This is a genomic window from Burkholderia anthina, assembly GCF_902498995.1.
GTDB lineage: Bacteria > Pseudomonadota > Gammaproteobacteria > Burkholderiales > Burkholderiaceae > Burkholderia > Burkholderia anthina.
The window spans coordinates 114,968-169,839 of sequence record NZ_CABVLY010000014.1 but is presented as its reverse complement, the minus strand read 5'-3'; the positions used below and the strand labels follow the sequence as shown (position 1 = coordinate 169,839).

General features: G+C 66.8%; 56 protein-coding genes and 6 pseudogenes (1 of these 62 cut by a window edge). 27 read left to right on the top strand and 35 right to left on the bottom strand.

The genetic code is table 11. The features are described 5' to 3' along the window. Window positions 1-344 carry the 5' portion of a fused MFS/spermidine synthase gene (locus BME24068_RS19190; RefSeq protein WP_096507024.1) on the bottom strand. It extends 493 nt beyond the left edge of the window, so 344 of the gene's 837 nt are visible here — the first part of the coding sequence; its start codon is at window positions 342-344; its stop codon lies beyond the left edge, outside the window. Between the two features lie 232 nt (window positions 345-576). Between BME24068_RS19190 and BME24068_RS19185 the strand changes: the two genes are divergently transcribed. The 5 genes from BME24068_RS19185 to BME24068_RS35070 all read left to right on the top strand — a co-directional run bounded on the left by BME24068_RS19185 (window position 577) and on the right by BME24068_RS35070 (window position 2,950). After that, window positions 577-1,023 carry a hypothetical protein gene (locus BME24068_RS19185; RefSeq protein WP_096507025.1) on the top strand — a complete coding sequence of 149 codons (447 nt, stop codon included), beginning with the start codon at window positions 577-579 and terminating at the stop codon, window positions 1,021-1,023. 36 nt (window positions 1,024-1,059) lie between these two features. Continuing rightward, window positions 1,060-1,323, top strand: coding sequence for an HPr family phosphocarrier protein (locus BME24068_RS19180; RefSeq protein WP_096507026.1), 264 nt, complete (start codon window positions 1,060-1,062; stop codon window positions 1,321-1,323). Between the two features lie 5 nt (window positions 1,324-1,328). After that, window positions 1,329-2,141: a fused MFS/spermidine synthase gene (locus BME24068_RS19175; RefSeq protein ID WP_174927038.1), complete on the top strand. Its 813-nt coding sequence runs from the start codon at window positions 1,329-1,331 to the stop codon at window positions 2,139-2,141. Window positions 2,142-2,189: 48 nt separating this feature from the next. Further along, the gene (locus tag BME24068_RS19170) at window positions 2,190-2,411 is read left to right on the top strand and encodes a hypothetical protein (protein ID WP_096507028.1); all 222 of its coding nucleotides are present in this window, start codon (window positions 2,190-2,192) and stop codon (window positions 2,409-2,411) included. A gap of 65 nt (window positions 2,412-2,476) precedes the next feature. Beyond that, the gene (locus BME24068_RS35070) at window positions 2,477-2,950 is read left to right on the top strand and encodes a hypothetical protein (protein WP_239007960.1); all 474 of its coding nucleotides are present in this window, start codon (window positions 2,477-2,479) and stop codon (window positions 2,948-2,950) included. A 162-nt stretch (window positions 2,951-3,112) separates the two neighbouring features. Here BME24068_RS35070 and BME24068_RS19160 read toward each other — a convergent pair whose 3' ends face one another. Continuing rightward, window positions 3,113-4,420 carry an NtaA/DmoA family FMN-dependent monooxygenase gene (locus BME24068_RS19160; RefSeq protein WP_174927037.1) on the bottom strand — a complete coding sequence of 436 codons (1,308 nt, stop codon included), beginning with the start codon at window positions 4,418-4,420 and terminating at the stop codon, window positions 3,113-3,115. Between the two features lie 338 nt (window positions 4,421-4,758). Here BME24068_RS19160 and BME24068_RS19155 point away from each other — a divergent pair, with 338 nt between their 5' ends. The 7 genes from BME24068_RS19155 to BME24068_RS19125 all read left to right on the top strand — a co-directional run bounded on the left by BME24068_RS19155 (window position 4,759) and on the right by BME24068_RS19125 (window position 13,148). Continuing rightward, complete coding sequence (locus BME24068_RS19155; RefSeq protein WP_174927036.1) at window positions 4,759-5,877, top strand: MsnO8 family LLM class oxidoreductase; 1,119 nt, start codon at window positions 4,759-4,761, stop codon at window positions 5,875-5,877. Next, window positions 5,874-6,449, top strand: a complete 576-nt coding sequence (locus BME24068_RS19150; protein ID WP_096507031.1) for a GNAT family N-acetyltransferase — start codon at window positions 5,874-5,876, stop codon at window positions 6,447-6,449. Before BME24068_RS19155 ends, BME24068_RS19150 begins: the two co-directional genes overlap by 4 nt. Window positions 6,450-6,515: 66 nt before the next feature. After that, a complete protein-coding gene (locus BME24068_RS19145; protein WP_096507032.1) occupies window positions 6,516-8,156 on the top strand; it encodes an ABC transporter substrate-binding protein in 1,641 nt (546 codons plus the stop codon). Between the two features lie 64 nt (window positions 8,157-8,220). Then, window positions 8,221-9,231: an ABC transporter permease gene (locus BME24068_RS19140; protein ID WP_174927035.1), complete on the top strand. Its 1,011-nt coding sequence runs from the start codon at window positions 8,221-8,223 to the stop codon at window positions 9,229-9,231. 13 nt (window positions 9,232-9,244) lie between these two features. After that, entirely contained in the window at window positions 9,245-10,114 is an 870-nt protein-coding gene (locus BME24068_RS19135) for an ABC transporter permease (RefSeq protein WP_174927034.1), read from the top strand. After that, a complete protein-coding gene (locus BME24068_RS19130; protein ID WP_174927033.1) occupies window positions 10,111-11,787 on the top strand; it encodes a dipeptide ABC transporter ATP-binding protein in 1,677 nt (558 codons plus the stop codon). Before BME24068_RS19135 ends, BME24068_RS19130 begins: the two co-directional genes overlap by 4 nt. Before the next feature lie 26 nt (window positions 11,788-11,813). Next, a complete protein-coding gene (locus BME24068_RS19125) occupies window positions 11,814-13,148 on the top strand; it encodes an LLM class flavin-dependent oxidoreductase (RefSeq protein ID WP_174927032.1) in 1,335 nt (444 codons plus the stop codon). Between the two features lie 122 nt (window positions 13,149-13,270). On the opposite strand, the gene BME24068_RS19120 is transcribed toward BME24068_RS19125, so the two are convergent. Further along, the gene (locus BME24068_RS19120) at window positions 13,271-13,462 is read right to left on the bottom strand and encodes a DUF2909 domain-containing protein (RefSeq protein ID WP_174927053.1); all 192 of its coding nucleotides are present in this window, start codon (window positions 13,460-13,462) and stop codon (window positions 13,271-13,273) included. Between the two features lie 17 nt (window positions 13,463-13,479). After that, window positions 13,480-13,830 carry a hypothetical protein gene (locus BME24068_RS19115; RefSeq protein ID WP_096507038.1) on the bottom strand — a complete coding sequence of 117 codons (351 nt, stop codon included), beginning with the start codon at window positions 13,828-13,830 and terminating at the stop codon, window positions 13,480-13,482. Window positions 13,831-14,151: 321 nt separating this feature from the next. Here BME24068_RS19115 and BME24068_RS19110 point away from each other — a divergent pair, with 321 nt between their 5' ends. Further along, window positions 14,152-14,337: a ribbon-helix-helix protein, CopG family gene (locus BME24068_RS19110; RefSeq protein WP_096507039.1), complete on the top strand. Its 186-nt coding sequence runs from the start codon at window positions 14,152-14,154 to the stop codon at window positions 14,335-14,337. Between the two features lie 24 nt (window positions 14,338-14,361). On the opposite strand, the gene BME24068_RS19105 is transcribed toward BME24068_RS19110, so the two are convergent. Beyond that, window positions 14,362-15,198 carry a class I SAM-dependent methyltransferase gene (locus BME24068_RS19105; protein WP_174927031.1) on the bottom strand — a complete coding sequence of 279 codons (837 nt, stop codon included), beginning with the start codon at window positions 15,196-15,198 and terminating at the stop codon, window positions 14,362-14,364. Window positions 15,199-15,244: 46 nt separating this feature from the next. Next, the gene (locus BME24068_RS19100; RefSeq protein ID WP_096507041.1) at window positions 15,245-15,589 is read right to left on the bottom strand and encodes a zinc ribbon domain-containing protein YjdM; all 345 of its coding nucleotides are present in this window, start codon (window positions 15,587-15,589) and stop codon (window positions 15,245-15,247) included. A gap of 343 nt (window positions 15,590-15,932) precedes the next feature. Between BME24068_RS19100 and BME24068_RS19095 the strand changes: the two genes are divergently transcribed. The 3 genes from BME24068_RS19095 (at window position 15,933) to BME24068_RS19085 (ending at window position 17,166) form a co-directional block, all read left to right on the top strand. Beyond that, the gene (locus BME24068_RS19095) at window positions 15,933-16,196 is read left to right on the top strand and encodes an HPr family phosphocarrier protein (protein WP_096507042.1); all 264 of its coding nucleotides are present in this window, start codon (window positions 15,933-15,935) and stop codon (window positions 16,194-16,196) included. Window positions 16,197-16,261: 65 nt separating this feature from the next. Then, the gene (locus tag BME24068_RS19090) at window positions 16,262-16,483 is read left to right on the top strand and encodes a hypothetical protein (protein WP_174927030.1); all 222 of its coding nucleotides are present in this window, start codon (window positions 16,262-16,264) and stop codon (window positions 16,481-16,483) included. 128 nt (window positions 16,484-16,611) lie between these two features. After that, window positions 16,612-17,166 carry a GNAT family N-acetyltransferase gene (locus BME24068_RS19085; protein ID WP_174927029.1) on the top strand — a complete coding sequence of 185 codons (555 nt, stop codon included), beginning with the start codon at window positions 16,612-16,614 and terminating at the stop codon, window positions 17,164-17,166. Here the strand turns inward: BME24068_RS19085 and BME24068_RS19080 are convergent. From BME24068_RS19080 to BME24068_RS19045, 8 genes and pseudogenes are all read right to left on the bottom strand, one after another. Beyond that, window positions 17,137-17,478 (bottom strand): annotated as a pseudogene (locus BME24068_RS19080) (TolC family protein); the annotation flags it as partial. The gene BME24068_RS19085 and the pseudogene BME24068_RS19080 overlap by 30 nt on opposite strands. 88 nt (window positions 17,479-17,566) lie before the next feature. Then, window positions 17,567-18,037, bottom strand: coding sequence for a hypothetical protein (locus BME24068_RS19075; RefSeq protein ID WP_096507045.1), 471 nt, complete (start codon window positions 18,035-18,037; stop codon window positions 17,567-17,569). Next, window positions 18,034-19,446, bottom strand: coding sequence for a hypothetical protein (locus BME24068_RS19070; RefSeq protein WP_174927028.1), 1,413 nt, complete (start codon window positions 19,444-19,446; stop codon window positions 18,034-18,036). The genes BME24068_RS19075 and BME24068_RS19070 overlap by 4 nt, the downstream gene beginning before the upstream one ends. Then, window positions 19,443-19,700: a PAAR domain-containing protein gene (locus BME24068_RS19065; protein ID WP_174927027.1), complete on the bottom strand. Its 258-nt coding sequence runs from the start codon at window positions 19,698-19,700 to the stop codon at window positions 19,443-19,445. Before BME24068_RS19065 ends, BME24068_RS19070 begins: the two co-directional genes overlap by 4 nt. 32 nt (window positions 19,701-19,732) lie before the next feature. Beyond that, a complete protein-coding gene (locus tag BME24068_RS19060) occupies window positions 19,733-20,461 on the bottom strand; it encodes a T6SS immunity protein Tli3 family protein (protein WP_174927026.1) in 729 nt (242 codons plus the stop codon). A 59-nt stretch (window positions 20,462-20,520) separates the two neighbouring features. Continuing rightward, complete coding sequence (locus tag BME24068_RS19055) at window positions 20,521-21,240, bottom strand: T6SS immunity protein Tli3 family protein (protein ID WP_174927025.1); 720 nt, start codon at window positions 21,238-21,240, stop codon at window positions 20,521-20,523. Next, window positions 21,230-23,206 (bottom strand): T6SS effector phospholipase Tle3 domain-containing protein, encoded by a 1,977-nt coding sequence (locus BME24068_RS19050; RefSeq protein WP_174927024.1) that lies wholly within the window; start codon window positions 23,204-23,206, stop codon window positions 21,230-21,232. The genes BME24068_RS19055 and BME24068_RS19050 overlap by 11 nt, the downstream gene beginning before the upstream one ends. Continuing rightward, complete coding sequence (locus BME24068_RS19045) at window positions 23,199-25,727, bottom strand: type VI secretion system Vgr family protein (RefSeq protein WP_174927023.1); 2,529 nt, start codon at window positions 25,725-25,727, stop codon at window positions 23,199-23,201. Before BME24068_RS19045 ends, BME24068_RS19050 begins: the two co-directional genes overlap by 8 nt. Before the next feature lie 119 nt (window positions 25,728-25,846). Here BME24068_RS19045 and BME24068_RS19040 point away from each other — a divergent pair. Beyond that, a pseudogene (locus BME24068_RS19040) lies at window positions 25,847-26,317 on the top strand (c-type cytochrome); the annotation flags it as partial. Window positions 26,318-26,435: 118 nt separating this feature from the next. On the opposite strand, the gene BME24068_RS19035 reads toward BME24068_RS19040, so the two are convergent. Further along, the gene (locus BME24068_RS19035; RefSeq protein WP_174927022.1) at window positions 26,436-27,572 is read right to left on the bottom strand and encodes a porin; all 1,137 of its coding nucleotides are present in this window, start codon (window positions 27,570-27,572) and stop codon (window positions 26,436-26,438) included. Window positions 27,573-28,100: 528 nt separating this feature from the next. On the opposite strand from BME24068_RS19035, the gene BME24068_RS19030 reads away from it, so the two are divergent. After that, window positions 28,101-29,042 carry a LysR family transcriptional regulator gene (locus tag BME24068_RS19030; protein ID WP_174927021.1) on the top strand — a complete coding sequence of 314 codons (942 nt, stop codon included), beginning with the start codon at window positions 28,101-28,103 and terminating at the stop codon, window positions 29,040-29,042. A 27-nt stretch (window positions 29,043-29,069) separates the two neighbouring features. On the opposite strand, the gene BME24068_RS19025 is transcribed toward BME24068_RS19030, so the two are convergent. The 9 genes from BME24068_RS19025 to BME24068_RS18985 all read right to left on the bottom strand — a co-directional run bounded on the left by BME24068_RS19025 (window position 29,070) and on the right by BME24068_RS18985 (window position 37,266). Next, complete coding sequence (locus BME24068_RS19025; RefSeq protein ID WP_174927020.1) at window positions 29,070-30,416, bottom strand: MFS transporter; 1,347 nt, start codon at window positions 30,414-30,416, stop codon at window positions 29,070-29,072. A gap of 78 nt (window positions 30,417-30,494) precedes the next feature. Further along, window positions 30,495-30,893 (bottom strand): RidA family protein, encoded by a 399-nt coding sequence (locus BME24068_RS19020; protein WP_096507055.1) that lies wholly within the window; start codon window positions 30,891-30,893, stop codon window positions 30,495-30,497. A gap of 115 nt (window positions 30,894-31,008) precedes the next feature. Beyond that, window positions 31,009-31,785, bottom strand: coding sequence for a benzoate diol dehydrogenase BenD (gene benD, locus BME24068_RS19015; RefSeq protein WP_096507056.1), 777 nt, complete (start codon window positions 31,783-31,785; stop codon window positions 31,009-31,011). Continuing rightward, window positions 31,782-32,804, bottom strand: coding sequence for a benzoate 1,2-dioxygenase electron transfer component BenC (gene benC, locus BME24068_RS19010; protein WP_174927019.1), 1,023 nt, complete (start codon window positions 32,802-32,804; stop codon window positions 31,782-31,784). Before benC ends, benD begins: the two co-directional genes overlap by 4 nt. Before the next feature lie 38 nt (window positions 32,805-32,842). Continuing rightward, window positions 32,843-33,331: a benzoate 1,2-dioxygenase small subunit gene (gene benB / locus BME24068_RS19005; RefSeq protein WP_098553690.1), complete on the bottom strand. Its 489-nt coding sequence runs from the start codon at window positions 33,329-33,331 to the stop codon at window positions 32,843-32,845. After that, complete coding sequence (locus tag BME24068_RS19000) at window positions 33,328-34,686, bottom strand: Rieske 2Fe-2S domain-containing protein (RefSeq protein ID WP_096507059.1); 1,359 nt, start codon at window positions 34,684-34,686, stop codon at window positions 33,328-33,330. The genes benB and BME24068_RS19000 overlap by 4 nt, the downstream gene beginning before the upstream one ends. A gap of 117 nt (window positions 34,687-34,803) precedes the next feature. After that, window positions 34,804-35,739, bottom strand: coding sequence for a catechol 1,2-dioxygenase (gene catA, locus BME24068_RS18995; RefSeq protein ID WP_096507060.1), 936 nt, complete (start codon window positions 35,737-35,739; stop codon window positions 34,804-34,806). A gap of 75 nt (window positions 35,740-35,814) precedes the next feature. Next, window positions 35,815-36,105, bottom strand: a complete 291-nt coding sequence (catC, locus tag BME24068_RS18990; protein ID WP_096507061.1) for a muconolactone Delta-isomerase — start codon at window positions 36,103-36,105, stop codon at window positions 35,815-35,817. 24 nt (window positions 36,106-36,129) lie between these two features. Then, complete coding sequence (locus tag BME24068_RS18985) at window positions 36,130-37,266, bottom strand: muconate/chloromuconate family cycloisomerase (protein ID WP_174927018.1); 1,137 nt, start codon at window positions 37,264-37,266, stop codon at window positions 36,130-36,132. Between the two features lie 820 nt (window positions 37,267-38,086). Here BME24068_RS18985 and BME24068_RS18980 point away from each other — a divergent pair. The 3 genes from BME24068_RS18980 to BME24068_RS18970 all read left to right on the top strand — a co-directional run bounded on the left by BME24068_RS18980 (window position 38,087) and on the right by BME24068_RS18970 (window position 42,057). Then, window positions 38,087-39,556 (top strand): benzaldehyde dehydrogenase, encoded by a 1,470-nt coding sequence (locus BME24068_RS18980; protein ID WP_174927017.1) that lies wholly within the window; start codon window positions 38,087-38,089, stop codon window positions 39,554-39,556. A gap of 14 nt (window positions 39,557-39,570) precedes the next feature. Continuing rightward, window positions 39,571-40,698 carry an NAD(P)-dependent alcohol dehydrogenase gene (locus tag BME24068_RS18975; RefSeq protein ID WP_174927016.1) on the top strand — a complete coding sequence of 376 codons (1,128 nt, stop codon included), beginning with the start codon at window positions 39,571-39,573 and terminating at the stop codon, window positions 40,696-40,698. Between the two features lie 186 nt (window positions 40,699-40,884). Further along, window positions 40,885-42,057 (top strand): helix-turn-helix domain-containing protein, encoded by a 1,173-nt coding sequence (locus tag BME24068_RS18970; protein WP_244110683.1) that lies wholly within the window; start codon window positions 40,885-40,887, stop codon window positions 42,055-42,057. Window positions 42,058-42,088: 31 nt separating this feature from the next. Here the strand turns inward: BME24068_RS18970 and BME24068_RS18965 are convergent, their stop codons facing one another. Then, window positions 42,089-43,273 carry a sugar transporter gene (locus BME24068_RS18965; protein WP_174927014.1) on the bottom strand — a complete coding sequence of 395 codons (1,185 nt, stop codon included), beginning with the start codon at window positions 43,271-43,273 and terminating at the stop codon, window positions 42,089-42,091. 202 nt (window positions 43,274-43,475) lie between these two features. Here BME24068_RS18965 and BME24068_RS18960 point away from each other — a divergent pair, with 202 nt between their 5' ends. Next, window positions 43,476-44,150, top strand: a complete 675-nt coding sequence (locus BME24068_RS18960) for an HAD family hydrolase (protein ID WP_096507067.1) — start codon at window positions 43,476-43,478, stop codon at window positions 44,148-44,150. Window positions 44,151-44,152: 2 nt separating this feature from the next. Here BME24068_RS18960 and sdhB read toward each other — a convergent pair. Continuing rightward, a pseudogene (gene sdhB, locus BME24068_RS35535) lies at window positions 44,153-44,354 on the bottom strand (succinate dehydrogenase iron-sulfur subunit); the annotation flags it as partial. Next, window positions 44,355-44,597, bottom strand: a complete 243-nt coding sequence (locus BME24068_RS18955; protein WP_174927013.1) for a DUF6566 family protein — start codon at window positions 44,595-44,597, stop codon at window positions 44,355-44,357. It lies immediately after the preceding pseudogene. Between the two features lie 59 nt (window positions 44,598-44,656). Between BME24068_RS18955 and BME24068_RS35060 the strand changes: the two are divergent. Then, window positions 44,657-44,773, top strand: a pseudogene (locus BME24068_RS35060) (endonuclease/exonuclease/phosphatase family protein); the annotation flags it as partial. Between the two features lie 18 nt (window positions 44,774-44,791). On the opposite strand, the gene rpoN reads toward BME24068_RS35060, so the two are convergent. Next, window positions 44,792-46,225, bottom strand: a complete 1,434-nt coding sequence (gene rpoN, locus BME24068_RS18950; protein WP_174927012.1) for an RNA polymerase factor sigma-54 — start codon at window positions 46,223-46,225, stop codon at window positions 44,792-44,794. Window positions 46,226-46,499: 274 nt separating this feature from the next. Next, window positions 46,500-46,802, bottom strand: a complete 303-nt coding sequence (locus BME24068_RS18945) for a hypothetical protein (protein WP_096507083.1) — start codon at window positions 46,800-46,802, stop codon at window positions 46,500-46,502. Between the two features lie 216 nt (window positions 46,803-47,018). Here BME24068_RS18945 and BME24068_RS35055 point away from each other — a divergent pair, with 216 nt between their 5' ends. Then, window positions 47,019-47,222, top strand: coding sequence for a hypothetical protein (locus BME24068_RS35055; RefSeq protein WP_239007994.1), 204 nt, complete (start codon window positions 47,019-47,021; stop codon window positions 47,220-47,222). Window positions 47,223-47,239: 17 nt separating this feature from the next. Here the strand turns inward: BME24068_RS35055 and BME24068_RS18940 are convergent, their stop codons facing one another. Beyond that, the gene (locus BME24068_RS18940; RefSeq protein ID WP_096507070.1) at window positions 47,240-48,610 is read right to left on the bottom strand and encodes a sigma-54-dependent transcriptional regulator; all 1,371 of its coding nucleotides are present in this window, start codon (window positions 48,608-48,610) and stop codon (window positions 47,240-47,242) included. Window positions 48,611-49,032: 422 nt separating this feature from the next. On the opposite strand from BME24068_RS18940, the pseudogene BME24068_RS35530 reads away from it, so the two are divergent. Then, a pseudogene (locus BME24068_RS35530) lies at window positions 49,033-49,140 on the top strand (STAS domain-containing protein); the annotation flags it as partial. Between the two features lie 96 nt (window positions 49,141-49,236). Here the strand turns inward: BME24068_RS35530 and BME24068_RS18930 are convergent. Beyond that, window positions 49,237-49,698 (bottom strand): hypothetical protein, encoded by a 462-nt coding sequence (locus tag BME24068_RS18930; protein WP_174927011.1) that lies wholly within the window; start codon window positions 49,696-49,698, stop codon window positions 49,237-49,239. A 44-nt stretch (window positions 49,699-49,742) separates the two neighbouring features. Then, entirely contained in the window at window positions 49,743-50,402 is a 660-nt protein-coding gene (locus BME24068_RS18925) for a MarC family protein (protein WP_275405001.1), read from the bottom strand. Window positions 50,403-50,560: 158 nt separating this feature from the next. On the opposite strand from BME24068_RS18925, the gene BME24068_RS18920 reads away from it, so the two are divergent. Then, complete coding sequence (locus BME24068_RS18920) at window positions 50,561-50,779, top strand: DUF6566 family protein (protein ID WP_096507073.1); 219 nt, start codon at window positions 50,561-50,563, stop codon at window positions 50,777-50,779. An 11-nt stretch (window positions 50,780-50,790) separates the two neighbouring features. Here the strand turns inward: BME24068_RS18920 and BME24068_RS18915 are convergent, their stop codons facing one another. Together BME24068_RS18915 and BME24068_RS18910 are read right to left on the bottom strand one after the other, a co-directional pair. Continuing rightward, window positions 50,791-50,985 carry an enoyl-ACP reductase gene (locus BME24068_RS18915; RefSeq protein WP_096507074.1) on the bottom strand — a complete coding sequence of 65 codons (195 nt, stop codon included), beginning with the start codon at window positions 50,983-50,985 and terminating at the stop codon, window positions 50,791-50,793. Window positions 50,986-51,224: 239 nt separating this feature from the next. Further along, window positions 51,225-52,760 carry an FAD-dependent oxidoreductase gene (locus BME24068_RS18910; protein ID WP_174927009.1) on the bottom strand — a complete coding sequence of 512 codons (1,536 nt, stop codon included), beginning with the start codon at window positions 52,758-52,760 and terminating at the stop codon, window positions 51,225-51,227. Between the two features lie 195 nt (window positions 52,761-52,955). On the opposite strand from BME24068_RS18910, the pseudogene BME24068_RS18905 reads away from it, so the two are divergent. Then, a pseudogene (locus BME24068_RS18905) lies at window positions 52,956-53,177 on the top strand (NAD-dependent formate dehydrogenase); the annotation flags it as partial. Window positions 53,178-53,190: 13 nt separating this feature from the next. Here the strand turns inward: BME24068_RS18905 and BME24068_RS18900 are convergent. Further along, on the bottom strand, window positions 53,191-54,615 hold the full coding sequence (locus tag BME24068_RS18900; protein WP_174927008.1) for an aminotransferase-like domain-containing protein: 1,425 nt from the start codon (window positions 54,613-54,615) through the stop codon (window positions 53,191-53,193). Window positions 54,616-54,872: the final 257 nt, after the last annotated feature.

Sequence of the window (54,872 nt, the reverse complement as noted above, 5' to 3'; positions counted from 1 at the left end):
CTGAACACGTCGCGCAGTGCGATGACTTCCGGATCGATTTCGACCGCGTCGATGGCGACGTCGGGCAGATGCCGATAACAGAACTTCGCCAGCGAGCCTCCGCCGAGCCCGATCATGCAGATGTGTCTCACGGCCGGGTACAGCAGCAGACATCCCATCATGGTTCGCGTGTAGCCGAGTGCAAGCTTGTCCGGCGTGCGCAGCGACATGAAGCTTTGGGTGGCCAGGTGATCGAAGTGCAGCGAGCGTGCATGCTGCGTCTCCAATACATACGGGCGCCCGTCGTTCAACGGGGTCGACAGAAATTTGACGAACGCATCGTAGGAGGTTCGATCCTGCTCCATGCTCGATAGCCCAGGTAAGCAAATAGTGGGTGGGATCCCCCGTGGCGAACCGCAACGACAATCGCGTTCGCCATCGGTGAGCGCGCGGCACGTCATCGGCTCGCGGACGGGCCGACGACTGAACAAGCGCACACACCATTATAATGCAATACACATTTCCTTAACGTCGCCTTATAATGTCTGCCAACCGCCGTTCGCCGGAATTGCGGGCGAATTTGCGGAGGTAGTCGACATGTTCGATATGGATGGGATGCTGCTGTTGCCCGATCGGCGCCCCGTATCCCTGCTGGAGGTCGCGGGAAGTCAGGGGCTTGTCGTGGTGGGCGTGGGGCGCGGCGGCGAGCGCGGTTTCCAGATGGTTCACCGCTTCCACGATGCGGGTGAACGGCTGGCGGCAGCCGGTATCCATCTGGCCTTCGTTTATCCGAGGGAGTCGGCCCGGCATGTGATGGATCCGATCTCGGTGGCCAGTGCGCGATTCCGCCACCACCCGCGCCTGCTGCTCGACGTGGATGGCTGCTGTTTCGCGCAGGGCGTGTCTCCTCGATTGCTGAAGGCGGTGTATCTGGGCGAGGAAATGAAGCGTCTCGCCGGCCTCGATATCGATGTGCGCAACGCCGCATGGGAAATGGAGTTCCAGGCGTTTCTGATGGCCTGCCAGCTCGCCCCGTCCCACTGAATACCACGATCCAATCTCACGGCATACGCGAGGAACATGGCAACCGTCGTCTATTTCGAAATAGGTTCCGCATGGAGCCGGAACGGTGCGGCGTCCGTGCGCGATGAGCTGGTGGACACGGCGCGCCGTTTCGACAGCGACATCCTGCTGATCGCGAACGGGCGCCACGGGAATGCAAAGGATGGCATGGCCATCTCGTCGCTTCAGGTACGGCGCGGCACGTCCGCGCAAGTCCTCGCCAGCGGCCCGGACGAAGAGGCAGCGCTGCACGCGCTTTTGCCCTTGCTGCAGGAGGGCTGACCCGCGTGCCACCTGTCGATCTCCCGTACCTGGGCCTGCGCTCGGCGTCCCCGGCCCAGGCCGCCGACAAGCCGATCGTCGTGGAAACCGAGCACCTCGTCTCGCTGTGCTTCGACGGCCGCGGCATGCAGAGCACCATGCTGCGGGCGGCCCCGGATGCCCTCGCACTCGGTTACACGCGCACGATGATGGGCTTCCTGTTGCTTCAGCCGGAACCCGCCCGCGTGGGCTTGATCGGGCTCGGCGGCGGTTCGCTGGTGAAGTATTGCCATCGGAACCTGCCGAACACCCATCTCACGGCAATCGAAATCAATCCGGACGTGATTGCCCTTCGCGACCGGTTCCACATTCCGCCCGACGACGAACGACTGACGATCATCTGCGCGGATGCGGCGCAGCACTTGTCGACGACCGCGCACACATTCGATGCCCTGTTGCTGGATGGTTTCAATGCGGATGGCACGCCGTCGGAACTCTGCAGCGCCGCGTTCCATGACACCTGTCGCGCGCGCCTGAACGACGACGGCGTGCTTGTCGTCAATCTGCTGGGCGACGATCCGCGCCTGGGCGATCGTCTCGCGAGACTTCATGAAACGTTCGGTTCTTCAGTCGCACTCGCACCGGCCGAGGACAGCGCAGGCAACGTGATCGCCTTCGCGTGGAAGCACGACGCACCGCTACCGTCGCTCGAAACATTGATTGAACGTGCGGATCGACACCGTGGACGGCACGGCATCGACCTCGTTGAGGCGGCCGTACGCATCGAGGTCGGCGCCGGTTACGACTGGACGCGCCTGAGTGCGTGTCTTGCCGTTTGAGTCCGGACATACCGCGCACCTGATCATGATCACATTTCTGGAGAAGCCATGAGCGAAAACGAAACTTCGACTGTTCCGACCATCTCGGCATCCGCGATCTGGGCGCTGGAGCGCCTGGCCGATATTCGCTACGGTCGCGATACGCCCGCACTTGGCTGGTCCATCACCCGGGAGCTCATCGGCGCCGGATTTGTGCGCTATCCGACGAACGGTCGCGGCAGCGTTTCGATTACGGCGGCCGGACAGACGTTCCTGAAGAACCGGAAATAGTTTTTGCCGACGTCACTCGAGAATCGCACGGTCGACATGACAAAAGGCTGAACGTGCTTTCCTGCTTGCGGTCCCTTGTCGCGCGACGCAAATCCCGACGGCTTCCCGCGATTCATTTTCAATCCCGGCCGATCGCGATCGAGCCGGGCATCGACCATGCGCGCCATTCGGGCTGGGAAGTCGTGATCCTGGCGGCGTCGGGCGACACCGTCGGCACGGCGATATACAGTCTGGCGCCACGAACCGATCGGGTCTACATCCATCGGCTGGACATTTGCCCGTCGATGAGACGCCGCGGCCATGGTCTCGCCTTCCTGTCGTATCTGCATCGAACGTATCAGTTGCCGATTACCGCCATCGACGCACCGCCGGATGCCCGATCGTTCTGGTGCGCCGCGAGCGCCTTTCGATCCGGCGCATTGCGGGTAACGCCCGGGCAATCCTCCGATGCGTTTCGCGACGAACTGGTTCAATGGCAGCATCGGCAGGCGGAAATACTCGGCTTGCGCCCCCCGTCATCGGAATCATCGGATACCTAAACGAGCTGACGTGTGTGCTCGCAAGCACCGCGCCGGCCCTGTCGACAGTCGTCCCGCTCCACGCGGCAAACGCCGGCGGGGCACGGCCACCCGGTCGCGGGACGACGATCGCGCCGCCTGCGCAATCCATGCAGCGGCCGCGGCGCACGCGGCCACGTTCGCTCACGCCGTCGCGGCTTCGCGCTGCAACGCCGGCAGCTCCAGATTCGCGCGGAAATCGCCGCCGACATAGTCGGTGTCGAGCAGCTCGCGCCGACGCAATTCGGGAAGCAAACCGTTGAGCAGCAAATCCTCCTGATCGGGCTGGCCGAGCCCGTGCAGCGACAGCACGTCGACGAGCCCCGCGCGATAGCGCGTTTCGATCGCATCGGCGAGTTGCGCCGGCGTGCCGGCGACGAACCAGTGGCCGGTCTCCTGCGCGCGGATGATCAGCTCGCGCAGCGTGAGCCGCTGGCGCGCATAGCCGATGAAGATCGCCACGCGTCCGCGCCGGCGCTGCACGCTGTCGATCTCCGGCAGCAGCGATTCCGGCAGCGGCTGGTCGAGCGGCAGATCGCGCAGGTCGATGCCGCCGCCGAGCATGTCGGCGAGTTTCAGCCGGCCTTGTTCGTAGTCGATGCGTTCGTGCTTGTCGCGCAGCCGCCGCGCGACGTCGGCATCGGATTCGCCGATCACCGAATGAAACGAGTTCATCACGAGCGGCAGCCGGTCGCCGCGGCCGAATGCAACGGCCTGCCGGTGCAGCTCGGCGACGAACGTGCGCGCATCGTCGAGCGTCGGCTGCGACGTGTAGACGACTTCGGCGTACCGCGCGCCGAGCGATACGCCGCTGGCCGACTGCCCGGCCTGAAACAGCACGGGCCTGCGCTGCGACGACGGCGGCACGTTCAGCGGCCCCTGCACCTGGAAGTGCTCGCCGCGGTAGTCGATCGCACCGAGCTTGCGCGGATCGACCGAGACGCCGCCTGACGGAGCGCGGCGCGTCGCGGCCGGGTCATTCGCGTCGAACAGCGCGTTGACGACCTCGACGAATTCGGCCGCGCGCGCATACCGCCGTTCCGGATCGGGCAGCGCCGCGTCGCCGAAATTCTCCTCGCCGACCGACGACGTCACCGCGTTCCACGCGGCGCGGCCGCCGCTCACATGATCGAGCGTGCCGATCAGCCGTGCGAGGTTGTACGGATGGTGATAGGTCGTCGACACCGTCGCGACGAGCCCGATGGCCGAAGTCGCCTGGCTCAGCGCCGCGAGCGCGACGATCGGCTCCTGGCTGCCCGTGCTGCCGGCGAGGCCGGCCGAATCGGCCTGCAGCAGATCGGCGGTGAAAAGACCGGTGATCTTCTCGGCTTCGGCCTTGCGCGCGAGCGCTGCCGCGCGTCGCACGCCCTGCGCCACATCCGCATCGCCGGGCGCGTACAGCACGCTCGCGGCCCCGACGAGCGTCTTCAGTCGTCTGCGCGCGCCGCTCATGATGCGGCTCCGGTCGTCGCGCGACGGCGTGCGGTGCGCGCCGCGCGTCGTTCACCCTGGTCGTTCATCTGCATTCCTTGAGATTCCGGTCGGTCGGAGGACGCATGCCGGCGTCGCGACGGCGAGCGCGCTCGCGCCGGATCGTCCGGCATGCTCCGGCAACGCGCCGCGAGGCGCGCAGCCAATGACCATAACGCAAGCCCCCCGGTCGGCCGGAACCAATATTTTCGGCTTTCGATATTCTTCTTGATTGTTTGACCGCGCGAACGGCAGCGAAAAATAATTCGTCATGCCAACCCGTTGATCAGGCCGCTTCGACCCGCGCCGATCGCATCATCATGACGTTCGACGCCACTCGCTCCGATTCCGCTTTGTCCGCCCTGCCGTTCCGCTTGAGCGTGCTCGACAAGAGCCCCGTTGCGCCGGGAGAAACCGCCGCCGACGCACTGGCGCGCAGCGTCTCGCTCGCACGCTTCGCCGATGCCGCCGGCTATCACCGCTACTGGCTCGCCGAGCATCACAACACGGCCGCGCTCGCATGCCCGTCGCCGGAGATCCTGATCGCGCACGTGCTGGCCCATACCCGGCGTATCCGCGTCGGATCGGGCGGCGTGATGCTGCAGCACTACAGTCCGTACAAGATCGCGGAAAATTTCAACCTGCTCGCGTCGCTCGCGCCGGGCCGCGTCGATCTCGGCATCGGCAAGGCGCCGGGCGGCCTGCCGCTGTCGACGCGCGCGCTGCAGGCCGGCTACGATCCGGCGCGCCGCCCGTCGTTCGCCGATCTCGCCGACGAACTGAATCGTCATCTTCAACACACGGACATCCCGCACGACGCATCGGACGACGCGGCTTCGCTGCACGCGACGCCGCGCCCGCCAGCGCCCGCACACCCGTTCCTGCTCGGCGCAAGCGCGGAAAGCGCGACGCTCGCCGCGACGCTCGGCTGGGCGTTCGTCTATGCGTCGCATCTGAACGCATCCGCGACGGACCTGGAACGCGCGTTCGATACGTACCGCCGCGCGTCCGGCGGGCGCACGCCGCTGCTCGCGGTCTCCGCGATCGTCGCGTCGACGCGCGACGCAGCCGCGCAACTGGCAAGCGGCCATCAGGGCTTTCGCGTGCAGGTCGGCGACACGCCGGCCGTCAACGTCGGCAGCCTCGAACAGGCACACGCATACATCCGTCAGGCAGGCAACGGCCCGCACCGGATCGAGCCGCGCGAAACGCGCATCGTGCACGGCACGCGCGACGACGTACTGCGCGAGCTCGACACGCTGCATCGTCGCCACGGGATCGACGAATTCGTCGTCGACACGCCGCTCGCCGACGCCGCACCGCGGATTGCGTCGCTGCGGCTGCTGTCCGGCGCGGCGGCGCTGAACGCACCGGACTCGCGAGACTCGAGCGCGCGCACGGCCGCCTGCCAGCCGGACTTCGAAGGCGCCGCGCCATGACCGACACGATCCGCATCGCCGGCGCCGACGACGTGCCGGCCCTCTATGCATTGCTGCAGGACGCCTACGCACCGCTCGTGCCGCAAGGCGTGCACTTCACGATCACGCGCTCGCCGATCGAACGGGTCGCGCAAGCCGTCGCGCGCGAAACGACGTTCGTGCTGGAGCAGACGGCACCCGACGGCCGCGCGGCCCTCGCGGCCACGTTGACCGTGCGGTTTCCGTGGGTATCCGGCGAACGCCATCGCACGCCGCATCCGTTCCTGCACTGGTTCGCGGTCGCGCCGGCGTTCAAGCGGCAAGGGCTCGGGCACGCGCTGCTCGAACACGTCGAGACGCAGTTCCTGACCGCGCAGGTCAAGGCGCCCGCGACGTATCTCGCGACCGCGACCCATCATCCGTGGCTGCAGTCGTACTACGAGCGCGGCGGCTACGTGCCGTTCGATCGCTCGACGAACGCGCTCGGCACGCCGCTCGTCTGGCTCAGAAAAATCCTGATCCCGGAGCTCTACGAGGGTCCGGCGACGGCCGACACCGCGCCGGACGGCCTGCGTCTCTCCGCGAACGCGTGACGCGCGGGCTCACCCTGCTTCGCATCCTGCATCCCCTGCCCTCCCTCTCGTGAAAGGCTTCAACGCATGACTCTCGCATTTCCGGATTCCGCTTTCCGCGCGTCGCGCCGCGCCGCCTCGACCGCCCTGCTGCTCGCCGTCGCGATGCCGCATGCGGCGTTCGCCCAGGGCGCGCCCGTCTCCGGCGGCACGCTGACCTGGGGCGTCGAAACGGAGCCCCGCACGCTGAATCCGCAACTGAACGGCCAGGACAAGGTCGAGCTGCTGCTGCGCAACGCCTACGAAAGCCTGCTCGCCCAGAAGCCCGACGGCAGCTACGTGCCGTGGCTCGCGACCGGCTACAAGGTCTCGGCCGACGGCAAGACCTACACGTTCACGCTGCGCGACGGCGTGAAGTTCACCGACGGCGCGCCGTTCGACGCGCAGGCCGTCGCCCGCAACTTCCTGAACGCGCGCGAGCTGTCCTATTCGGCCGGCAGCCAGCTGGCACAACTGATCTCGCACGTCGCGGACGTGAAGACGCCGGACGCGCATACGGTCGCGATCACGCTCGACGCGCCGTATGCGCCGTTCCTGACGTTCGCCGGCCGTCTGCCGCTGCTGTCGCCGAACGCGTTCGGCCGGCCGAGCCTGAAGTCGGGCGGCACGGACATTGCGGGCACCGGCCCGTTCATCCTCAAGCGCTACGTGAAAGGCCAGGAAATCGAGTTCGCGAAGAACCCCGACTATCGCTGGGCACCGCCGACGGCGGGCCACCAGGGCCCCGCGTACCTCGACCGGGTGGTCTACCGGTTCCTGCCCGAATCGTCGGTGCGCACCGGCGCGCTGTTGTCCGGCCAGGTCGACGTGATCGAAGGCGTGTCCGGCAACGACGCTGCGCTGATCCGCAAGAACGCCGACTTCACGTACCGCCGCGCGCTCAACACCGGCACGCCCTACTCGCTGTTCCTGAACGTCGACTACGGCCCGACCCGCGACGTGAAAGTCCGCCGCGCGCTGCTCGAAGGACTCGACGCGACCGGTATCGTGCAGTCGATCTACCGCGGCGAGCGCACGCGCGCGTGGGGCATCACGTCGCCGATCGATCCGCTCTACGACGCCGCCGTCGAAAAGACCTACGGCAACAATCCGGCGCTCGCGAACCGGTTGCTGGACGAAGCCGGCTGGCAGGCACGCGACGGCAGCGGCTACCGGACCCGCAACGGCGAACGCCTGACGATCGCGGTGATCCAGGCGCAGGCGACGGTACGCGACCAGCGCGACGTGCTGCTGCAGGCACTGCAGGCGCAAGCCCGGCAACGCCTCGGCGTCGACCTGAAGATCCAGTACGTCGACGACGGCACGTACGTCGAAGCGCGCAAGAGCGGCAAGTTCGGCTCGATCGCGAACTCGAACACGCCGCCCGACGGCATCGACATCGAAGGCCACTACCTGCCGGTCGGTCACGGCGGCGCGCTGAACTACAGCCGTGCGTCGGCGCCCGAGCTCACGCGCTGGCTGCAGGCGGCCGCGCGCACGCAGAACGTCGCGCAGCGCAAGCAGCTGTACGGCGAACTGCAGCACTTCGCGATCAACGAGCAGGCGTACGCGGTGCCGCTGTACGAGCCCGAGGATCAGATCGCGGCCGCGAAGGCGGTCCAGGGGCTGCGCTTCCGCTCGTTCGCGCAGATGCCCGAGAACCCGTACGACGTGTGGGTGAAGAAGTAAGCCGGCGCGCAGCGCGCCCGCCTTTGCATCACGGTTCGCGCCGATCCGACAGGAGATTTTCCAAATGAACCATTCGACCTCCGCGCCCGTCGCCGTCCCCGACACGCTGCCGGCCGCGCCATCGCCTGCCGCATGGCGCCGCTGGGCGGGTTCGCCGGTCGTCACGCGGCTTGCCACCGGCGTGCTCGTGCTGTGGGCCGCGGTCACGCTGTCGTTCGCGGCCGTGCATCTCGCGCCGGGCGACATCGTCGGCATCCTGGTCGGCGAGCAGGTGAGCACGCCCGAGATCGAAGCCGCGATCCGCCAGGAATGGGGGCTCGACGAACCGCTCGCGCTGCAGTACGTGCATTACCTGTGGCGCGTGCTGCACGGCGACTTCGGCCGCTCGTACATCCTGAACACCGACGTCGCGCCGCTCGTGCTCGGCCAGCTGTGGCCGACGCTGAAACTGACGGGCGCGGCGCTCGTCGTGACGATCGTGTTCGCGGTGGGCCTCGCGGTGCTGACGGCCGGCCGCCGCTGGGCGGGGCGCGCCGCATCCGGCGTCGAACTGCTGCTGGCATCGACGCCGTCGTTCTGGCTCGGGATCATGCTGCTGTTCGTGTTCAGCTTCACGCTGAAGCTGTTCCCGGTGGCCGGCGATCGCGGCTTCGCGTCGCTCGTGCTGCCCGCGCTGTCGCTGGGGCTCGCGCAGGGCGCGGTGATCGGCCGCGTGCTGCGGCAAGGCATCGAGCGCGCGCTCGACGAGCCGTATGCGCTGACGGTGCGTTCGTGGGGGATCGGCGGGCTCGCGCTGCGCGTGCGCCATGCGCTGCGCCACGCGGCGCTGCCGGCCGTCACGCTCGCCGGCTGGCTCGTGGGCGGCCTGCTGAGCGGCGCCGTGATCACCGAGCAGGTGTTCGGCCGGCCGGGCCTCGGCAAGGTGACGGTCGACGCGGTGCTGTCGAAGGACATGCCGGTGATCCTCGCGATCGCGATCCTGTCGGCCGCGATCTACGTCGCGCTCAGCACCGCCGTCGATCTGCTGTACCTGCTGATCGATCCCCGCCTGCGCGAACGCCGCGCACGGCATTGAACCGGAGGCACCGATGTCCACTCCCGTCGCCCTCGCATTGCGCCCGCGCGCGGCACGCAGCACGGCCGGCTGGCTGTACCGCCATCCGGGGCTGGCGCTCGCCGCCGTCTATCTGCTGCTGAACGTCGTCGCCGTCGTTGCGCCCGGCTGGCTCGCGCACTCCGATCCGCTCGCCGCCGATCCGCTGTCCGCGCAGCTCGGCAGCAGCGCCGGGCACTGGCTCGGCACCGACCAGCTCGGCCGCGACATCTACTCGCGCGTCGTGTATGGCGCACGCTACTCGCTGTCGATCAGCGTGGCCGCGATCGGCGTCGCGACGCTGTTCGGCACCGCGCTCGGGCTGCTCGCCGGGCTCGCCCGCGGCTGGCTCGACGAGCTGATCACGCGCTTGCTCGACGTCGTGTCCGCGTTCCCCGACCTGCTGCTCGCGCTGATGCTGATCTCGTTCACCGGCCCCGGCGCGGTGAACCTGGTGTTCGCGCTCGGCGTCGCGTCGGTGCCGCGCTTCGCGCGCGTCGTGCGTGCGCAGACCTTCGTCGTCGCGTCGTCCGGCTACGTCGAGCACGCGCGCACGCTCGGCCTCGCGCCGGCGGTGCTGGTCTGGCGGCACGTGCTGCCGCACGCGATCGCGCAGGTGCCGGTACTCGCGACGGTCGGCCTCGGCACCGCGATCATCGGCGCGTCGGGGCTGAGCTTTCTCGGCATGGGGCCGCAGCCGCCGGCAGCCGAATGGGGGCTGATGCTCGCCGAAGGCCGCAACTATCTGTACAACGCATGGTGGATTGCCGTGTGGCCCGGCCTCGCGATCACCGCGGCCGTGATCGCGGTGAATGCGCTCGGCGGCTACTGGCAGGCGCGCTTCGAGCGCCGGGAGGCGGCATGAGCACGGTCGAAGTCGGGCCGCAGCCGACGCCCGCGCGTGGCGCGCCGGTGGTCCGTATCGAGCAGCTGACCGTCGGGTTCCGCGGCGCGCGCGGCACGCAGCCCGTCGTCGGGCCGCTCGATCTCACGCTGCATGCCGGCGAATGCGTCGCGCTGGTCGGCGAGTCGGGTTCCGGCAAGTCGGTTACCGCGCGCAGCCTCGTCGGGCTGAACGGCCCGCATGCCGCGATCGACGCGGCGCGCTTCGACATCGCCGGCACCGACGTGCGCCGCCACCGGGAACGCGACTGGCGCGCCATTCGCGGCCGCCGGATCGGCTATGTGCTGCAGGACGCGCTGGTGTCGCTCGATCCGCTGTGGCGCGTGCGCGACCTCGTCGCCGAAGCGCTGCACGACACGCGGCGGCGCGATGTCGCCGCGCGCAGCGCCGACCTGCTCCGCTCGGTCGGCATCGACGATCCCGAGCGGCGGCTGCCGCAGTATCCGCACCAGTTGTCGGGCGGCTTGCGGCAGCGCGTGCTGATCGGCACCGCGATCGCGGGCGGCGCGTCGCTGCTGATCGCCGACGAGCCGACCACCGCGCTCGACATGACCGTGCAACGCCAGATCCTGTCGCTGCTGCGCGCGCGCCGCGATGCCGGCGACGCGGTGCTGCTGATCAGCCACGATCTCGCCGTCGTCGCCGAACTGGCCGACCGCGTGCTCGTGATGCGCGGCGGCCGGATCGTCGAGCAAGGGCCGGCACGCGACGTGCTGAGCGCGCCGACGCATCCGTACACGCGCCAGTTGCTCGCGGCGATTCCCACTGCCGCGTCGCGCGGGTACCGGCTCGCGGCCACCGCGCGCGTGCCGCTGCCGCCGAAACGCATCGATACGGGCGCGCCGGTGCTCGCCGTCGACGCGCTGACGAAACGCTACGGCGGCCGCGACACGCCGGCCGCGGTCGACGGCGTGTCGTTCACGCTCGCACGCGGCGAGACGCTCGGCATCGTCGGCGAATCCGGCTCCGGCAAATCCACGGTCGCGCGGATCGTGCTCGGACTCGTCGAACCGGACGGCGGCACCGTCGCGCTCGACGGCCAGCCGTGGAACGGCGTGCCGGAAGCCGCGCGGCGTGCCCGCCGCGCGCGGCTGCAGTTGATCGCACAGGATCCGTACAGCTCGTTCGACCCGCGCTACGCGGTCGGACAGATCGTCGGCGAAAGCCTCGATGCGGCCGGTATCCACGGCGACGCGCGGCGTCGGCGCGTGCTGCAGCTCCTCGACGAAGTGCAGCTCGGCGCCGGTTGCATCGACCGGTATCCGCGCGAACTGTCCGGCGGCCAGCGGCAGCGCGTCGCGATCGCGCGCGCGTTCGCGTCGAATCCCGCGCTGCTCGTCGCGGACGAGCCCGTCAGCGCGCTCGACGTGTCGATCCAGGCGCAGGTGCTGGACCTGCTCGCCGACCTGCAGGCCGAGCACGGCACCGCGATGCTGTTCATCTCGCACGATCTCGGCGTGGTGCATCACGTCGCCGACCGGATTCTCGTGATGCGCGGCGGCCGCGTCGTCGAAAGCGGCCCGGTCGACCGGGTGTTCGGCGCGCCGTCGCACCCGTACACCGCGTCGCTGCTCGACGCGCTGCCGACCCTGCCCGACGCGCCGGCAGCATCGCCGCTGCCCGCCCACGCCTGACCTTTGCCCTTCACCGAACCGCTGCCATGAGCCCATCGACTTCCGCTTCTCCCCGTCAGATCCATCTCGGCGCCATCATCCAGGGCGCATCCGGCAACATGTCCGCGTGGCGGCACCCGGACGCGGTCGCCGACGCGAGCATCAGCGTCGACTTCGTCCGCACGCTCGCGAAACAGGCCGAAGCCGCGAAATTCGACCTGCTGTTCGTCGCCGACGGGCTGCACATCAACGCGAAGTCGATCCCGCACTTCCTGAACCGTTTCGAGCCGCTCACGCTGCTGTCGGCGCTCGCGCTCGTCACCGAACGGATCGGGCTGGTCGGCACGCTGTCGACGTCGTACAGCGATCCGTTCACCGTCGCGCGGCAGTTTTCGAGCCTCGACCACCTGAGCGACGGCCGCGCCGGCTGGAACGTCGTCACGTCGCCGCTCGAAGGTTCCGCGAAGAATTTCTCGCGCGCCGCGCACCCCGAGCACGCGCTGCGCTACCGGATCGCGTCGGAATTCCTGACGGTGACGAAAGGGTTATGGGATTCGTGGGAGGACGACGCGTTCGTGCGCGACAAGGCAAGCGGCGTGTTCTTCGATCCGGACAAGCTGCACACGCTGAATCATGTCGGCGAATTTTTCTCGGTGGCCGGGCCGCTGAACATCGGCCGCTCGCGGCAAGGGCGCCCGATCCTGTTCCAGGCCGGCGCGTCCGACGACGGCAAGGGCGTCGCGGCCGAGCATGCCGATGCGATCTACACGCGCCAGGAGACGATCCCGCTCGCGCAGGCGTTCCATGCGGACGTTCAGCGACGGCTCGCCGCGCACGGCCGCGCGCCCGACAGCCTGAAGGTGTTCCAGGGAATCAGCGTGATCGTCGCGGCGTCGGCCGCCGATGCGGAAGCGCAATACCAGGACACCGCCCGGCTCGTGACGATCGACAACGCGCTCGACTATCTCGGCCGCTACTTCGATCACCACGACTTTGCGCAATACGCGCTCGACGTGCCGTTCCCCGATCTCGGCGAACTCGGCAGCAACCAGTTCCGCAGCACCACCGACGCGATCAAGCGCGACGCGGCCGCGCGCGGCCTGACGTTGCGCGAGGTGGCGCTCGAAGCGGCCACGCCGCGGCCCGCGTTCGCGGGCACGCCCGAACAGGTCGCCGACGGGTTGCAGGCGTGGGTCGACGCGCGCGCCGCCGACGGCTTCATCGTGCGCGGCGGCACGCCGACCGCGTTCGCGGAATTTGCGTCGAAAGTCGTGCCGATCCTGCAGGAGCGCGGCGCGTACCGGCGCGATTACGACGGCACGACGCTGCGCGAACACCTCGGGCTGCCGTATCCGTCGAACCGCTACGCGCAGGCGGCGTAAGCATCGGCGGTGCCGGCTTGTCGGCTTGTCGGCTTGTCGGCTTGCCGGCTTCGGTCGGCTTCGAACCGACTCCGCCCGGCCCGCTCATGCTGCCGGGCGGGCATGCGCGGGCGCACCGCGCATCACCGCCCGATCGGCAGCCCCGTCGGCTCGATCCACCCGAGCCGGTACGCGATCAGCAGCGACAGAAACAGCGTGATCGACAACCCGACGCGCGCCGCGAGCGACCACGCCATCCGCTTGCTCGTCCCGCGATCGTGATTCATGAAATACAGCGCGAAAATCAGGCTCGCGACAATCAGCGCGAACGCCATCGAAACCAGTGCAATCTTCACTGTTGATGCTCCTCCAGGCCCGCATCGGCCTTCAGCAGTTCGGCCAGCCGCTGCCGCTCGGCGGCGACGTCGGCAACGCCCGATGCCGGCCAGTCCAGCGCCACGCCATTGCCCAGCGAATCGCGCACCAGCGTCTGGTAGTGCCGGTCGCTGATCCGGCCCTCATCCATCGCTTCCGCGATCTCATGTCTGAACGGTAGCGGAAAGCTCGCGTATCCGCGCGACAGCGCCGCATATTGCCGCGCGTCGACTTCTTTCGACGAAGGGATGACGGCCCACACCACGACGGCCACGATGGCCGTAAACGGGATAGCCGTGTAGCGAAGAACGAACTTGATCGGGGTCATGACGCGGATATCGAAGTGACGGCGAACACGTGCCGTGTGAAACCGGAAGCAGCCGGACGACCGGTCGCGCAGACGACGCAGCCGCCCGGGGCAACCCGGGGCCGCAGCATCGGCCGACATTGTACTCAAGGCCAAATTCGGGTAACAGATTATGATAATTTAATTATCATATACGATTGACGATTCGAGCAACCCGGCGTGCCGGTATGGCTCGATCGCCGACGTTGAGCCGACGCATGCGCTCGATGCCCTATTCCGGACGTGACGCCGGGAACAGATGTATTATAATTTGATTAACATACCCACCAGCGCTGCCGCACGATGGAAACGAAAACCGCCCGCCTCACCGTCCTGATCGACCCCGCCAAGAAAGAGGCGTTCGAAATACTTTGCGCGGAGCAGGATCTCACGCCGTCGCAGGTCGTGCGACAGTTGATCCGCGAGTATCTCGACCAGCACGGCGTAACGTACCGGACGAAAAGCGCGCTCGGCAAGCGAATGAAGTAAGCGCGCTCGAACCCGCGGCGGCGCTCACGCGCAGATTTCCCAACGGGCATGCTCGCGCGCGCGCCACACGAGCCGCGCGGGATCGATGCACTCGCCTTCCTTCATGCGCCGGGCCGTCGGCGACAGCTTCAGCTCGCCGGCCGATGCGATCCCGAGCGCGCGTTCGAGCAAAACGCGCAGCGATGGCAGCGGGTTGCCGTTCTTCCATGCAAACGCGATGAAGTTGTTGTCGTCGCCGCACGGAACGAGCGCATACGATGCGTCGAACACCTCGCGCAGCTGCTCGAGATGCCGCGGCAGCGCCGGATCGTCGTCCATGAAGTTGATCGCGAGCACGCCCGTTTCGCTCAGCCGTGCGCGGCACGCGTCGAGGAACGCGGTGCCCGTGCACCGGCCCGGCATGCCGTCGGCGACGAATGCGTCGTGCAGGATCACGTCCGCCCGCACCGCTTCCCTCGACACGTAGTCCGCACCGTCCGCGCATATCACCGCGAAGCGCGCATCGTCGTCGGGGATCCGGAACACGTTGCGCAGCGCGATCACGTCCGGATTGATCTCGACCGCGTCGATCGCGGTATCGGGCAGATGCCGGTAGCAGTATTTCGCGAGCGAACCGCCGCCGAGCCCGATCATGCAGATACGCGCGGGCACGGGCTGCAGCAGCAGGAAGCCCATCATCACGCGTGTATAGCCGAGCTCGAGCCGCACCGGATCCTTCAGCGACATGAAGCTCTGCGTGCCGAAGTGGTCGAAGTGCAGCGACACCGTGTGCTTCGTCTCGAGCACGAACGGGCGGCCGTCGTTCAACGGCATCGCCAGGAACCGCAGGAGTGCGTCATAGGAAGCTCGATCCTCGCTCATGCGCGGCAGGCCTGGATAATCAGAGAGTCGGTCGAACCGCGCGCGGTCAGACCTTCTTCAGGTAGCAGGCCTTCAGCATGAAGCCGCCGAGGTCGGTCTTGCAATCGACTTCGTGATCGCCGCCGACGAGCCGGATGCTCTTGACCTTGGTACCCATCTTCAGCGTGATCGATGAACCCTTCACGCGCAAGTCCTTGATCAGCACGACCGAATCGCCGTCGGACAGCACGTTGCCGTTCGCGTCCTTGACGACGTCGCCCGCCGGTTCGTCGCCCGCTTCGGCGCCGGCGCCTGCCGACCATTCATGACCGCAGTCCGCGCACACGTAAAGCGTGCCGTCCGGGTAGGTGTTTTCCATCGCGCATTGCGGGCAGGCGGGTGCAGCGTTCATTCCAGCTTCCATTCGGAGGGGGTTCGGGGATCGGCAAACAATGCCGGACGCGCGCGGCCGCGTCGCCGCCGACGGATCGGCAGGCCGGGCTTCACGCGCACAGCATTATAATGCAATACACATAATCAAGCTGCCGTATTATAATGGCGTTCCTTCCATCATTCGCCGGACTTGATGGCGGTTTCGCTGAGGATGTCGACATGTTCGAGATGAATGATGCGCCGACATCGCCTGTACAACGCCCCGCGGTGCGGCGGCAAGCCGCGCTCCGCGCGTTCATGCCGTGCTGCCGGCCGCTCGTCGCGCACGGTCCCGACGACCTTCCGCAAGGCTGACCCGCATCGTGCCAACCGTCGTCTACGTTGAAATCGGCGCCGCATGGAACCGCGGCCGCGCAAACGCCACCCGCGCCGCGGTCGTCGCGGCGGCACACCGTTTCGAAAGCGACATCCTGCTGATCGCCAACGGGCTCAGCGGCAACGCGAGGAGCGGCGATGCCATCGCGTCACTGCTGATGCATGGCGGCACCTCCGCGCAGGTGCTCGCGACCGGCCCCGACGAGGAAGCCGCGCTGCAGGCGCTGCTGCCCTTGCTCCAGGCGGACTGACCCTGCGTCGTCCGCTTCCACGGCTTCGTGCCGTTCACCCTGAATCATCTTTCTGCGAGGAAGCGATGAACGACAACGTCACGTCAAACCCCCCCACCCTGTCTGCATCCGCGATCTGGGCGCTCGAGCGCCTCGCCGACGTGCGCTACGGCCGGGATGCGCCGGCGCTCGGCTGGTCGGTCGAACAGGAGCTCGTCGGCGCCGGGTTCGTCAGCCATGCCGCCAACGGCCGCTCCGGCGCATCGATCACCGCGCATGGCCGCAGCTTCCTGAAAAGCCGGAAGTAGGACGGCGTCGGGCACATTGCCCGATACGACCGGGGGCTTGCGGTCGCGCCGCGATTTCCGCGGTATCGTACGGTGCCCGCGGGCGGCGCAACGCGCCGCCTTCATCCTCCTTCCCCGTGGAACATCCGATGACCGCCAGCGCATTGCCGCCCGTCACGTCCCCGCCCGTTCTCGACACCCCGCGCCTGATCCTAGAAGGCCATCCGCTCGGCGACTTCGATGCGCTCGTCGCGATGTGGGCCGAGCCGGCCGTCGTCGCGCACATCTTCAACGGCGAGCCGTCGGCGCCGCGCGACTCGTGGATGCGGATGCTCGCGTATCGCGGCCTGTGGCCGCTGCTCGGCTACGGCTACTGGGCGATTCGCGAGAAGGCGTCGGGCCGCTACGTCGGCGATCTCGGTTTCGCCGACTTCCACCGCGCCGTCGAGCCGTCGATTCGCGGCGTGCCGGAGGCCGGCTGGGCGCTCGCCCCCTGGGCGCACGGCAACGGCTATGCGACCGAGGCGCTCACGCACGCGCTCGGCTGGCTCGACGCGCAGCACCGGTTCGAGCGCAGCGTGTGCCTGATCGCGCCGACCAACGCCGCATCGATCCGCGTCGCGGAAAAAGCCGGGTATGCCGAGCCGGTGCGCATCCGCTTCAACGACGCCGATTCATTGCTGTATTCGCGCGCGTGCCGCTGAGCGGGATGCCACGCGCCGGCCGCGACGTGGCGGCCAGCGCGCGGGGCCCGCTTCCGCCTGATGCGACGGCGGCGCCGCGCTGACTGGATCCTTGCCCGACACCGCGCCGGTCTGCCATCCGCCGCCGAGCGCCTGGTACAGCGCGACGAGATCGATCGTCGTCTGCAATTCGCCCTGCACCGCCTGCTGCTGCCCCTCCGACCATTGGCGTTGCGTGTCGAACACGTCGAGGAACGGCGACAAACCCTTCCGATAGCGATCCCGCGCGAGGTCCAGCGCGCCCTGCTCTGCCTTCACTGCATCGTCGATCGCCTCTTGCTTGATCCGTCACGACGGCAGCGCGCCGACACGCCGATGACTCAATCGCGCGTGCCGCCCCTGACCGAACTTCTTGTGCGGCTCACCGCGATTGGCGCCGCGGAAGGTCGCCGTACAGGCGATAGAGGGCGTCAACGACCCGGACCTTGGGGCGGGCGCGTTTTGAACTGATCCACAGCGGCGAACCCTGCTGCTTGTACCACCTCCAACCGTTCTCCGCCGTGATCTGCATGCCCCGGTCGGGACATATGCCGTCGGCGATGTCCTCGTGATACAAACGCATCGCCATCTGCTGCCGCCAGTGACGCAGCGCGTCCGGGCCAACCCAGCACAGCGTCGCAGCCCATAGTCCAGCCTCGAGCATGAACGGCCACGTGGTATCCAATGCCTGTACGGCCATCCGGCAAACGATCGTCTCCCAGACTGCACACAGTATCGCGCCCGCCCAGAACAGATACAGTACGGCGTAGTGGCGATACCTGCGCCACCGTCCCGACCTGCGAACCGCGCGCTCGATCTCGTGCCAAGCATCGCGTGTTTGGCGCTTGCTCATGTCCGCTCCTTTGAACGTTGCAATTCACTGAAAAAGTCGTCTTCCAGCAAACGCCGGCTCAGTATCGCCCCGCCCATCTGGATCGGTAACGTCAGGATAACTAATACCAGCACCGCCCAGCCGATCCATGGCCTCATGACGCCGAATGTCTCGGCTCCGAACATCGTCAAACAGGCCACCCCCACCAAGCCGATGGTCGTGGACAAGCTGAGCAGCCGGTAATACTCGGCCTTGACGGGCTCAACCGGCGCCAGCTGTGTGCCAATCAGGTTCAGTTGCACGCCGTGACGTATCGGCGTGGCGACCAGTTGTACGCCTTGGCCGTGCTGCACGATCTGCGCCGCCAGCGCGCGCAGAAGCAGCGGGCTGACTGGCCCCGGCTCACCGATCGCTTTATCGAGGTCGTGCGCCGGCAAATCGAGTCCGCAGTCCTTGACCGCGGATACGGTAGCGTGCCGGAGATGTCCGGGCAGTCTGCTCGTCCACATGTGCTTGATCCGGGCGGGCGGAACCTGCTGCGCGCGCAGAAGGGCGGCGGTTGCGTCCATCGCCTCATCAGCTTCGGCCGTGATGGGCCGGAACAGATACGCCTGCGGCCGGCGCTTGCCACGGTAGTCGCCCATCACGTCGGACGAGGTGGTCAACAGCGCGACCGCGGCCTCCGACCAGGCCGGTGCCTGGTCAGGCCGATGCAACTGGCAAGCAAGGGTAAGCACGAATTCCGCCGGCGGGTGATCGTTGCCAAACCAAGGCTCGGTGAGCGACAGCAGCGTATCGAGCGATACCCAGGAGAACGAGACGAGATCAGGAAGGCGTAGACGCTGCCAAAGCTGCTTCAACTCGTACAGGTCGTCCTGCGTTGCCGATTGCAGGTAGACGTGCATCGAACGGGTGCGCGCGATCCCGGCAATGGTCGCCGACAATTGCGTCAACAGGCCCGTGAGTATGCCTTCGAGCCTCGCCTCGCTGGAAGCCTGATCCTGGCTCGCCAGCGGCAGCCGCTTACCGGCATTTGCCGGCCGCGAGCCTTCCAGGCCTAACATGCGTTCGGCCAGTCCGACCTCCGGTGTGAGTGTCGCGCTAGCGATGATGACGACACGCCGCTGCGCCCAGCGTCGCCAGTTCGCCTGTGTCTCGCGGCACAGGTAGTTCCACCAGTCCGTGTCGTTGAGCTCTTTCTCGTAGCCGCTGTAGAGGCTCCCGCATAAAGCAACCGTCAGCGCAAGCGGCAGGACCAGCAAGCGCACGAAAAAGTCGCCGGACGCGACCGGCTGCGCCCCCCAGGTCAGTACCGTGATGACCACCCCGGCCGTTTGAATGACCATGTAGATGGCGAACGCGATCCATAGTGGCGGAGGCTTGCTGCATACGCGCGGCGCCGGCAGCCGCATGTGCCATTGCATGCTCATGCGATCGACACTCCCGGCGATTCGGCGATGACCTGACTGCCGCACTCCGTGCGACATCGATCAACGACCCACCGGCGCCCGCCTTCGCTATAGCCGACACCCGTCTCGATGATGCGGTTGTCGCCGTGCTCAGGGCACGACACAACGTCGTGCAGCAACGCTACCTTGCGGCCGTCGAGGGTGAACGTGGACGAGGCGGATTTGACGGTGCCGCCGTGCGTTGTCGGGTCACCGAGACAAACGGGATTTTTCATGATCTTGTTCCTTGCAGAGCGGGACATGCGCGTTAGCGCACCAGTGGCGCATCTGGATTGGTCGGTTTGATTGATGCGTCGCATGTGATGCGGTCTTGGCCGGAGGGCGTGCGAAGCTTCGAAAGAAGGCCAGGTCTCTTCGACGCCATAAATGTGGAACTGCGTATGCCCGGAGGATATGGCTTGCTCAAATCGATATTCGGAAGCAACGGATATTCTTTTACGTAAGGATCGCCGTCTTCGTCACCATAATCGACTTGAGCGACAAACAGCTTGTCTTTCGTTGCTGCAATCGTATATCGCTTCGAATCCTCGAATGGTTTATAGATGTACCTCGCATACACCATTCCATGAAACGTGTTGCCGCCATCCGTTGAGTACGCCATGACGGGGTTGCATCCTCGGTCGCCACAAACTGTATAGGGTGCGACTGCGGATGGAAACGCGAGATTCATTCCGGTCGGATCAGCATTAATGACCCTCCCCTGGAAATTCTCGACGGTTCCCCGTCCAAGCTTCCTACGGATACCGGCTTTCGTATCGTTATAGAACGTCTCGCCGTGATAGCAATCACGATACCGCTCCAGCGTCACGAACCGGTGATCGTCTAGCCGGTAAATGACTTGGGGCGGCGAATCGTAAGGCAGTTCCTTGGCGCTCAGAAAATCTGCGAGATTGAATGAATACGGACGCTGCGCACTACAGGCCTGCATCAGCAGCATCAGCAGCATCAGCACGAAAATAACGAGGTTACGCACCATTGGAATTTCCCCAGATCGGATTTTTCATGATCTTGTCTCTTACAGAACGGCCACGCGTATTAGCGCACCAGTGGCGCATCTGGATTGGTCGGCTTGATTGACGCGTCGCACGTGATGCGGTCTTGGCCGGAGGGCGTGCGAAGCTTCGAAAGAAGGCCAGGTCTCTTCGACGCCATAAATGTGGAACTGCGTACGCCCGGAGGATATGGCTTGCTCAAATCGATATTCGGAAGCAACGGATATTCTTTCACGTAAGGATCGCCGTCTTCGTCACCATAATCGACTTGAGCGACAAACAGTTTTTCTTTCGTTGCTGCAATCGTATATCGCTTCGAATCCTCGAATGGCCTGAAGCTATGAGGCATGTAGGTCAAGAGATGGAAAGTGATTCCGCCATCGGACGAGTACAGTAGGGGTACGGTACAGCCCCGGTCGCCACATGAGATTGGATGTGGATACGATAGGGGCAGCACTATATTAATTCCAGTCGGATCCGAATTTATCAATCGCCCTTGAAAATTCTCGATCCGTCCAACTCCGATTCTCATGCGAATTCTCGCCTTAGTATCGTTATAAAACGATTCACCATGATGGCAATCACGATACCGCTCCAGCGTCACGAAACGGTGATCGTCAAGCCGGTAAATGACTTGGGGTGGCGAGTCGTAAGGCAGTTCCTTGGCGCTCAGAAAGTCCGCGAGACTGAATGAATACGGACGCTGTGCACTACAGGCCTGCATCAGCAGCATCAGCGCGACAATAACGAGGTTACGCACCATTAGAATTTCCCCATTCGATGCGTTTAGCGTCGGCGCGGCTCTTTTCTTCCGCAACCGTCCTCCAGTCGATCACGTCTGGCTTTTCGACAGTCTTGAGAACCCCATCCGTAAAGTACGGATCGTAGCCTTGCGTCCAGTCAGCTTTCTTAATCAGGCGAGCCCAGAAATCCCAGTCCTCGGCAGCATCACAAAAACCAATCGGCAAGTCCCAGGCCACGACGCGTTTCATGAATTCGGCATGCGACGGCAGCGTGCTGTGATTGGTCGGCTCGGGACGGTAATTGTTGATCCGCTCCTGGAGTTCCTCTTGTGTTTCGAGTGAACGCGTGCGCCCGCTGTTGGCATACACGTCTTCGCGTGTTTTGTATTCTTCTCGTTCATACATCGAGGCAAAGTTGGGGAAAGAGGGATCTAGATATTTTCCCTTGTTTGGGTCAGTGGGATCGACATCAAACTGCCCCCATGCTGGAGCAATCTTGCGTGACTCTTCAAAACCCTCCATCTCCTCCGCCGTCAGCGGATTCGGTACCTGCTCGGCATTGATCGTGACGGTCTGGTTGGGCTTCGGCACAGTCCATAGATTTGTCAAACCGAACACCCCTGCAGCCGGTCCACGATTGCCGTTCCAGAAGTCCGTCGCTTTCGCACCGGGGACCAACTTCTCCTCCGGGGTCGGCGGCAGTGTGCCGAACCGCCGAACGCCTGGTTCATCCCCCACCGCCGTTTCACGCGCCAGCATCCGCTGCTTGACGGTATCGCCCAGTTCCGTCAGCAGTTCATCGCCGATGCCTTGCCAGCCAATGCTCTGCAGCGACGTGATGCCCATCACCCGATCATGCGGCGTGAAATAGACGTATAACCGGCCGTGATTGTCGCGCTCCGGCATGCCGTAATGCAGCTTCAAATCCGGCCGCCAGAAATTCATGTCCTGGGTTGCACCGACGTGCAATTGCTCCATCATTTCTTCGGTGTAGACGCGCTTGTCCCGCTTGATGCGATTCGCGATCCGGCGGAACGTGTTGACGCGCGCCTGCGCAGTCGGTCGCTCACTCCCGCACGTCAGCGCGTCCGTGGCCTTGTCATCCACCGCAAACGGCGAATTCATCACGAACAATGCATCGGGCGCGCGAGTCTTGCACAAGGCAGTGGCCGCCATTGCAATCATGGTGCCCTGACTGTGCGACATCACCGTCACCGTATCGCGTGGGCACTGGGTCCGAATTTCGTCAATCAGGTTCGCCAGGCGCTGCGCGGCGTGCGCGTAGTAGTCGCGCGGCGGCGCATCCTGCAACTGCCGCTCCACTTCCGTGTTGAGCCGTTGCAGGTCGAAGCCGTAGATCGTGCGCGTGAAGCCTTTTTCACTCCACAGCTGCTGCAGGTTGTTCGTGCCGTTCTGGAAAGGCCCACCGCCCCAATACCACGGCGTGTTTTGGCGATGATCCTCGACCTTGTGTGGCGTACATTCAGGCGCCCAATAATCGGAGCCCTGCTGATCGCGCAATGCGATTCGCCAATTTTTCTCCTTGCCTTTTTGCGCTCGGTAGCCCCAAAAGAAGCGGATCACCGGTGAACGTCCACGTTTATCGAGATCGATCCGACGTGGAATGGGACGATCATCGGAGTCTTTAGTGATATACGCGTTCGCTTTTAGCTTCGTTGCTTCGCTGTGTCGGTTAAGCCGATCGTTCAATCCAGCACAAAGCGCCTGCTCCGCCGCGTCATACCACTCCCCCTCGGAGTTCACGCCATGCACGAAGATAATGACACCGGGCAGATGCGGGGGAATCCGCGCCTCGGCGCGCACCTGATAGCCCGTTGGCGTCAGGTACGACTCCCAAAACGGACGGCCGAGGTGATCGCGCTGCATCGGCACGATGCGGGTTGCATCTTCATGCCGATAGCGCTTTGGCTGGGTTTCGGTCGGCGTGTTCGCCGTATCACCCGACCGATCAACTGAATCATCCATTTGCTCGAGCTCCGTTGTTGTTCTTCGACAGCATCAGCTTGATGCCCTGTGCAATGTCGTTCGGCGTCAATGACGTTTCGCCCTTCGCGCTCGTCACGCCCTCCACGATTCGGCCGTCCGCCAGCTGGATCTTGTACGGCTTGCTCTTCATGGGCCGGCCGGTCACGTCGTCGCTCAGGATGAACCGCTCGTCATTCGTGACGTTGCTTTGATCGAACTTCGGCAATGGCAGCGACAGCGCGCCCGGACCTTCCTTCTGAATCTCGACGATCTTCAGAATCAGGCGCCCCGCACCGCCGATCTCGACGTTATCGCCCTGCACCTTGACGTAAGCCGTGCCGCCGCCACTGAGCACAACGCCATTGGCCGCGTTCGCCGTCAGCGTGCCCGCCGCGCTGCTCAATTGCATGTTCTGCCGTGCCACCAGTTCCATCGCGTCCGACTGCGCCTGAATCCGGACCTTGCCGCGTGCGGCGAACAGACGAATGCCCATCCTGTTCGCGAACAGCGACAACACGTCGCCGGCGGCGATGGCGACATGTCGAATCGCATTCACGTTGAATCGCGACGACGTGGCGACGCTCACGTCCTTGCCGGCCGACACCATCACGCGGTCGGGTGTCGCCAGGCCAATGCCGGCCGGCGCGGACAACGCGATTACCGACTTTTTCAGGCCCGCCAGTTCGTCTTTGAGCCACGCGTTTTCTGCCCGCAGATCCGCGATCTCGGCTTTCGCCACCGCCGCAGCCTCTGCCAACCCCTGCGCATGCGCTTGCGTAAGCTGGAACTGGTCGGTCGCGGAACGCATGTCGGTCTGTTCGCCCCGCGCCTTCTCCTGCCGGTCGGCCGATATCAATATGCCGCCACCCGCGCGCACGTGTCCGCGATTGTCAGTGCGCAGTTCGAAGCCTTCGCCACGCGGCTTTTGGTCGCGGTCCACCGTGTGACCGAGATTCAGCTGCGTCTTGCCATGCTCCGTCGCCAGCTTGATGTGTTCGCGACCATCCCGATCGTCCATCTCCAGCGTGTTGTTCGAACGGGTCCGCAGGGTATTGCGCGTGCCCCACGGAACGCCCGAGATGATCGGGTCCGTGTGCTGCGCGGTATGGAGCACGTGGCTGATGAACGGCAAATCGACGCAGCCCCACAGGAAGCTGACGCCAACGACGGTGCCCTCGACCAGCCCGAAATGAAAGCCCGTTTGATTCGGCCCCGCGAATGGCTTGGCAAGACGCATCGGGCAACTTCGCAGACCGGGCATCCGCGTGTCGCGGTCCAGATGAAGGTGAACGATATATTCACCCTGACCGTCCAGGTATGGGTCTTTCCAGCCACCCGACGACGCGATGGTCCCCGTGATAACGCCGTGAATCTTCGGCCACGTTTCCGTCTTCAACGGCAGCCGGTATTGACGGTCGGACGGTATCGCGTCGAACGTCACGTGATACGCCTGCTTGCGCGACGCCCGACACACCATCCGGACCACCAGCAACCCATGCTTCGCATCGGGCAATGCCCTGTTCGACAGCTTCAATATGGAACCAGCCGTGAGATCGAGCATGTCGCACTCGCCGCGATACTCGATCTGTTCGGCCAGCGCCGCTTCGCGCCGTAGTTGCGCTTCCTCGTTCGCTTCGTCCTGGCTCTGGTTCGGCGTCCCCCACGTATATGCGTCACCATATGTTGTGCGGTCCTCACGGATCGGGCTGATTGCCTCGATCGGTTCGGAAAGCTGCGCCTCCGTACTGAACGTGCGCACCGTATAAGTCTCCGGCAGCGTCCTTGCGGTCATTTGCAGTGCGCTGACGGATTCGAGGCCGCTGGATTCCAGCCCGCTGCGCGGCCGGTAGGCGACCGTCAGGCGCTCGGGATCGCGCCGGTAGTGCGCATAGTCGTCGCCAAAGCGTACCCGTTCGCAACGCTCGCCCGCTTCGCATACGAACCAGATGCCCGAGCGGCGGCACAGTCTTGTGATGAACGCCAGGTCGTCCTCACCCCACTGCATCACGAAGCTGCGTTTGCGGTAGGTACGGTGCAGCGCGAATTCAAAGCCGGCAAAAATCTTGTTGAACGCGTGTTCCCGGAGAATCTGCTCGATGATCTCGCGAACGGTCATGTCGAGGAAGAACCGGCATTTTGGCGCCTGACGCAGCAACGCCAGCCGGGACTCCAGCACAATCTCGTAGAGGGATTGATCGCGATGGGTATCCTTGAGCGCGAACCCCGTCACGACACCTTGCACGCGCCGCGCGTCTTCCGGCTGACTCCAACGGTCGCGCGGCGGGGGCTGGATCACCAACGTGCCGATTCTGTTCAGAAATTCGCCGCGCGACAGGTCATGCCGGGGATGAGTGAACCGGATTGTGTACTTTGTCGGCTCACCGATCCCGTGCGCGCCCTCGAACTCGTAGATGTCCGCGAGCGTGGCAGCGGGATTGCCCTTGATGTCGAGGCTGTAGAACTGATGGATGTTGACGCCCGCGCGCGCGGGTGCGTCGTAAATAACCGTGCTCGTTGCCAATAGCCCCTCCCAAAATGTCGGCGGATACCCCGCTGGACATTAATTGGCCGGAGTCAAGACAACAATTAGACGAGTCCGAATTTGTCGAGAATGCTATTTTCCGTCAACACTTGCGGTTCGCGCTGCTCACCGACGCCGACCGCCATGCGATCGCGGCCTGCCTGAAATCGTTGCCTTCGCAACCGACTGCGGCGACCAACCCGCTGGGTGTCGGCGGCGCGCGCTCGACGCCCGCCGGGCCGCGCCCGGAAGGCGGCCAGCAGGCGCCGGGGGCCGGCGTGTATGCAGGCTTCTGCGCGCGCTGCCACGGTGCGCAAGGCAACGGCGTGCCCGATCACGGGCCGCCGCTCGCGGGCAATTCGGCCGTGCTCGCGGCCGACCCGACGAGCGCGATCCGGATCGTCGTCGAAGGCGCGCGGCCGGCGCCCGGCACGCACGGGCCCGTGCAGCGGATGCCGGCGATGCGCGGCGCGCTCACCAGCAGCGAGATCGCGGCGGTGGTCAGCTACGTCCGCGGCGCGCGGGGGAATCGGGCCGCGCCGGTATCGGAGCAGGATGTGAGGCGGTTGCGCGCGGCGCTACATCGCTGAAGAGCGAGGCCGCCGCGCATATCGCGTCGCGCGTCTATCGAACCGCGTCCGCACGCACGACAGCCGCGTGCATCGCATCGCGTCGCGGGCGGTTCGTGCGCCGCCCGCGACCGCGTGCTCAGAACATGTGCCGGATCCCGGCCATCACGCCGACCTGGTTCTGCCCCGGCGCGGGCGTCGTGCCGCCGCCGCCGGCGCTGACCGAGAACGCCGCATGCGCGCTGTTCGCGAGATACGCGCCCTGCAGATACACGGCGGTCTGCTTCGACAGGAAGTAGGTGCCGCGCAGCACGCCCAGCGTCGCGCGCGCGTCCTGGCCGGACACGGTCACGTGATAGACGCCGGTATCGACGAGGAACGCGGGCGTCACGTAGTAGTTCGCGGTGAGGTAGAACAGGTTCGAGTGCAGGTTCGGGCCGCCCGACGCATCGGTATCGACCCAGCGGCCGATCCAGCCCCCGCCGAACTTCATGCCGAACGCGTTGACGTAGCCGTTGACCTGCGCGCGATCGTCCTTGTCGCCGCTCGCGGAGAGCGGCAACGGCTTGACGCCGTCGAAGAAGTTCGCGGCTGCGGTGTCGCTGCCGCCGCGTTGCTCTTCGTACGACGCGGCCACGCCGAACGCCGTCGAGTCGTACTTCAGCATCGCGGACCACAGCCGGCACACGGTCGTGTCGCCGGGCGTCGGGCCCGCGCAGGTGCCCTGCCCCGGCGAGTTGCCGGTGCCGGCCGAATCGCGGCCGAACGAATACATCGCGCCGGCCGTGAAGCCGCCGAACTTGCCGCGCCACGCGACGGCGTTGTCGGCGCGGCCGTTCGGAATGTACGCATCGAGCGACGGCAGCCCGTAGATGTTCGGGCCGAGCAGGTCCGAATCGAGCACCGCGTAGTACGTCATCGTGTACTGGCGGCCGAACGACAGCGTGCCGTACGGGCTTTCGATCCCCACCCAGCTTTGCCGGCCGAACAGGCGCGTGCCCTGCCCCATCGTGCCGTTGCCGACGTTGAAGCCGCTTTCGAGCGCGAACACCGCCTTGTAGCCGCCGCCGAGATCCTCGGAACCGCGCAGCCCCCAGCGCGACGGCAACTCGCCGGTGATCGACGGCATCCGCACGATGCCCTTGCCGTCGGCGTTCGCATGCGACACGTATTCGACGCCCGTATCCAGCACGCCGTACAACGTCACGCTGCTTTGTGCAAAACCGGTCGTCGCGAATCCGAGCAAAGCTCCGCCAACGAGATGCTGAAATCTCATGCTGTCTCCAAACCTGAATATGAATGCTTCCGATTACTACGTATGACTAATTGATCGAGATAAATCGGATCGGTTTATTTCCCGGCGATTCGATCCGATGACGGCGGATGGCCGTCGATCCGAAACGCGGGCACGATTGTCCGAAAGGCACGACTGGACCGGGAACGACGCGCGCTGCGCGCCATGCCGGCGGGCGAGGAATGTGATCGGGGGATGTCTCCTTGTTGCATGGTTTCCGTTCTTCGGGTTGCAACTGTTTGAGTCGATACTATCGGCCGCAAAAAAACGCGTCCAACACCGATTGGGTATCGGTTGATATCTGCGAGGTATGCATGCGCGATTCGCCCTGCTTTGGTGCAATGCGGACCCGCGATACGATGCGTCCCGATCGCATAAATCCGTCACGCGAAAGAAGAAGCTCAAGTAAAATACGGAGCACTAACTCTTCTCCCGGCCTCTCGATATCCTCACTCGGCCGTGTCCGGCTCCGGCTCGGGCTTCGCATCCCCCCACTCGACGGCAAGGACCATGGAGCTACGCCATCTGCGCTATTTCGTTGCGGTCGCCGAAGAACGCAGCTTCACGCGCGCCGCACAACGGCTGCATATCGCGCAGCCGCCGCTGAGCCGGCAGATCCAGCAACTGGAAGAGATCCTCGGCATCGTGCTGTTCGAGCGCAATTCGCGACCGCTGAAGCTCACCGAGGCGGGCCGCTTCTTTCATCAGCATGCGGTGCAGCTGCTCGCGCAGACGGCCGAGCTCGAATCGATGACGCGCCGCGTCGGCAAGATCGAGCGCAGCCTGTCGGTCGGGTTCGTCGGCTCGACGCTCTACGGGATGCTGCCGAAAGTCATTCGCCGCTATCGCCAGCAGCATGCGGAAGTCGAGCTCAGCCTGCACGAGATGTGGACGATGGACCAGATCAAGGCGCTGAAGGAAGGCCGCATCGACGTCGGCTTCGGGCGCATCCGTCTCAACGATCCGAACGTGCGCCGCGTCGTGCTGCGCGAGGAGCCGATGATCGCGGCGCTGCCGCTCGACCATCGGCTGAGCACGGTCACTACGCCGCTGTCGCTGCACGACCTGCTCAACGAAACGCTGATCGTGTTTCCGAAAACGCCGCGCCCGAGCTATGCGGACCAGGTGCTGTCGGCCTTCCACGATCGTGCGCTGAAGCCGGCGCGCGTGCTGGAAACCCGCGAGCTGCAGATCGCGCTCGGGCTCGTCGCGGCCGGCGAAGGCGTGTCGATCGTGCCGAAAAGCGTGCACGGGCTCAAACGCGACGACATCTCTTACCACGACCTCGACGATCCGCGGCTCGTGTCGCCGATCATCATGAGCATGCGCCGGCTCGATGCATCCGAAGACATCGAGCGCATGCTGAACCTCGTCTACGCGCTGTACGACGAGGAAGGCATGACGTACCTGCCGCCTTCCGCGGAACGCGACGATCCGGCCGCGCAGGACTGAGCGGCCCGGATCGCCTGCCGCGCACGCTCAGTGCTGGATGGCCGATGCGACTTCGGCGTCCGCGCGGTCCACGCGCAGGCTGAACACGGCCAGCGCGGCGAGCGCGAGCGGCACGGCCAGCGCGAGAAAGAACCCGGACGGCCCGCCCCACGACAGGAACGTGCCGCCCACGGCGGAGCCCGCGATCGCGCCGGCGCGGCCCATTCCGATCGCCCAGCCGGTCGCGGTCGCGCGCAGCGCGGTCGGATACGCGCCGACGATCAGGTAGTTCAGCGCGATCTGCTGCCCGCCGATCCCGAACCCTGCGGCGCCGACGAGCGCGAACACGAGCGCCCAGTTCGTGCCGGCGTAGCCGAGGCCGATCGCGATCGCGATGCCGAACGCGAACATCGCGCCGAGCAGGTTGCGCGTATTCACGCGCGGCAGCACGATCGACAGCGGAATCGCGCAGACGATGAACACCGCATTGACGATCACGGTGCCGACCGGCGCCTGCTGCGCGGTCAGGCCGGCCGCCTTCAGCACGGTCGGCAGCCACGACAGCAGCATGAACCATGCAATCCAGTTCAGCAGGTAGATCGCCCAGATCGCGAGCGTCTTGCCCGCATAGCCGCCGCGAAACAACGCGGCGACGCTCGCCTTCGCCGTCGCTTCGTCGGGCACGCTCAGGCGCGCGTCGGCCGGCAACGGCTGCGTGACGATCTTCGACAGCGTCGCATGCACCCGCTGCTGCGCGCGTGCGTCGCCGCGCGAGGCCAGGTAGAACAGCGATTCGGGCAACAGCAGCGCGACGAGGCCGAGCACCGCGAGCGGCACCGCGCCGCCCACCACGAAAATCCCCGACCAGCCGATCACCGGCAGCATGCGCGCGGCGAGCAGCCCGCCGAGCATCGCGCCGGCAGGCAGGCCGAGCAGCACGCCGGTCATCACCGCGCCGCGCAGGCGGGCCGGACAGTATTCGGCCGCGAGCGCGAGCAGCACCGGCGTGCAGCCGCCCATCCCGAGCCCGGCCACGAAGCGCAGCGCGAGGATGTACCGCGGGTCGCCGGCCCACGACGTGGCCAGCGTCGCGGTGCCGAACAGCGCAAGGCCGATCATGAGCGCGGGCCGGCGGCCGATCCGGTCGCCGACGAGGCCGAGCGTCATCGCGCCGATCGTCATCCCGACGATGCCGGCGGTCAGGATCGGGGCGAGCGCGCCGGCCGGCAGCCGGAACGCGGCGAGGATCGCCGGGCCGGTAAACGCGATCGCCTGCGTGTCGAAGCCGTCGAGCAGCGCGATCAGCACGCACAGCGCGAGGACGCGGATCTGGAATGCGCCGAGCGGCGCATCGTCGATCAGCGCGGGAATCGAGCGAACGGATGAAGGGGTCATGAAGCGTCTCCAGGACCGGCCCGCTGGCGCGGGTCGATCCGTTTATCGTTTTGAAGTACGAATTTCCAGCGCCGGGTATCAGCCCGCGAGCACCGCTACCGCCTTGATTTCCACGATATAGCCGGGCGATCCGCCGAGCATGTGCGCGCCGACGGCCGTCCAGGCCGGCTTCGGATGCGCGTGCAAATAGCGGTCGCGCACCTGCATGAACAGCGGCAGGTCGCGCATGTCGGTATGGAAGGTCGTCAGGTCGACCACGTCGTCGAGCGTCGCGCCGCCCGCCTCCAGCACGCGCTTGAGGTTCTCGAACGCCTGCACGATCTGCGCTTCGCGATCCGCCACCAGCTGCATCGCGGCATCGCGGCCGATCTGGCCGGATACGTACACGGTGTCGCCAACCTTGATCGCCGGCGCATAGCCGATTTTTTCGTACACGGCTTCCATTCCGGCCGGAATGATGGCTTCGCGCTTGTGCATGTGTATCTCCGTGGCCGGCGTGTCGGCGTCGGCCGTTCATGTCGTGATCGAATGGCGTGCACGCGCGGCTGCGGCGCATGCACGTTGCAGCCCGGGTTCGGCAAGCCGCCGCCGTTCAGCCCGTATCGCCGCCCGCGACCGGCAGCACCGTGCCGGTGATGTAGCCCGCTTCGTCCGACGCGAGGAACAGGATCGGCGCGATCTGTTCGTCGAGCGTGCCGTAGCGCTTGAAGAACGTCGAATCGGTCACCTGCCGCACCGCTTCGGCCATCCATGCCTGTTCCTGCGCGTTGTCGCCGTCCGCATTGCGCGGCACGCGGCGCGGCGGCGCTTGCGTGCCGCCGGGCGCCGTCGCGACGACGCGAATGTTGTGCTCCGCGTATTCCATCGCCAGCGCGGAGGTCAGCGCATTGACGCCGCCCTTCGCGGCCGAATACGGCACGCGGCGAATGCCGCGCGTCGCGTTCGACGACACGTTCACGATCGTGCCGCCGCCGCGCGCGAGCAGATGCGGCAGCACCGCGTGGCAGCTATAGAGCGTCGGCATCAGCGAGCGGCGGATTTCCGCGTCGATCTGCGCCGGCTCGAATTCGGCGAACGGCCGCATCCGGATCGCGCCGCCGACGCCGTTGATCAGCACGTCGATGCCGCCGAACGTGTCGACCGCGCACGCCATCGCCGCGCGCGCGCCGTCGTACGTCTCGAGATCCGCGACGAAGCCGGCCGTGTTGCCGCCGCCCGCTTCGGCCGCGACCTCGGCCACGAAATCCGCGCGATCGACGAACAGCACCTTGCCGCCCTCGGCCGCCGCGCGCAGCGCGACGCCGCGGCCGATGCCCTGCGCCGCGCCGGTCACGACGACGACCTTTCCGGAGAATCGTTGCATGGTCATGCCGCCTTTGCCGTGACGTTCGGGGTGAACTTCTCGTAGTGGAAGCTGTTGGGCTTCACGCCTGCGTCGTCGAAGTACTGGCGCACCGCGTCGACCATCGGAGGCGGACCGCACAGATAGACGTCCACGTCGCCGTCGTTCAGCGCGTCGGCCGGCATGTGCTGCGTGACCCAGCCCTTGCGCGGATGGCTCGACGCCGCATCGGCGACGACCGTCGAGAAGCTGAAGTTCGGCAGCTTCGCCGCATACGCTTCGATCGCGTCGACCAGCACCAGATCGAGATCGCGCGTCACGCCGTAGATCAGGTGCACCTTCTGCTGCGAACCGCTGCGCGCAAGCACCTCGAGCATCGACAGGAACGGCGCGAGGCCCGTGCCGCCGGCGAGGAACAAGAGCGGGCGCTGCACGTCGCGCAGGTAGAAGCTGCCGAGCGGCCCGGTCAGCTCGAGCGTGTCGCCCGGCTTCGCCGATTCGAGCCACGTGCTCATCACGCCGCCGGGGATCTTCTTGATCAGGAAGCCGACCTTCGCGTCGCCCGGCGCGGACGAGAACGAATACGAGCGGTGCTGGCCGCTGCCCGGCACGCCGATGTTCACGTACTGGCCCGGCAGGAACACGGGCGCCGCCGCGCCGACGTCGAGTTCGAGCACGATCGCCGCATCGTTGTGCTGCTCGACCTTCGTGACGGTCGCGGCAAACGCGCTGTGACCGGTCTTGCATGCGACCGACGACGTCGGGATCGCGATCACGCAATCGCTTTGCGGCACCATCTGGCAGGTCAGCACGAGGCCGCCGTCCTTCTCGTCCTCGGTGAGCGCGTCGTCGATGTAGTCGTCGCCGAGGTCGTAGCTGCCGCTTTCCGCGCGGCACTTGCAAGTGCCGCACACGCCGTCGGAGCAGTCCATCGGCAGGTTGATCTTCGCGCGGAACGCGGCGTCGAGCACCTTCTCGCCGGCCTTGCAGTCGATGAAGCGGGTGACCCCGTCCTCGAAGTTCAGTGCAATCTTGTAGGTGGACATGACATCGTCTCCCTGTGTTACGGTCGAAACAATCGGCGTCAGACGTGGTACACGTCGAGCACCTGACGGATGTAGTCGTTCTTCAGCACGATCTTCTTGTTCGAGATCAGCAGCGCGTCGCCCACCTGGCGCAGCGTGACGAACATCGTGCCGAAGTAGTGATCGGTCACGCGGTAGCGGTGGTTCAGCGTGTCGAAGTTGTAGCGCACGTCCACCTCGCCGTCGCGCTCGGCCAGCACCTCGACGTTCGTCACGTTGTGGCTGGTGCGCGGCTCGGGCGTCGATGCGCCGCTGCGCTCGGTCTTGATCCGGAACACGCGATCCTCCAGGCCGCCGCGATCCGCGTAGTACATCAGCGAGATCTGGCTTTGCGGATCGTCGGTCGGCCGGTCGTCGTCGTCCCACGCGGGCATCCAGTACGTGACGTCTTCCGTGTAGCAGGTCAGCCACGCGTCCCACTCGCGGTCGTCGAGCAGGCGCGCTTCGCGATACAGCGTCGCGCAGATGGTCCGGTAATCGATGTTCATGCTGCGGCCTCCCCGCGTTCCTTCTTCAGCGCATCGCGCATCACGTGCACCCAGTGTTCGTGCTGGCACACGAACAGCCCTTCGTCCTCGCTTCGCTCGCCCGAGATGCGCGGGTTCAGCCCCATCTTCTTCGCGTTCTCGTCCGGCCCGTCGATCCACAGCGGCGCGCCGCGCGACAGGTCGTTCCACATCGCCGTGATGCCCGCGTAACCGGCCTGGCATGCGCGGAATTCCTCGAGGTCGTCGGCCGTGCCCATGCCGGTCACGTTGAAGAAGTCTTCGTACTGGCGAATCCGCGTCGTGCGGTCGGCCTCGCTCTCGCCCTTCGGCGCGAAGCAGAAGATGCTGACTTCGGTCCTGTCGACGCCGAGCGGACGCACCACGCGGATCTGCGTGCTGAACTGGTCCATCAGGAACACGTTCGGGTACACGCACAGGTTGCGCGTCTGGTTCACGATGAAGTCGGCCTGCACGTCGCCCACGCGCGCCTTGATCTCGTCGCGGTGCTGGTACACGGGCCGCACTTCCGGGTTCATCGTCTGGGTCCACAGCAGGATGTGGCCGTTGTCGAAGCCGTACACGCCCGCGACCGACTTGCTCCAGCTGTTCGCGTCGACCGCCTTGGTGCCGTCTTCCTTGCGGCGGCCCATCGTCGCCGCGTAGTTCCAGTGCACGGTGCTGACGTGATAGCCGTCGCAGCCGTTCTCCATCTGCATCTTCCAGTTGCCTTCGTAGATGTAGGAGGAATTGCCGCGCAGCACTTCGAGGCCGTCCGGCGCCTGGTCGACGATCTGGTCGATGATCACGCGCGCTTCGCCGAGGTAGTCTTCCAGCGGCAGCACGTCGGCGCTGAGGCTGCCGAACAGGAAGCCGCGATAGTTCTCGAAGCGAGCGACCTTCTTCAGGTCGTGCGAGCCGTGCGTGTTGAACTGCACCGGATACTCGGTCGTCTTCTCGTCCTTCACCTTCAGCAGCTTGCCGGTGTTCGAGAAGGTCCAGCCGTGGAACGGGCACGTGAAGCTGCCCTTGTTGCCGTGCTTGCGGCGGCACAGCATCGCGCCCTTGTGCGCGCATGCATTGATCACCGCGTGCAGCTCGCCCGTCTTGTCACGCGTGATGACGACCGGCTGGCGGCCGATCCACGTCGTGTAGTAGTCGTTGTTGTTCGGAATCTGGCTTTCGTGCGCGAGGTAGACCCAGTTGCTCTCGAAGATGTGCTTCAGCTCGAGCTCGTACAGTTCCTCGTTCGTGAAGATGTCGCGGCGGCAGCGGAAGACGCCGGCTTCCTTGTCGTCCTGCACGGCGGTCGCGAGCAGGTGGTCCAGTTCGGTGGTGTGGTCGATCGTGGCGGACATGTTGGTTCCTCCTGCGCGCGTGCCGGCTCCTGCAAGCACGCTCGCATCGGTATCGATTGAATCTCGCGGGGGTCCGGCATGGCGGCGGCGCATCCGCGCCGCCGCGCCGTCGGGCGGTTATGCCGCGGCGGAAGCGCGCAGGCGTTCGACGATCTGGTTGTCCTTGCCCTGGACGCGCGGCGTCAGGACGAAGTCGAACGCGATGTCCTGGTACGCATCGGCCTTCATGCCGAGCGCGGCGCCGCCGGTCTTGTCGGTGACGGGCGGGATCAGCTCTTCGCGCGTCGCATACGCGAAGTCATCCCAGATCAGCGGGTCGCCGTCGATGTTGAACTGCGTCGTCAGCTTGCGGTGGCCGTCGCTGGTCACGAAGAAGTGCACGTGCGCCGGGCGGTTGCCGTGGCGGCCGAGGCCGTCGAGCAGCTGCTGCGTCGCGCCCTGCGGCGGGCAGCCGTAGCCGACCGGCATCAGCGTGCGGAATTCGTACTTGCCGTCCGCGCCCGTCTTCACCGCGCCGCGCAGGTTGAAATCGCTCTGCTTGCCGGTCGGGTCGAAGTGCGAATAGAAGCCGTGCGAGTTCGCGTGCCAGCATTCGACCAGCGCGCCGGCCACCGGCTTGCCGTCGACACCGGTCACCGTGCCGTGGATCACGAGCGGGCCTGCGCCGTCGTCCGCGTCGAGGTCGATCTTCGCGACGCCGTCGCGCACCGGCGCACCGGCCACGTACAGCGGGCCTTCGATCGTGCGCGGCGTGCCGCCGTCGAGGCCGAGCGCTTTGTCCTCGGCGTCCATCCGGATGTCGAGAAACTTCTCGAGACCGAGGCCGGCGGCGAGCAGCGCCGCTTCGCCGTCCTGGCCGAGCTTGTTCAGGTAGTTCACGCCGGCCCACACTTCGTCGGGCGTGATGTCCAGATCGTCGATCGCCTTGAACAGGTCGCCGAGCAGGCGCAGCACGACCTGCTGCGTGCGCGCGTTGCCGCCGTCGCCGCCCGCGTTCGATGCGGCCTTCAGCAGATCCTGCACTTCCTTGGTATCGAAAACTTTGACGCTCATGATGGTGTCTCCACGTGTATTTGGGGGAAAGGTGACCCGGAGTGTTCGCTGTCGGAAAACAGACGGCTCCGCGGTTCAGAGGTCGCCGTCGTGTATCGACGACGGGTGGCGACACAACGGCGTCACCGAAATCTTCATGTACGGAAACAGCGGCAGGCCGGTCAGGATCTCGTGCAGCTCGGCGTTGCCGGACACGTCGAACACGCTGTAGTTCGCGTATTCGCCGGCGATGCGCCAGATATGGCGCCACTTGCCGCTGCGCTGCAGATCCTGCGAATACGCCTTCTCGCGGGCCTTGATTTCGTCAGCCACCGCGGCCGGCATGTCGACCGGGATGTTGACGTCCATGCGTACGTGGAAAAGCATCGTGATGTCCTGATACGGTGTCGGTTAGCGGGAAACTTTCGTCAGCCCGTCGCGGGTGAAGCGCGCAACCTTCGCTTCGTCGAGTTCGATGCCGAGGCCAGGGCCGGCCGGCACGGTCAGCTCGAAATCGCTGTAGTCGAGCGGGGTCGTGAGGATCTCTTCGGTAATCAGTAGCGGTCCGAACAGTTCAGTGCCCCACTGCAGGTTCGCGAAGCTCGCGAACAGGTGAGCGGATGCGACCGTGCTGAACGCGCCTTCGAGCATCGTGCCGCCGTACAGCTCGATGCCGGCCGCGTCCGCGATCGCCGCGACGCGCTGGGCGGCGAACAGGCCGCCGCTCTGCTCGATCTTGATCGCGAACACGTCCGCGCCGTTCTGCTTCGCGATCTCGAACGCGCTGTCCGGGCCCTGCAGGATTTCGTCGGCCATCAGCGCGACCGGGAAACGGCGCATCAGCCGCGCGAGCGCCGCCGCCGACGCCACCGGCTGCTCGACCAGTTCGCAGCCGGCATCGGCCAGCGCCGGAATCGCGCGCGCGGCCTGCGTTTCGCTCCAGGCCATGTTCACGTCCACGCGCACCGACGCATGATCGCCCACCGCGCGCTTGATCTCGGCCACGTGCCGGATGTCCGCGTCGAGCGCCTTCGCGCCGATCTTCAGCTTGAACACGTTGTGGCGGCGCAGCTCGAGCATCCGTTCGGCTTCGGCGATATCGGTCGCCGTGTTGCCCGATGCGAGCGTCCACGCAACCGGCAGCCGATCGCGGCGGCGCCCGCCGAGCAGTTCGCTGACCGGCACGCCGAGGCGCTTGCCGTGCGCGTCGAGCAGCGCGGTTTCGAGCGCGCTCTTCGCGAAGTGATTGACCTTCGCGAGCTTGCCGAGGAACGCCATCAGCGTCTGGATGCGCGTCGCATCCTTGCCGATGATCGCCGGTGCGAGATACGCGTCGATCGCGAGCTTCATCGCCTCGGGGCTTTCCGGGCCGTAGGCCATCCCGGCGATCGTCGTGCCTTCGCCGAGGCCGGTCACGCCGTCGCTGCAGGTCACCTTCACCAGCATCAGCGTCTGGCCGTGCATCGTGGCAACCGACAGCTTGTGCGGACGGATCGTCGGCAGATCGACGAGGCGGGTTTCAATGCGTTCGATGGTGACTGAGGACATGGTGCACGCTGCAAGTGGGGAGTTCATGGGACGGATTTATACGCGGCGGGGAAATGGAGCGTCCAATACTTTTGGGCGTGTTTTTTGATACCTGACAGGTATCGAAATGCGGCTCTGGACACGAAATATTGCGGTGCGCCATACCTATTTTGGCTAGGTATGCGAGCCGGGAGGCTTGCTGGACAAGGCAGTCGCACACGCGGGCCGCAGCTTGAACAGAAACGCGCCGGCCGCTTTCCAGGCCGGCGAAACCGGTCGAAATCAGGCCGTCTCCCACGCCCGGCAAGGGGCCTATCAGGGTTTTCCTTAGAGAAAAATGACGCGCCGGGCGGTGGATCGCCCTCCCGGCTTTCGATACCCGCAATGGTCTGAATATCGATCCGCGCACGGCACGCCACCCACGCACTGTTCGGCACCCTCGGCACGTCGTACTTCCTGTCGAAGCGCACGACGCGCCACGGGCGGGCCGGAGTCGTGCGCAACGCCGGCGATACGCGGCGCGGGCTCGTGACGGGCGAGCGCCGGTCCGCCGTCAACACGCTGCTCGCGCCGGCCGGCACGACGACGATGGTCGATCCCGGCATCCGCCCGCGGCTCCGACCGCCCATCGAATTCGCGGCGAGCATGGCAGTGCCTGCCCCCCGGCAAGTGTCCAGTTTCCGGACACGCGAACGCATGCAGCCACCGATCGACGCGGGCGCGGCGGGTGGGAAGAAACCCGGATGGCCCGGCGGCGTCCCGCCCGCCTACCCTCGCGCGCATGCCGGTCGGGGCGGTGCAACGCCCGATCCGGCGGGTTGGAATTTCTTCTGGAGCCTACATGGATAGCAGCAACACCCCTCTGTTCGACGCCGACGTGTGGCGCGGCAAGACCTTCGACGGACGCTGGCACGCAAGCCCGCACGCGGCCGACGTGATCGAACCGGCCACCGGCAACACGCTCGGCCGCATCGGTCTCGCGGACGGCGCGGCGATCGCCGACGCATCCGCCGCCGCGCATCGCGCGCAGCCGGCGTGGTTCGGCCTGCCGTACGACGAGCGCGCGGCGGTGCTGCGCCGCGCGGCAGCCGTCGCCGAAACGCACTTCGACGCGATCGTCGACTGGCTCGTGCGCGAAAGCGGCTCGACGCGCGCGAAGGCGTCGTTCGAAACGTCCGTCACGATCAAGGCGCTGCATGAAGCGGCCGGGCTGCCGTCGCGCGCGGCCGGCGAAGTGCTGCCGTCGGCAGCCGGGCGCCTGTCGCTCGCGCGCCGCCGCCCGCGCGGCGTGGTCGGCGTGATCTCGCCGTTCAATTTCCCGCTGTACCTCGCGATGCGCGCGGTCGCTCCGGCGCTCGCGCTCGGCAATGCCGTCGTGCTGAAACCCGATCCGCGCACGGCCGTGTGCGGCGGCATCGCGATCGCGCGCGTGTTCGAACTCGCCGGCCTGCCCGAAGGCGTGCTGCACGTGCTGCCCGGCGACGGCGCGGCCGGCGCGGCGCTGGTCGCCGATCCGCACGTCGCGATGATCCAGTTCACCGGCTCCACCGCGGCCGGGCGCAAGGTCGGCGAAGCGGCCGGCCGCCATCTGAAGAAAGTGTCGCTCGAACTCGGCGGCAAGAACTCGCTGATCGTGCTCGACGACGCCGATCTCGACCGCGCCGTCGCCAACACCGCGTGGGGCGCGTATCTGCATCAAGGCCAGATCTGCATGGCGACCGGCCGCGTGCTCGTGCAGCGCGCGATTCACGACCGCTTCGTCGCGAAGCTCGTCGAGAAAGCGCAAAGCCTGCGCGTGGGCGACCCCGCGACCGCGGACGTCGGCCTCGGCCCGCTGATCAATGCCGCGCAACGCGACCATGCCGCGCAGCTGGTCGACGCGGCCCGCCGCGCGGGCGCGTGCGTCGAGACGGGCGGCGGCCATCGCGACCTGTTCTTCGAGCCGACCGTGCTGAGCGGCGTCGCGCCGGGCAACCCGGCATTCGACGAGGAGATTTTCGGGCCGGTCGCGATCGTCGTGCCGTTCGATACCGACGAAGACGCGATCGCGCTCGCGAACCGGACCGAATACGGGCTGTCGATGGCGATCCTGTCGGCCGACGTCGGCCGCGCGCTCAGGCTCGGCGAACGGTTGAACACGGGGCTGCTGCACATCAACGACCAGACGGTCAACGATGAAGTGATCAACCCGTTCGGCGGCGTCGGCGCATCGGGCAACGGCTCGAGCATCGGCGGCAGCGCGAACTGGGAAGAATTCACGCAGTGGCAGTGGCTGACGATCAAGGGCGAAGCGCCACCGTATCCGATTTGACGAGGAGACCGACCATGTATACCGAAAACGATACGCGCGCCGTCACCGCGGCCGTCGCGCGCGCCGCCGGCGCCCCCTTTACGATCGAATCCGCCCGGATCCGCGCGCCGCGCGGCGACGAGGTGCTGGTGCGCGTCGTCGCGACCGGCCTGTGCCACACCGACCTGATCGTGCGCGACCAGTACTACCCGGTGCCGCTGCCGGCCGTGCTCGGCCACGAGGGCGCGGGCGTCGTCGAAGCGGTCGGCCCGAACGTGAAGACGCTCGCCGCGGGCGATCACGTCGTGCTGACCTACGGTGCGTGCGGCCACTGCCCGTCGTGCGTCGGCGGCCACGGCGCATATTGCCGGCAGTTCTTCGGCCTGAATTTCGGCGGCGCCGATGCCGACGGCCAGACCGCGATCCGCGACGAAGCCGGGCAGCCGCTGCACGATCATTTCTTCGCGCAGTCGTCGTTCGCGAGCTACGCGCTCGCGCGCGAGAACAACGCGATCAAGGTGCCGGCCGACGCGCCGCTCGAACTGCTCGGGCCGCTCGGCTGCGGGATCCAGACCGGCGCCGGCGCGGTGATCCATTCGCTCGCGGTGCGCCCGGGCAGCAGCTTCGCGAGCTTCGGCGCGGGCGCGGTCGGCATGAGTGCGGTGATGGCCGCACGCGTCGCGGGCGCTGCGACCATCATCGCCGTCGACATCGTGCCGTCGCGGCTCGAGCTGGCGCTCGAGCTCGGCGCGACGCATGCGGTCAACAGCAAGCAGGTGGACGTCGTCGATGCGATTCGCGAGATCACCGGCGGCGGCGCCGACTTCGCGCTCGAGTCGACCGGGCTGCCGGCCGTGCTGTCGCAAGGGATCGAGGCGCTCGGCTCGCGCGGCACGATCGGCGTGGTCGGCGCGCCGAAGCTCGGCACCAGGGCGGAATTCGACGTGAACAACCTGCTGCTCGGCGGCCGGTCGATCCGCGGCATCGTCGAAGGCGACAGCGTGCCGCAGACGTTCATTCCGCAACTCGTGCAGTTGCATCTGCAAGGACGGTTTCCGTTCGACCGGCTCGTGAAGTTCTACCCGCTCGAGCAGATCAACCAGGCAGCGGAAGACAGCAGCAGCGGCATCACGCTCAAGCCAATCCTGCGTTTGCCGCATTGAGCGCGGCGCGCCGCCGCCCTCCGGGTTCGGGCCGGCGACACCGGCGGCGGCGCCCCTTTCCCCCCTTCGCCCCCTTCGCCCCCTTCGACAATACCCGGCTTCGGGCACCGGGCTATATTACGCATTCGCGCGACACGCCGGGCCGGCATGCCCGGCCCGGACATTCGACCCCAAATGGAACGCAGCGTGAACACGGCCCCTGAACCCCTTTCACGGCCGGTCGACCTCGACCGGCTCCGCGCCCGCTTCGCGGCGGGCGAGCCGCTGCCGGAAACGGCGTTGCCGGCCGGCGTCGCGCGCTCGTGGCTGCGTTCGCGCGACGCCGGGCTGCGGCCCTGGCAGACCGCCCGGTACGACATGCTCGGCGAGCGCGACGAATCGCGCGCGGACCGGCGGCTCTACCGCTGCGTCGCGCAGGAGATCGAGCCGCTGTGGGCCGCGTTCGGCGGCAGCGAGTGGGCGATCATGTGCGTCAATCCGCGCGGCACGATCATCCATGCGCGGCGCAGCCCGCAATGCGACGACGCGCTGCTCACGCCGATCGTCGCCGGACGCAGCATCGTCGAGCCGAACATCGGCACGACCGCGCCGAGCTGCGTGATTCACGACGGCGCCGAAACCGTCGTCGCGGGCGCGCAGCATTATCTCCACGAGTTGTCGCGGGTGTTCTGTCTCGCGGTGCCGCTGGTCGGTTTCGACGGCGAAGTGATCGGCGCACTCGACATCACCGGCATCGGCCGGCGCAACGTCGTGCAGTTGCGCGAGCAATTCCGGCACGCGGCGCTGTCCGCCGAGCAGCGGCTGTATGCGATGCTGCGCGACTGCCATCTGCTGCAGGTGCAGCACGACGCGCGCTGGCTCGGCACACCGCTCGCCGGCGTCATTGCGCTCGACGAAGCGGGCCGCGTGCGCGCGGTGAGCCGCCTGGCGCGGCAGATGCTCGATCTCGCACCGGCCGGGCCGGTCGCACCGTACGATCTCCGGCAACTGTTTCCGGGCGCGACGCCCGTGCAGCAGCGCCGCTTGCTGACGCCGGCGCGCACGCCGCAGCGGATCGCGCGCGACGATGGTAGCCACGTATGGGTGCGCACCGTGCGCGCGCCGCTCGATCGGGCGGCGACGGCGCGCCACGCCGACGTGCTCGAAGACGCCGCCGACGTGTGCCGCGCAGCGCCGGCCGCCAGCCCGCAGGCCAGCCTGCACGAACAGTCGCTCGACGCGATCCGCCGGGCGCTCGACGAACACGACGGCAATGTATCGGCGGCCGCGCGGCAACTGGGCATTTCGCGCACGACGCTGTACGCGAAGCTCAGGCAGCTCGATGCGGCAGGGCTCGGGAACGGCGAGCCGCAGGGATGAATGCGGCGGGTGGCATCAGACGTGCCGACGCTTACGCCACCGCCCGCCGCTCGTGCAGCCGCAACGCGGCCCACGCGATTCCGGCCGAGAAGATCCCGACCACGCCGCCGAACGTGCCGATCCACGGCAGCCCGAAATCCGCGGCGATATGGTTGCCGAGCAGCGCGCCGGCGCCGATCCCGACGTTGTACAGCCCGGAGAAGATCGACACCGCGAGATCGGTCGCGTCGGGCGCGAGCTTCAGCACCCACGCCTGCATCGCGAGGCCGAAACAGACGATCGCGCCGCCCCACACCAGCGTGTGGACCGACAGCGTGACGATGTTCAGCGCGCTCGGGAACAGGATCAGCAGGCACGCGGACAACGCGATGATCGACGCGAGCAGGAAGTCGGCCGGCCGCTCCGGAAACACGCGATTGAAGCACAGCGCGGCCGGCACGCCGGCGACGCCGAACAGGATCAGCACATAGGTGATCCGGCCGCTGCTTGCGTGATTGATGCTCTGCACGAACGGCTCGATGTACGTGTACGACGTGAAGTGCGCGGACACGACCAGCACGGTGATCGCGTACAGCGACACCAGCGCCGGCTTGCGCAGGAACGAGCCGATGCTCGCAAGCGAGCCGGCGCCCTGGCTCGGCAGCAGCGGCAGCGTCGCGCGCAGCAACAGCAGCGCGACGGCCGCCGCGCCGCCGATCACGAGGAACGTGACGCGCCAGCCGAGCGCCTCGCCGATCACGCGTCCGAGCGGAATGCCGGCGACCATCGCGATCGCCGTGCCCATCGCGAGCAGGCTGAGCGCGCGGCTTTTCCGGCCGCTCGGCGCGAGCCGCACGGCCAGCGGGACGGAGATCGACCAGAACACCGCATGCGCGCACGCGATGCCGAGCCGGCCGATCATCAGCACCGTGAAATTCCACGCGACGCCGGTGACGACATGGCTGCCGATGAACACCAGCAGCGCGCAGACCAGCAGCTTGCGGCGCTCGACGTGCCGCGTGACGAACGTGATCGGCAGCGATACGACGGCGACCGCCCACGCGTAGATCGTCAGCATCAGGCCGACGGAGGTCGGCTGCATGTGCAGGCTGTCGCCGATCGCGCTCAACAGCGCGACAGGCACGAATTCGGTGGTATTGAAGATGAAGGCAGTGAGTGCCAGGGCCAGAACGCCCCACCACGACTGTTCGGAACTGACGGCGTCGGGGGTTGCCATACGGGGAATCGACGAAGATGTGAGGGCGCGGGCAGCCGGCCTCGCGCGTCGCCGCGATTGTACCAGCGGCTCAAGACACGCCGCTGCCGCGGCGGCGGCCGTTTCGGCGGGACATGGCGACGACACGGCCGCGCGCCGATAATGTCGCCCAGGCACTTTTTGCGAACGACACGCCCGAGCGCCATCGGGCCGGGAGATTCACATGCGCATTGAAACGTCATTTCTGTTCGATCTCGACGGCACGCTCGTCGACAGCGTCTACCAGCACGTGCTCGCGTGGAAGGAAGCGCTTGATGCCGAAGGCATCGAACTGTCGGTGTGGCGCATCCATCGCAAGATCGGCATGAGCGGCGGCCTGTTCCTGAACCAGCTGCTGCGCGAGACGGCCGGCGACATCGACGCCGAGCGCGTCGAACGGCTCGCACGCCTGCATGCGGCCGCGTACCAGCGGCTGCGCGCGCAGGTCCGGCCGCTGCCCGGCGCGCGCGAGCTGCTCGCCGCGCTGACGAACGCGGGCATTCGCTGGGCCATCGCGACCAGCGGCCGGATGGAAACGGCGGCCATCAACCTGGAAGCGCTCGGCGTCGATCCGGCGAAGCACGTGGTCGTCACGCGCGACCAGGTCAAGTATGCGAAGCCGGACCCCGACCTGTTCCTGACCGCCGCCGCGAAGCTGAACGTGCCGATCGAACACTCGGTGGTGGTCGGCGACAGCATCTGGGACATGCTCGCCGCGAGCCGCTGCCGCGCATTGGGTGTCGGGCTGCTGTCGGGCGGGTACGGCAGCGACGAGCTGGAACGCTCGGGCGCGCTGCGCGTGTACGACGATCCGGCGGATCTGCTGTGGCACCTCGACGAGATCGCGGCGCGGCCGTAGGACTAAACCGTCCGCTTGACCAGCCGGCCGGATCTCCGTCGTCGCCTTCGCTGGATTCCGTCCCTTCGGGCACACGTCCGTGCAGTTCATGGTCGTGCGGCAGCCGAACAGCCGATACGGATCGTCGAGATCGGCGAGCCGCCCGGCCGTCGGCAGATCGCGCGAATCCGCGATAAACCGGTACGCGTGCGGCAACCCGGCCGGTCAGTCGTCGTCGACGCGTTTGTCGACCAGATAGCGCCCGCGCTCGCTCCCCGCACGCAGCGCCTCGTCCTCGGTCGGCCATTCCTGGGGCGTCGACTCCGGCACATACAGCTCGATGCGCGCGCCGTCCACATACACCTGCACTTCGTCGCCCCATGTGCCGCGCGCGTTGCGCCGCGCCCATACGCGAATCTCGTGGCCGCGATACAGATCGCGGACCTGTGCATCCAGTTGATGCGCCATGGCGGCCCCCCGTCCTTATCTGCGATGACATGAAAAAAATGCGTGCCGCATGATCGCCGCGCGCACCGGCGCCGAGCACGTTTCCGACGCTGTGCCCGGTGTTGTCGCTGGATCGAATCCGGATCCATCCCGGCGAGTGGCGAGTCGACATGAACGTACACCGCAACCCGCGCGCGAGTCGACCGGGCGCGCCGTCATGCGGCGTCGCGCCGCCGCAGTTCGGCCGGCGGAATCTTCATCGCCTGGCGGTACTTGGTCACGGTACGACGCGCAAGAAGAATGCCGCGCCCCGCGAGGTTCTGCGCGAGCGCGACGTCGGACAGCGGATCGTCGTGCCGTTCGCCCGCGATCATGTCGCGGATCAGCACCTTCGCGGCGGATGCCGAGCACACGCCCTTGCCGGCGGCCGCCAGCTTGCGCGGGAAGAAGTGCTTGAACTCGAACGTGCCGTGCGGCGTGGCCATGTACTTGTTGCCCGTCGCGCGCGACACGGTCGATTCGTGCAGGTCGAGCGCTTCGGCGATGTCGCGCAGCACGAGCGGCTTCATCGCGATCTCGCCGTAGCGGAAGAAATCGCGCTGCCGCGCGACGATGCATTCGCCGACGCGCTGGATCGTGTCGAAGCGCTTCTGCACGTTGCGGATCAGCCAGCGCGCTTCCTGAAGCTGCTGGCCGAGCGGCGAATCGCGCTCGCCGCTCGACTGCGCGAACAGCGTCGCATAGCGTTCGTGCAGCCGCGCGCGCGGCAGCACCGCCGGATTGATCGTCACGATCCATTCGTCGCGCACCTGGCGCACGATCACGTCCGGCACCACGTAGTCGCCGCGCGTGCTGCCGTAGTGATTGCCGGGGCGCGGATCGAGCCCGCGCACCAGCGCGCAGGCGGCCTGCATCGCCTGCTGGCTGCAGCCGACGCGCCGCTGGATCTCGGCCGTCTCGCGCCGCGCGAGCCGCTCCAGATGCTCGCGCGCGATCGCCTTCGCTTCCGCGAGCGCCGGCGTGCCGGCGGGAATCGCGTCGAGTTGCAGCATGAGGCATTCGGACAGCGAACGCGCGGCGATCCCCGGGCGATCGAGCATCTGCACGAGCCGCAGCGCGACCGCGAGATCCTGTTCCGACAGCAGCAGTGCGGGATCGGCCGCGACCAGCAGTTCGGCCAGTTCCTGACGCAGGTAGCCGTCGTCGTCGAGCGCGTCGATCACGAGGCGCGCCGCTTCGCGATCGCGCCGGTTCAGCGGATAGAGCCGCAGCGCGTCGTGCAGTTGCCGATTCAGTGAAGGCTCGGCCGCCATCCATTCGCCGGGCGACAGTTGGCTGCCGTCCTCGCCCTGGCGGCCCGTGCCGCGCGGGGCAGGCGCGGCCGTGTACGACATGTCGGCGTCCGGCGGGCGCACGTCGTCGCGCTCGGGCGGTGCCTCGGATGCGGCCGCTTCGGCCGCGGGCTCGGGCGCCTCGGCGGCGGCTTCGTCGTCGCCCTGCCCGTCTTCGAGAAACGGATTCAAGTCGAGCGCCTGCCGCAATTCCTGCTGGAATTCGAGCGAAGACAACTGCAGCAGGCGAAGCGACTGCTGGAGCCTCGGCGTGAGTGCCAGATGCTGTCGCATCTGCAGCGCAAGCGTGACGGACATCGATGCTCTCCTGACAGTGTGCGGATTCGTATGCACGTATCACGCAGCTTTCATGCCAGTCCGGCCGAGCCTCGTCCATCGCGGCATACACGGATTCGCACCCCGTTACCGGCCGTACCGGAAACCGCTTTTTTACAAGCGGCGGGAAGTTAGGGGGCACGGAATTCGCGCAGCGCCGCCGATCGCGAAAAGCCATCCTTCGCACCCGCATACGAGGGCCGGTGCGTCATGCCTTCGCTACATCGCGCGCTGCAAAACTTTCAACGACGTCGCGCTAGCCGTCGTAGGCCGCCATCACGAGCCACAGCTCGCGGCCGTCGTCGCGCACCCGTGCCGCGAGCGCGTACGGATCGTCCGGCTCGCACGCGCGCTGCAACGCGAAACGCGCGGGCTCGGTCGAGCCGAACGTCTCGTCGAGCGGCCGCACGTCGGCCTTGCCCTCGAACATCCGGCGATCGGGCCGGTAGACCAACGACTCCTGTTTCCATGCGCTGAAGTGGCTTTTTACCGAATCGAATCCGCCGCCGCATACGTTGACTTCGTAACGCACGTCCGGCCGCCGTTTCGGAATCGTCATCGTGCCTCCCGTGTGATTGCGTGCGCGTGCGGCGCGCTTCACCGCATCGCGCACGTTGTCGTCATCCCGGTGTGGCAAGTCGCGTGCCATCGCTGCAAGACGGGCACGCCGGTTGCGGCAAAAGGCGCGTCACCGTCACCGACATGGCGCCTCGCCATGAAGGATTCGACCCGGTCCGGCCACGCCACGCCTGCACACGAGCCGCACCGCGCTTAGTTGCCGCCGCAGAAACGCCACGCCCGTACGAAGACGCGCCACTCGGAGCAGCCTGTCGACAAGCAGCGCGAAGACCCGTTTCCGGCAAGCGACCCGCCCGCGACCGGCGGCGTCACGCGGATCGAACCCGACACGCTGCCGGGCACGCACGACGACGGACCGTGGCCGGCCTCGGCGAAACGCCGCACCGGATCACCCGCATGAGCGCGGCCGGCGCCGAATCACGCGTCCGGCTTTTCTTCTGCTTCGTCTTCGAGTTGTGCAAGCCGGTTGTAGATCGTCTTCAGGCTGACGTCGAGCACTTCGGCCGCCTGCGCCTTCACGCCGCCGCATTGCGCGATCGTGCCGAGAATCAGCTTGCGGTCCACTTCCTCGAGCGACGTGCCGAACGGCACCGTCACGCGATCGTCATGCGCGTCGACCATGTTCGACAGTTCGTCCATGATCGGCGGCGGCAGCGTGTCGATCACGTCGGTGTCGCTGAAGATGCTCGCGCGCTGCACGAAGTTGCGCAGTTCGCGCACGTTGCCCGGCCATGCGTAGCCCTTCAGCGCTTCGCGCGCAGCCGGCGCGAAGCGCAGGTTGCGGCCGGTGTCCTCGTTGTAGCGCTTGAGGAACGCATCGGCAAGCATCGGGATGTCGTCGCCGCGCTCACGCAGCGGCGGCAGCGGAATCGGAAACACGTTGATCCGGTGATAGAGGTCGGGCCGCAGCTTGCCGTCCGCCATCGCGGCTTCCGGATCGCGGTTGGTCGCCGCGACGATGCGCACGTCGACGTCGATCTCGCGCGTGGAGCCGAGCCGCGTGAGCCGGCCGGTTTCGAGCACGCGCAGCAGCTTGACCTGCGATTCGAGCGGCATCTCGGTGATTTCGTCGAGAAACAGCGTGCCGCCGTCCGCGCGCTCGAACAGGCCCTTGTGCTGACGCTCGGCGCCGGTGAAGCTGCCACGGTCGTGGCCGAACATCTCGCTTTCGACGAGGTTCGCGGCGATCGCGCCACAATTGACCGCGAGGAACGGGCCGCGGCGGCGCAAGCTCAGATCGTGAACCGTCTGTGCGGCAAGCTCCTTGCCGGTGCCGGATTCGCCCGTCAGCAGCACGGACGCTTCGGTGCGCGCGACGCGGCCGATCGCGTCGTAGACGGCCTGCATCGCGGGCGAGCTGCCGAGCATCCGGCCGAAGCGCCCGAGGCGCTGCAGTTCGGAGCGCAGCTCGGCGATTTCCTCGTGCAATGCGGTGGTGCGCGGCACACGCGCGAAGATGCTGTTCAGCCGCTGCATGTTGATCGGCTTCACCAGATAGTCGGTCGCGCCACGCCGCAATGCATCGATGGCGGTTTCGAGGCTCGCGTGCCCGGTGGTCAACACCATTTCGCAATGCCCGCGCTTGGGCAATGCGTCGAACAGATCCATGCCGTTACCGTCCGGCAGCACGAGGTCGCACAGTACGAGATCGGGGGTATGCGTCGAGACGAGCGTGCGCGCTTCTTCGAGCGTCGCGGCCGTGTCGCACGAAAGCTGCTGGGCTTGCGCGAGCGTCGCGAGCATCGTACGTGTATCGGCATCGTCTTCGACGATCAGGACATAAGGCATCGAAGCTCCTTGTGGTGCGGCCCGGCGCCGGCATCGGCCGAAACCGCGGCGGGCATGCGGTGCGGACGCCGCGCCGGGGCAACCCGCGACCGACGTTCCACGCGGCACACGAACGAGCGGACAAGCTGTCCTGCCATGACAAACGAATGTTTAGCAGTATAGAAGAAGCATGTCGCGCAATCGCGATACATCGAATAAATCTATCTGTTTGCGAAGCCCGCATGCAAAATTCAATGTCTCGCGGCAGGGTAAAACGAAATGCTTTTCACGTGAGAAACAGCGCATGTCACGTCATTCTTTCATCTCGTCTTCGTCGCATTCGGTCAAAAATTCTCGCCGCGGTCACGCCCATGTCGAAATCCGGCGATGACGGCACGCGACTGTTCGGTCGTTCACGAACAATCCAGGACGTGTTACTGAACGTGTCGCGCGTGCGGCTCGACCTGTCGCATGCGCACCTCCGGGACATCATCGCGATCGAAGCGCTCGACCGGATCATGCACACGTTCCGTCGCAACGGGATCGACGTCAGCGGGCGCGACGACGATCGAGCAGTATGCGACTGGCGCGCAGCCGGAAGCGGCCGCGCACTGAGCGCGTGACCGGCGCGCGACAAGCGGATGCAATCAGTCGGCCGCCGGCACGCCGCCGTCGCGCCGCTTCGAGATCGCTTCGACGAGCTTCAGCTCGTCGTCGATCGACAACGTCGTGTCGGTCACTTCGCCGCCGAACGGCGCGAGCGCCGCACTCAGCGCGAGGATGTCGAGCTGCGTCGCCGCCAGCCCGAGCGACACGGTGTCCGGCCGCGCCTTGCGCGCGATGCGATCGGTCAGCGCATCGTCCACGGGCCGCTCGCGCGACGCGTCGAGCGCCGCTTCGACGCGTTCGAGCGCGCGGCCGACCAGCGATCCCGACGCAGCGCCACCGCGCCCGACCGTCTGCTTGCGCAGTTGTCCGTCGGCCGCGCACTCGACGATCACGACGCCCGCCGGCGATACGACGCCACGCCCGTGCAACGTCTCCAGTTCGGCGGCCACGCGCAGGGCCGTGTCGAGGTCGGGATAGCACACCACGATCAACGTGTTCATCAGCAACTCCCTGGCGCGCACGCCCGTGACCGTGCGCGCCGCATTCAATGCAGTCCGAACGCGGCCTTCAGACTCGCGACGATCATCTGCATCGCGATCGCCGCGAGAATCATCCCCATCAGCCGCTGCGTGACGGCCGTCACGCGCGGCGACAGATAGTGGCCGATGAACGGCGCGGCCAGCAGCGCCGCGCTCAGCAGCAGCAGGAACGCGACGAGCCCGAGCGCGAACGCGAGTTCCTGCCCGCTCGCGAACGCGGTGTGGCCGAGCACGATCATCGTCGCGATCGTGCCGGGGCCGACCAGCAGCGGAATCGTCAGCGGATAGATCGCGACGCCGTCGGCCCCGGCCGGATCGGCGCCCTCGCCGTCGCCCGGAGAATGCTGACGGCTCGGCGCGCCATGCAGCATCGACAGCGCGATCAGGAGCACGAGCAGTCCGCCCGCGAGGCGGAAATCGTCGATCGTCAGGCCGAACGCATGCAGGATCGCACCGCCCGCGATGGCCGACACGATGCAGCCGATCGTCACGCCGAGCGCGGCCGTCAGCGCGACCTTGCGCCGCGCGCCGTCGGTCGCGCCTTCGGTCAACGACAGAAACACCGGCACGTTCGCGATCGGGTTCATGATCGCGAACAGCGCCGCGAACACCTTGATGGAGAAAGTCAGGTCGACGTTCACGGGCGCGCTCCGTCGTGGCCGCATGCTGCGCATGCAGGTTTCGATACACGGCCGATGCGCGCGCCGCGCGATGCTGCTACGATCGACGCACCGCTGCCGGCGGCCCGCGCGGCGGCACGATCGAGATCGCGCGACACGCGGCCGCCGCATCCTCGTTCACTCACGACGGAGGGCCCTGACCGATGCAAGCAAGCGATACCTACCTGGATCACGAGATCCGCGTCGACGCGACGCGCAATGCGAACGGCGCGTGGGTCGCACAGGTGCGGATCTTCCGCGACGGCGCGCCGGTCGACCTGCCCGCGCCCGAGCTCGTCACGCCCGAATGGCTCACGTGCGACGAGGCGCTGCGCGGGGGAATCGATCAGGGGCGCGTGATGATCCGCACGCAGGACCGCTAGCCGCGCGCAGCTCATCGGCCGGCGCCGGGCCACGTCGGTGCGCGCACCGACTGGCCGGCCTCGAACGCGCCGCGCATCAGCCGCGACACGTCGTCCAGCGTCAGCTCGACCGAAGTCGACGCCGCCGTGCCGGCGTCGATCACGCGGTGGCCGATGATGCGCTCGGCAATCGCGTTGAGCACGGTCTCGACGAGATACTTTTCCATTCGGCTTCCTGTCCGGTTCCGGGCCGCTTCGCGCGTCGCGGCGGCAGTTGCGTACGCAACCAGATGGGCACGCGAACGCGGGTTGCGCGCTGCCATGCACATCGCGGAGCGTGCGGCATGAGGATGGGCCGGTCAAGGTACAGTCGGCAACAGGCGCTGCATCGCGTGCCGTGCGGGGTACAGCACCCGCTTCGGCCCACGCAGCCGGTCGGCCGCGCATCGCCGTGCAATACCCGCCCTCATTCGTGCGCCGCGCCCTGCTGCTCGAGCGCCTCTTCCGCGCGCAGGCTGTCGAGATCGCGACCGATCGTCGCGACCGCGAGCCGCGCGTTGCCGCGCCAGTACGTCACCGAACCGTCATGTGCGCGCAGGTCGCCGTCGATCTCGACGCGGTCCCATTGCTCCGCGTGTCCCACATAGCGGACCGTCAAATCGTAGTGCTGGGTCCAGAAGAACGGCACCGCGTCGAACGGCCGCTGCTGTCCGAGCATGTTGCGCGCGGCGACGATGCCCTGCCGCTCCGCGACGACCCAGTGCTCGACGCGAATGCGTTCGCCCGTCAGCGGATCGGGCCAGCGCGCGATGTCGCCGGCCGCATAGACGCCCGGCGCGCTCGTCTGCAGGAAGCGGTCGACGGTCACGCCGCGATCGACGGCGAGGCCCGCGTCCTGCGCGAGCGCGATGTTCGGATGCACGCCGATGCCGACCACCACGACGTCGGCCGGCAGCACGTCGCCGTTCGACAGCGCCACGTGGTTCGGTACGATCTGCGCGAGCGTCGCGCCGAGATGGAACACCACGCCGTGCGATTCGTGCAGTGCGCGGATCGTGTCGCCGAGCGCTTCGCCGAGCACGCGCGCCATCGGATGCGCATCGGGCGCGACGACGTGCACGTCGAGTCCGCGCGTGCGCAACGCGGCCGCCGCTTCGAGGCCGATGAAGCTCGCGCCGACCACGACGCAGCGTTTCGCCGTTCCGAGCTTGCCGATCAGTGCATCGCAATCGGCGCGCGAGCGCAGCACGCACACGTGCGGCAGATCGGCGCCCGGCACGGTCAGCCGGTTCGGCTCCGCGCCCGTGGCGAGCAGCAGCGCGCCGTACGCGAGCCGGCTGCCGTCGGCCAGCTCGACCGCGCGCCGTGCCGGGTCGATGCGCGCGACGCGCGTGCCGCAGCGCACGTCGATGCGCTCGTCGGTATAGAACGATGCGCCGCGCAGCGGCAGCCAGTCGGCCTCGGCCGTGCCGGCCAGGTAATCTTTCGACAGGTTCGGCCGGTCGTACGGCGGTTCGCTGTCGGCGCTCAACAGCGTGATCGCGTGCGGATAGCCTTCCTGGCGCAGCGTCACGGCCGCCGCGATCGCGGCCGCGCCGCCGCCGACGATCACCACCGAGCCGGGCAGCCCGGCCGTATTCAACGCGGGCGGGGCCGCGGCCGGCCGCGCATCGAGCACGACCGCGCGGCCGTCGCGACGCTCGACGCGCCAGCACGTCAATCCGTCGAGCGCGGGCGCGCGCTGCATGGCGCCGGTACGCAGGCAGAACGCCGCGTGGTGCCACGGACACCGAATCGTGTCGCCGACCAGCAGGCCGTCGGCGAGCGGTGCGCCGTAATGCGGGCATTGCGCACCGACCGCGAACAATTCGTCGGCGCGGCGCACGAGCAGCACGGCTGCGTCGCCGACATGGCCCTCGATCATCGCGCCGTCGGCGATGTCGTCGAGCGCGATGCCCTGCGCGAGATCGGGACGTGAAGACGAAGCAGCGCTTGCGGACATGGCCTGGCTCCCTGCGAGTGAGGTAACGATCCCATTATCGGCGTCCTTCCCGAAAAGAACAGGTACAGACGACCCCGCAGCGCACGCAAACGCGGACTGTAGCTTGTACGCGATCCGCGACCGGCGTACAACGTGATCCACATTGCGGCGCAACACACCGGCCGCGCATGCGGAGGGGCCGGCGAGCCGAGCAATCCGCGTGCCGCGCCCGCCGACCATCCGTGGCGCACGATGCCCTACAACGGGATGACGCCGCATATCTCCGGCACGTCGCTGTCGGCCCAGGCGCGCTACGCGGCCGGCACGCTGGAGATCCTGCAGGACTGGTTCGACGGCAAGCCGATCCGCGACGAATACCTGATCGTCGACGGCGGCGCGCTCGCGGGAACGGGCAAGCAGTCGTACCGGCTCACCTGAGCCCAAGGCCGGGCTAACCGAGGCAGGCGGTCGCGAGCTTGCCGACCGTGACGACCGCGCGCTCGATCTCCGGCGACCACGGGCTGCTGTAATTCAGCCGGATGAAGTTCCGGTAGCTGTCCGCGATCGAGAACATGTAGCCCGGCCCGATCGTGATCCCCTGCTCCAGCGCGAGCTGGTACAGCCGCATCGCATCCACCTGCGCCGGCAACTCGACCCACAGCACGTAGCCGCCCGCCGGGCTCGAGATGCGCGTGCCTTCGGGGAAGAACCGCGACACCATCGAGCGCATCAGGTTCGCCTGCTGCGCATACGCCTTGCGAATCCGCCGCAGATGATGCTCGTAGCCGTCCCGTTCGAGAAACTCGGCGATCGCGAGCTGCGGGATCGACGGCGTCGCCAGCGTGTTCAGGAACTTCAGCTTCTCGACCTGATCCCGGTAGCGGCCCGGCAAGGCCCAACCGATCCGGTACGCGGCCGTCAGGCTCTTCGAGAACGACGCGCAATGCAGCACGATCCCGCCGCGGTCGTAGGACTTCAGCGTGCTCGGATGCGAATCGCCGAAATACAGTTCGTTATACACACCGTTTTCGATGATCGGCATGTCGACGCGGGTGGCGAACTCGACCAGTTCGCGCTTGCGCTCGTCGGGCATCTGGAAGCCGAGCGGGTTCTGGAAATTCGGCATCACCATGCACGCGGCGATCGGCTGCGACTTCGCGATCGCCGCCAGCGCCGCGATGTCGATTCCGTATTCCGGGTGCGTCGCCACCTCGATCGCCTTCATCCCCATCCGCTCGATCGCGTGCAGCATCGCGTAGAACGTCGGCGATTCCACCGCGATCGTGTCGCCCGGCTTCGCGACCGCCTGCAGGCACAGGTTGATCGCCTCGGTCGCGCCGACCGTCACGATGATCTCGTTCGGGTCCACCGACATCCCGTTTTCCAGATAGCGGCGCGCGATCTGCCGGATCAGGCGCGGATGGCCGGGCGGCAGCCCGTCCGTCACGCCCCATAACGACTTGTCGCGGCCGGCCGCGTACGCATAGCGGTTCAGCTTCTCGAACGGAAACAGGCTCGGGTCCGGATACGGCGAGCCGAGCGGCACCGCGTCGTCCGTGCCGATCGAGCGCAGCGTCGACAGCACGAGCCGGCTCACATCGACCGACGACGAAATCGCGATCGGCTTCGACGGCCGCAGATCGCGCACCGGCGCATGGCCGTCGTCGTTGCGCAGGTTCACGAAGTAACCGGATTGCGGACGGCTTTCCAGCAGCCCGCGGCTTTCGAGCAGCAGATACGCATGCAGCACGGTCGTGATGCTGATCCGGTGCTGCTGGCTCGCCTGCCGCACCGACGGCACGCGATCGCCGTGTCGATACACGCGTTGCCGGATGAGTCTCTCTATGTCGTTCGCGAACTTTTCGTAGAGCTTCATCCGCCTCGCCCCGCCAGCGGTGAACCGGCCCGTGACGCATCGGCGAGCATGCCGCGCCGATGCGGGAAGCCGGATAGCCGTGCGCGATCGCGGGCGTTCCGGTTCGAGCGTCGTCCATTACCGAAATTGAAGGCGGATAGCAATGCGAAATCCATCATGACAGGGATCGGCATCCTACTGCGTCAATTCGGCGAATGTAAGTGACAGTTTGGCGGTGAAACGCCAAATCGCCCGGACGTGGTGAACAGATGGAAGGA

Coding starts and splice junctions, on each gene's coding strand:
- BME24068_RS19185 (WP_096507025.1), top strand. CDS start 577: ATGTTCGATATGGATGGGATGCTGCTGTTGCCCGATCGGCGCCCCGTA.
- BME24068_RS19180 (WP_096507026.1), top strand. CDS start 1,060: ATGGCAACCGTCGTCTATTTCGAAATAGGTTCCGCATGGAGCCGGAAC.
- BME24068_RS19170 (WP_096507028.1), top strand. CDS start 2,190: ATGAGCGAAAACGAAACTTCGACTGTTCCGACCATCTCGGCATCCGCG.
- BME24068_RS19160 (WP_174927037.1), bottom strand. CDS start 4,420: ATGAGCGGCGCGCGCAGACGACTGAAGACGCTCGTCGGGGCCGCGAGC.
- BME24068_RS19155 (WP_174927036.1), top strand. CDS start 4,759: ATGACGTTCGACGCCACTCGCTCCGATTCCGCTTTGTCCGCCCTGCCG.
- BME24068_RS19150 (WP_096507031.1), top strand. CDS start 5,874: ATGACCGACACGATCCGCATCGCCGGCGCCGACGACGTGCCGGCCCTC.
- BME24068_RS19145 (WP_096507032.1), top strand. CDS start 6,516: ATGACTCTCGCATTTCCGGATTCCGCTTTCCGCGCGTCGCGCCGCGCC.
- BME24068_RS19140 (WP_174927035.1), top strand. CDS start 8,221: ATGAACCATTCGACCTCCGCGCCCGTCGCCGTCCCCGACACGCTGCCG.
- BME24068_RS19135 (WP_174927034.1), top strand. CDS start 9,245: ATGTCCACTCCCGTCGCCCTCGCATTGCGCCCGCGCGCGGCACGCAGC.
- BME24068_RS19130 (WP_174927033.1), top strand. CDS start 10,111: ATGAGCACGGTCGAAGTCGGGCCGCAGCCGACGCCCGCGCGTGGCGCG.
- BME24068_RS19125 (WP_174927032.1), top strand. CDS start 11,814: ATGAGCCCATCGACTTCCGCTTCTCCCCGTCAGATCCATCTCGGCGCC.
- BME24068_RS19120 (WP_174927053.1), bottom strand. CDS start 13,462: ATGGCGTTCGCGCTGATTGTCGCGAGCCTGATTTTCGCGCTGTATTTC.
- BME24068_RS19115 (WP_096507038.1), bottom strand. CDS start 13,830: ATGACCCCGATCAAGTTCGTTCTTCGCTACACGGCTATCCCGTTTACG.
- BME24068_RS19110 (WP_096507039.1), top strand. CDS start 14,152: ATGGAAACGAAAACCGCCCGCCTCACCGTCCTGATCGACCCCGCCAAG.
- BME24068_RS19105 (WP_174927031.1), bottom strand. CDS start 15,198: ATGAGCGAGGATCGAGCTTCCTATGACGCACTCCTGCGGTTCCTGGCG.
- BME24068_RS19100 (WP_096507041.1), bottom strand. CDS start 15,589: ATGAACGCTGCACCCGCCTGCCCGCAATGCGCGATGGAAAACACCTAC.
- BME24068_RS19090 (WP_174927030.1), top strand. CDS start 16,262: ATGAACGACAACGTCACGTCAAACCCCCCCACCCTGTCTGCATCCGCG.
- BME24068_RS19085 (WP_174927029.1), top strand. CDS start 16,612: ATGACCGCCAGCGCATTGCCGCCCGTCACGTCCCCGCCCGTTCTCGAC.
- BME24068_RS19075 (WP_096507045.1), bottom strand. CDS start 18,037: ATGAGCAAGCGCCAAACACGCGATGCTTGGCACGAGATCGAGCGCGCG.
- BME24068_RS19070 (WP_174927028.1), bottom strand. CDS start 19,446: ATGAGCATGCAATGGCACATGCGGCTGCCGGCGCCGCGCGTATGCAGC.
- BME24068_RS19065 (WP_174927027.1), bottom strand. CDS start 19,700: ATGAAAAATCCCGTTTGTCTCGGTGACCCGACAACGCACGGCGGCACC.
- BME24068_RS19060 (WP_174927026.1), bottom strand. CDS start 20,461: ATGGTGCGTAACCTCGTTATTTTCGTGCTGATGCTGCTGATGCTGCTG.
- BME24068_RS19055 (WP_174927025.1), bottom strand. CDS start 21,240: ATGGTGCGTAACCTCGTTATTGTCGCGCTGATGCTGCTGATGCAGGCC.
- BME24068_RS19050 (WP_174927024.1), bottom strand. CDS start 23,206: ATGGATGATTCAGTTGATCGGTCGGGTGATACGGCGAACACGCCGACC.
- BME24068_RS19035 (WP_174927022.1), bottom strand. CDS start 27,572: ATGAGATTTCAGCATCTCGTTGGCGGAGCTTTGCTCGGATTCGCGACG.
- BME24068_RS19030 (WP_174927021.1), top strand. CDS start 28,101: ATGGAGCTACGCCATCTGCGCTATTTCGTTGCGGTCGCCGAAGAACGC.
- BME24068_RS19025 (WP_174927020.1), bottom strand. CDS start 30,416: ATGACCCCTTCATCCGTTCGCTCGATTCCCGCGCTGATCGACGATGCG.
- BME24068_RS19020 (WP_096507055.1), bottom strand. CDS start 30,893: ATGCACAAGCGCGAAGCCATCATTCCGGCCGGAATGGAAGCCGTGTAC.
- benD (WP_096507056.1), bottom strand. CDS start 31,785: ATGACCATGCAACGATTCTCCGGAAAGGTCGTCGTCGTGACCGGCGCG.
- benC (WP_174927019.1), bottom strand. CDS start 32,804: ATGTCCACCTACAAGATTGCACTGAACTTCGAGGACGGGGTCACCCGC.
- benB (WP_098553690.1), bottom strand. CDS start 33,331: ATGAACATCGATTACCGGACCATCTGCGCGACGCTGTATCGCGAAGCG.
- BME24068_RS19000 (WP_096507059.1), bottom strand. CDS start 34,686: ATGTCCGCCACGATCGACCACACCACCGAACTGGACCACCTGCTCGCG.
- catA (WP_096507060.1), bottom strand. CDS start 35,739: ATGAGCGTCAAAGTTTTCGATACCAAGGAAGTGCAGGATCTGCTGAAG.
- catC (WP_096507061.1), bottom strand. CDS start 36,105: ATGCTTTTCCACGTACGCATGGACGTCAACATCCCGGTCGACATGCCG.
- BME24068_RS18985 (WP_174927018.1), bottom strand. CDS start 37,266: ATGTCCTCAGTCACCATCGAACGCATTGAAACCCGCCTCGTCGATCTG.
- BME24068_RS18980 (WP_174927017.1), top strand. CDS start 38,087: ATGGATAGCAGCAACACCCCTCTGTTCGACGCCGACGTGTGGCGCGGC.
- BME24068_RS18975 (WP_174927016.1), top strand. CDS start 39,571: ATGTATACCGAAAACGATACGCGCGCCGTCACCGCGGCCGTCGCGCGC.
- BME24068_RS18965 (WP_174927014.1), bottom strand. CDS start 43,273: ATGGCAACCCCCGACGCCGTCAGTTCCGAACAGTCGTGGTGGGGCGTT.
- BME24068_RS18960 (WP_096507067.1), top strand. CDS start 43,476: ATGCGCATTGAAACGTCATTTCTGTTCGATCTCGACGGCACGCTCGTC.
- BME24068_RS18955 (WP_174927013.1), bottom strand. CDS start 44,597: ATGGCGCATCAACTGGATGCACAGGTCCGCGATCTGTATCGCGGCCAC.
- rpoN (WP_174927012.1), bottom strand. CDS start 46,225: ATGTCCGTCACGCTTGCGCTGCAGATGCGACAGCATCTGGCACTCACG.
- BME24068_RS18945 (WP_096507083.1), bottom strand. CDS start 46,802: ATGACGATTCCGAAACGGCGGCCGGACGTGCGTTACGAAGTCAACGTA.
- BME24068_RS18940 (WP_096507070.1), bottom strand. CDS start 48,610: ATGCCTTATGTCCTGATCGTCGAAGACGATGCCGATACACGTACGATG.
- BME24068_RS18930 (WP_174927011.1), bottom strand. CDS start 49,698: ATGAACACGTTGATCGTGGTGTGCTATCCCGACCTCGACACGGCCCTG.
- BME24068_RS18925 (WP_275405001.1), bottom strand. CDS start 50,402: ATGCGGCCACGACGGAGCGCGCCCGTGAACGTCGACCTGACTTTCTCC.
- BME24068_RS18920 (WP_096507073.1), top strand. CDS start 50,561: ATGCAAGCAAGCGATACCTACCTGGATCACGAGATCCGCGTCGACGCG.
- BME24068_RS18915 (WP_096507074.1), bottom strand. CDS start 50,985: ATGGAAAAGTATCTCGTCGAGACCGTGCTCAACGCGATTGCCGAGCGC.
- BME24068_RS18910 (WP_174927009.1), bottom strand. CDS start 52,760: ATGTCCGCAAGCGCTGCTTCGTCTTCACGTCCCGATCTCGCGCAGGGC.
- BME24068_RS18900 (WP_174927008.1), bottom strand. CDS start 54,615: ATGAAGCTCTACGAAAAGTTCGCGAACGACATAGAGAGACTCATCCGG.